Raw genomic sequence first — 57671 nt, 5'->3', positions numbered from 1 at the left:
GTCGTAGTTGGTCACTTCACGGCTGAACATCCAGCCCATATGCGCGTGCCAGAAGCCGCGCAGCAGCGCCGACGGCGACGTCCCGAACAGCCAGGGGGAGTGCGGGTCGCCTTCGCGGTCGGCGAAGGCGTGGTGGCGACGGTGGCTGGCCACCCAGAAGATGACCGACCCCTGCACCGCGAAACTCCCGGCGATGGCGAGCGCGATCCGGAGCGGCCGTCCGGCCTTGAAGGCGCCGTGGGTGAAGTAGCGGTGGTATCCGACGGTCACCCCGAGCGTCCCGACGGTGTAGAACACGGCCGCCAGCGCGAGATCGACCCAGGTCATCCCCCAGCCCCACACGATCGGCACCGCGGCGAGCAACGCGATGAACGGGACCAGCAGGAAGGTCTTGAGGATCAGCATCTCCCCGGAGCCTCGCCGGTGGGAGATCAGCGGTTTGGACGGACTGGCCGGTGCGTCCGGCTCGGTGCTGGCGGTCATACGACACCTCGTGCCTCGACTCGGTGGTGAACCCCCGTGCGGGGCACCGAAACGCAGCGTAAGGGCAGCGTCTGGCGAGCACGCCGCCCGGGGGTTACGTCCGGTTTGCCAGGGGGTCAGTTCGAAGTGGCGAGTTCCCGGTCAGCGGCGTGGGAAACCGGCGCCGGACCGCGATCACGTGAGCCGCACCACAGTGCCGCCGTCGAGATGATCACCAGTGCGGAGCCGAGGACGTGGAATGACACCAGCGCCTCCGGCACGCCGAGGCCGTACTGCACCGAGCCCACGACGCCCTGGAGGACCGCGACGACCCACACGATGGTGTACCGCTTCCACAACTGCTTCGGCGTCTCGCCCCGCATCAGCTGGAGCCCGAAGACGGCCAGCACGATCAGGTAGACCACCAGCAGCCCGCCGTGGATCTGGGTGAGCGTCTCGATCGGGGCCTGGAGCCGGTGGGTGCCGGGGTCGCCGCCGTGCGGGCCGGCCCCGGTCACGGTGGTTCCCGCCACCAGGACGGCCCACATCGACGCGGCGAGCGCGATCAGTGTCTTGCGGCCCGCGTCCGGGATCAGCCAGCGGGCGGGCTCGTCACCCTCCTTGAACGCGCGCAGCAGCAGCACCGCGAGCCAGACCAGGGGAGTGGAGGCCAGGAAGTGGAGCGCGACGGTCCACCATTCGAGTTTGGCGAGCACGGTGATCCCGCCGACGACGGCCTGCAGCATCACGCCGGCGGGCATCGTCCAGGCCAGCTTCACCAGACGGCGGCGGCTCGGGTGTTCGATCTGCACGCGCCACGCGGTGATCACGCACAGCGCGGCGACCAGGATGACGACGCCGGTCAGCATCCGGTTGCTGAATTCGATCCACTGGGTGAGCGCGTCGAACTCGGGGTGCGCGACCGGCACGATGCTGCCTTCGACGCACTGCGGCCAGGTGGGGCAGCCGAGGCCCGAACCCGTCACGCGGACGACCGAGCCGGTGACGCCGATTCCGGCCTGGGCGATCACCGCCGCTATCGCGACCCCTCGCTGGACCGCGAACGAGGGATACGGCAGACGCGCTACAAGGCTCTGGAACGGCACCGTCCGATGCTAGAACGCCCTTCCTGAGAGCGTTCCACCGGCCACACGCGGTGTGTCGGCCGCCTCAGGTCAGCTTCGTGGTCTTGCTCGCCAGCGCACCCGCGACGACGCCCCAGCCGACGAGCACCGCGAACGGGCCGCAGCCGAACGAGCCGTCCAGCAGCACCGACCGCAGTCCTTCGGCGAGCGCGCCCGAGGGCAGCAGTTCGACGATCCACGCGACGCCGGACGGCATCGTCGACGGCGCCAGCAGGATGCCGCCCGCGAGCAGCAGCACGAACCAGACGATGTTCGCCAGCGCCAGCACGGCCTCCGCACGCAGCGCCCCGCCGAGCAGCAGGCCCAGCGCGCCGAACGCGAGCGTGCCGACGAGCAGGAACGGGATCGCGCCGAGGAGCCCGCCCAGTGACGGAGACCAGCCCAGCAGCGCGGCCACGGCACCGAGGATCACCGCCTGCAGCGCGACCACGACCAGCGCGGCGGCCACCCGACCGGCGATGAGCAGCCAGCGGGGCAACGCCGTGGCGGAAAGCCGTTTGAGGACGCCGTAGCGCCGGTCGAAGCCGAGTGCGATGGCCTGTCCGGTGAACGCGGACGACATCACCGCGAGCGCCAGGATCCTCGGCGTGATCCAGTCCACTTTGGACGCCGAACCGAGCTGCGACGACGGCAGGATGTCCAGCAGCGACAAGCCGATCAGCAGCGCGAGCGGAATGAGCAGGGTCAGCAGGATCTGCTCGCCGTGGCGCAGGGTCAGGCTCGCCTCGACCTTCGCGTGCGTGCGCAGCATCTTGCCGAGCGAACCGCGGCCGGGGGCCGGGGTGAACGTGCCCGCGGCGAACCGCGGCGTTGGCGTGGTGGTCATGCGCGCAGTTCCCGTCCGGTCAGCTCCAGGAAGACCTCTTCCAGCGTGCGCCTGCCGACCTGCAGTTCCTCCGGCATGACGCCCTGCTGGGCGCACCACGCCGTCACCGTCGACACCACCTGCGGGTCGATCGCGCCTTCGACGAGATACGCCCCCGGCGCCGACTCGTGCACGAGATGCCCCTCGGGCAGCGCCGCGGTCAGCAGCGCGGTGTCGAGCCGCGTTCGTGCCTTGAAACGCAACTGCGCCGTCTCACCGGCCTCGACGGTCAGCGACTGCGGAGTGCCTTCGACGACGACCTTGCCGTGGTCCACGATCACCACGGTGTCGGCCAGCGTTTCGGCCTCCTCCATCAGATGCGTGGTGAGCAGCACGCTGACGCCGTCGGCGCGCAGTGCGCCGAGCAGATCCCAGACCAGGCGGCGGGCCTGCGGGTCCATGCCCGCCGTCGGCTCGTCGAGGAAGAGCAGTTCCGGGCGGCCGACGAGCGCGCAGGCGAGCGAGAGCCGTTGCTGCTGCCCGCCGGAGAGCCGTTTGAACGGCGTCTTCCTCGCTCCCGAAAGGCCGAGGACATCCAGCAGCCAGGCGGGTTCGAGCGGGTTCGCCGCACACGCGGCGACCAGTCCGAGCATCTCGTCGGCGCGGACGCCGGGATACGCGCCGCCGCCTTGGGGCATCACGCCGATCCGCGGCCGCAGCGCGGATCCGTCGTGCGAAGGATTGAATCCCAGCACGCGGACTTCGCCTTCGTCAGGCCGCAGGAAGCCTTCGCAGATCTCGACGGTGGTGGTCTTGCCGGCCCCGTTCGGGCCGAGCAGCGCGAGCAGCGTGCCACGTTCCATCCGCAGGTCGAGTCCATCGACCGCGGTGGTGGATCCGTAGCGTTTCACCAGCCCGGTGATCTCGACGGCGGGGGTGTTCACGACAGGTCACGATACGGCCTCACGCCGGGACCGAATGCTCCGGGACCGGTCTGGACAGCAGCAGTGGTGAGAGGCGGTGGACGATGAACAGCCCCAGCAACGTGACGACCCCGGCGGCGGCCCACGCGAACGGCAGGACGAAGCCGCGGCCTTCGAAGGTGCTTCCCGTCGTCGGCAGCAGGAACGGCAGGACGGCGGTGACGATCGTCGCCGCGATGCGGAACCGCGAGGTCCCGGCCGCCGCGGCGAGCGGGATGATGGCCCACAGCAGGTACCAGGGCTGGAGCGCGACGTGCAGCACCATCACCGCGCCCAGCGAGACACCGAGGCCGATGATCGGCCGGTAGCGCCATTTGAAGCTGTCCCAAAGGAACTTGACCGTCACAGCGCCCGCGACGAGATAGCCGAGCGCGCCGAGGATCGGCACCATCGCGTTGGTGTGGTTGCCGAGGCCGAGCGCGATGCCGAGGACGCCGCCGAGCGCGGCGAGTTCCGACGTCGGCGAGATCCAGGAGCGGACCAGGCCCGGCGTCCCGAGCGCGCCGACCCAGCCGAAACCGAGGCCGGTGCCGTAGCAGACCGCCACCAGCACCACCCCGAACAGCAGCGCCATCGGCACCGCGGCGGTGACCAGGTCCTTGATCCGGCCGTGCCAGCGTCTGGCCACCATCACGGTGAAGAACGGCAGCGCCAGGATCGCGTTGATCTTCACCGCGACGCCGAGGGTGATGATCGCCACCCCGAGCGCGATGTAGAGCAGTTCGCCCTTGGCCAGTGGGGGAGGCGCGTCGTGCTTGAACCGCACCGGCATCCGCTGGAGCCCGACCTCCAGCCCGGCCACCATGAGCCCGATCGCCAGCGCGTCGTTGTGGGCGCCCGCGACGAAGTGGAAGATCAGCAGCGGGTTCGCCGCGCCGAGCCACAGCGCGGTCGCGGGCTGCACGCCGAACCGCCGGGCCAGCCGGGGCAGCGCCCAGATGATCAGGATGACGCCGATGAGCGCGAGCCCGCGCTGCAACAGCACCCCGGTGACGATGTTGCCGCTGCTCAGCGGGGCGAGCCAGCCGCCGAGGCGCAGCAACAGCGGGCCATAGGGCGCCGGGGTCTCGCGCCACATGTTGGAGACGCCGGAGGTCAGCGGGTCCGAGACGCCGAGCGCCTCGGCCGGGCCGAGGGAGTACGGGTCCATCCCGCGGGCGACGATCTCGCTCTGCGCGAGATAGCTGTAGACGTCTCGGGAGAACAGTGGCGGGATGAACAGCAGCGGCGCGCACCAGAGCGCGATGGTGCGGGCGAGCTGGCCCTGGGTGGCGAGGCGGCGGCGCGCGGGCTGCGCGAACCGGCCGAGCAGCAGCCAGCTGAGCACGATGATCGCCATCCCCGCCAGGCCCATCGCGAGCGAGACCATCGGGATGCGGGTGAACAGCCGCAGGACCGGGATCTCCTGCACCGGGTTGATCACCGGCGCGGCGCCCGCGCCGAGCGAGCCGAGCGCGAGGAACAGGGAACCGACCGCGCCGAACCGGCGGACCACGTTCAGGCCGCGCAGTTCCTTGTCGTCCAGGGGTTCCGGGTCGTGCGGGCGCCCGGGGACGAGCGTCGCCACCGACCCTGCCGACCCCACGGCCTGGTCTTCCGGCTCCGTCCGGTCCGTGTCCCGCTGTGCCGGGTGATCGCCCACTGCCACTCGGGAAGGGTAGCGATGCCGGGAACAGACCGAGCGGGTACGTGGTTACCCCTGGAAGATCATCGGGCAACGTGACCCACGCCACTCCGTGAGGCACCCCTCTTTGCCGTCTCCCCGGAAATACGTCACACTTGTGTTGTGAAAAAGACGGGGACGCGGAACGAGGCCGGTGGCGACATGCCCCGCGCCGAGGTCCAGCCTGTCCCCGTGCAGATCGGCCCCGAGGGCCGGACCAGGCACGAAGTGGCCCGCTTGCTGCTGGAACAGGGTCCGATGACCGCCGTCGTCGTGGCCGAGCAGCTGGGGATCAGCGCCGCCGCCGTCCGCCGTCATCTCGACGCCCTGCTCGCCGACGGCGAGGCCGAAACCCGGGACGCGCCCCGCCGCGGCCCCCGCGGACGTGGCCGTCCCGCCAAGAACTTCCTGCTGACCGAAGCCGGCCGAGCCCGGTTCGGGCACGCCTACGACGACCTCGCGTCCTCGGCTATCCGCTTCCTCGCCGAGCACGCCGGGGAAGACGCGGTGAAGGCCTTCGCGGAGGCTCGGGTCGCCTCGCTCGTCGGCCCGCATCAGGACGCGATCACCCAGCACGCGGACCCCGCCGCTCGCGCCGAGGCCCTCGCTGCGGCGTTGACCAGGGAGGGTTACGCTGCGTCGACCCGTCAGGTCGGTGTCGGTGAACAGCTCTGCCAGCACCATTGCCCGGTCGCCCACGTCGCCGCCGAGTTCCCTCAGTTGTGCGAAGCCGAGACAGAGGCTTTCGCGGAACTTCTGGGTACCCACGTCCAGCGACTGGCGACCATCGCACGCGGTGACAACGCGTGCACCACACACGTACCCGTCGTTTCGGCGGGTCACCCGGCCACACCCGGGCCGGGAAGCACGGCGCCCTCTCCTGGGCGCACAGCACGGATCCCGAATGGAGGGAAACCCGCATGACTGCCGCTGCCGAGCAGCGCACTCCCACCACCGCGCCCATGAGCCAGGAAGAGACCATCGAGTCCCTTGGCAAGTACGCGTTCGGCTGGGCGGACTCCGACGAGGCGGGCTCAACGGCCCGTCGAGGACTGAACGAGGACGTCGTCACCGACATCTCCTCGAAGAAGTCCGAGCCGGAGTGGATGCGCGAAGCACGACTGAAGGCGCTCAAGCTCTTCGACTTGAAGCCGATGCCCAACTGGGGTGCGGACCTCTCCGGGATCGACTTCGACAACATCAAGTACTTCGTGCGGTCCAGTGAGAAGCAGGCCACTTCCTGGGAAGACCTGCCCGAGGACATCAAGAACACGTACGACCGGCTCGGCATCCCCGAGGCGGAGAAGCAGCGCCTCGTCGCCGGTGTCGCCGCGCAGTACGAGTCCGAGGTCGTCTACCACTCGATCCGTGAGGATCTGGAGGCGCAGGGCGTCCTGTTCCTGGACACCGACACCGCGCTCAAGGAGCACCCGGAGATCTTCAAGGAGTACTTCGGCTCCGTGATCCCGGCCGGGGACAACAAGTTCTCCGCGCTGAACACCGCGGTGTGGTCGGGCGGTTCGTTCATCTACGTGCCCAAGGGCGTCAAGGTGGACATCCCGCTGCAGGCCTACTTCCGGATCAACACCGAGAACATGGGTCAGTTCGAGCGGACCCTGATCATCGTCGACGAAGACGCCTACGTGCACTACGTCGAGGGTTGCACCGCGCCGATCTACCAGTCCGACTCGCTGCACTCGGCGGTCGTGGAGATCATCGTGAAGAAGGGCGCCCGCTGCCGTTACACGACCATCCAGAACTGGTCGAACAACGTCTACAACCTGGTCACCAAGCGCGCCAAGTGCGAAGAGGGCGCGACCATGGAGTGGATCGACGGCAACATCGGTTCCAAGGTCACGATGAAGTACCCGTCCGTGTTCCTCATGGGCGAGCACGCCAAGGGCGAGGTCCTCTCGGTCGCGTTCGCGGGCGAAGGCCAGCACCAGGACGCCGGCGCGAAGATGGAGCACCTGGCGCCGCACACCTCCTCGACCATCGTGTCGAAGTCGGTGGCGCGCGGCGGTGGCCGCACCTCGTACCGCGGCCTGGTCAAGGTCGCGAAGCGGGCGCACCACTCGCGCTCCAGCGTGGTCTGTGACGCGCTGCTCGTCGACACGATCTCGCGGTCGGACACGTATCCGTACGTCGACATCCGCAACGACGAGGTCTCCATGGGCCACGAGGCGACCGTCTCGAAGGTCAGCGAAGACCAGATGTTCTACCTCATGTCGCGCGGTCTCGACGAGGCCGAGGCCATGGCGATGATCGTGCGCGGGTTCGTCGAGCCCATCGCGCGTGAGCTGCCGATGGAGTACGCGCTCGAGCTGAACCGCCTGATCGAGCTTCAGATGGAAGGGTCCGTCGGCTAGTCATGTCGGTTACCGAGAACAACGTTTCCGAAGCGATGCGCGAAGGGGTCGTCATCCCGGCGACCTCTCGCGCGGAGCGCTTCACCTCCTACGACGTCGAGGCCTTCGAGGTCCCCGGCGGCCGTGAGGAGAACTGGCGTTTCACTCCGATGAAGCGGCTGCGCGGCCTGCACGACGGGTCCGCCGCCGCTTCGGGTTCGGCCACTGTGGACGCCGACGCCGCGCCCGAACTGAAGATCGAGCAGGTCGGCCGGGACGACGAGCGCCTCGGCGCCGCGGGTGTCCCGAGCGACCGGATCGCCGCGCAGGCGTACTCCTCGTTCACCGAGGCCACCGTCATCACGGTGCCCAAGGAGACGAAGACGTCGAAGCCGTCGACGGTGAAGATCACCGGCCCCGGCGAGGGCAAGGTCGCCTACGGGCACGTGCAGGTGCGCGCCGAGCAGTTCTCCGAGGCCGTCATCGTCCTCGACCACGTCGGCTCCGGCACCTACGCCGACAATGTCGAGTTCGTCATCGGCGATTCGGCGAACGTCACCGTGGTCAGCGTCCAGGACTGGGCCGACGACGCGGTGCACGTCTCCGAGCAGCACCTCAAGCTCGGCCGCGACGCCACGCTCAAGCACATCGTCATCACCCTTGGTGGTGACCTCGTCCGCGTCTCGCCGACGGCGACGTTCGCCGACAAGGGCGGCGACGTCGAGATGCTCGGCCTGTACTTCGCGGACGAAGGACAGCACCAGGAGCACCGTCTCTTCGTCGACCACGCGGTGCCGAACTGCAAGTCGCGCGTGATGTACAAGGGCGCGCTGCAGGGCGACGGCGCGCACACCGTGTGGGTCGGCGACGTGCTGATCCGGGCGGCCGCCGAGGCCACCGACACCTACGAGCTCAACCGCAACCTGGTGCTGACGCCGGGCGCGCGGGCGGACTCGATCCCGAACCTGGAGATCGAGACCGGCGAGATCGAAGGCGCCGGCCACGCGAGCGCCACGGGAAGGTTCGACGACGAGCAGTTGTTCTACCTCCAGTCGCGCGGAATCGGCGAAGACGCCGCGCGCCGCCTGGTCGTACGCGGGTTCTTCCACGAGATCCTGGTCAAGATCGGTGTTCCCGAGGTGCGCGAGCGTCTCGAGGCCGCGATCGAAGCCGAGCTCGAAGCCGTGGGCGTCTAAGCCCTCGTCCGTCCACATCAGACTTTTAGGAAAGAAATGCCTACGCTGGAAATCAAGGATCTGCACGCCTCGGTCACGACCGAGGAGGGCCCCAAGGAGATCCTCAAGGGCGTCAACCTGACCATCAAGTCGGGCGAGACCCACGCGATCATGGGCCCCAACGGTTCGGGCAAGTCCACGCTGTCCTACGCCATCGCCGGTCACCCCAAGTACGAAGTCACCTCCGGGCAGGTCCTGCTCGACGGTGAGGACGTGCTGGAGATGAGCGTCGACGAGCGCGCCCGCGCGGGCCTGTTCCTCGCCATGCAGTACCCGGTCGAGGTTCCGGGCGTGTCCATGTCCAACTTCCTCCGCACCGCGGCCACCGCGGTCCGTGGCGAGGCCCCCAAGCTTCGTCACTGGGTCAAGGAGGTCAAGGAGGAGATGGGCAAGCTGGAGATCTCGTCCGAGTTCGCCGAGCGTTCGGTGAACGAGGGCTTCTCCGGCGGCGAGAAGAAGCGCCACGAGATCCTGCAGCTGGCGCTGCTCAAGCCGAAGATCGCCATCCTCGACGAGACCGACTCCGGCCTCGACGTCGACGCGCTGCGCGTCGTGTCCGAGGGCGTCAACGAGTTCAAGGCCAGCAACGACGCCGGCGTCATGCTGATCACGCACTACACGCGGATCCTGCGGCACATCACGCCCGACTTCGTGCACGTCTTCGCCGGCGGGAAGATCGTCGAGTCCGGCGGCCGTGAACTCGCGGACGAGCTGGAGGAGAACGGGTACGTCAAGTACACCGGCTCCGCCGAGACCGCCGCCGTCTGATCACTGAACTTCACGACTACACCGAGAGGAGTTGGCCCGATGACCACCACCACGGCTAACTCTCCTGATGGACCCTCCGCTGAGGCAAGTACGTCGGGTCGTGCCGCACCGCTGGACGTAGCGGCCATCAGGGCCGACTTCCCGATCCTGACCCGCACGGTGCGGGACGGGAAACCCTTGGTGTATCTGGATTCCGGTGCGACGTCCCAGAAACCGATGCAGGTGCTCGAAGCCGAGCGCCGGTTCCTGGAGACCTCGAACGCCGCGGTGCACCGCGGCGCGCACCAGCTCGCCGAGGAGGCGACCGACGCCTACGAGTCCGCCCGCGTGCGGATCGCGGAGTTCGTCGGCGCCTCCCCGCACGAGCTGGTGTTCACCAAGAACGCCACCGAGGGCATCAACCTCGTCGCCTACGCGATGAGCAATGCCGCCACGGCCGGTCCCGGGGCCGAGCGGTTCAAGATCGGTCCCGGCGACGAGATCGTCATCACCGAGATGGAGCACCACGCGAACCTGGTGCCGTGGCAGCAGCTCTGCCAGCGCACCGGCGCGACGCTGAAGTGGTTTTCCGTCACCGAGGACGGCCGCCTCGATCTGTCCAATGTGGACGAGCTGATCACCGAGCGGACCAAGGTGCTGGCGTTCACGCACCAGTCCAACGTGCTCGGCACGATCAACCCCGTCGAGTTCCTGGTGAAGAAGGCCCGCAAGGTCGGCGCGCTGGTCGTACTGGACGCCTGCCAGTCGGTGCCCCACTTCCCGGTGGACTTCCACGCCCTGGACGTCGACTTCGCCGCTTTCGCCGGGCACAAGATGGTCGGCCCGTACGGCATCGGTGTCCTTTATGGACGCCGTGAACTGCTCGAAGCGATGCCGCCGTTCCTGACCGGCGGCTCGATGATCGAGCTGGTCCGCATGGAGCAGACCACCTTCGCCGCGCCGCCGCAGCGGTTCGAGGCGGGCACCCCGATGACGTCGCAGGCCGTCGGCCTCGGCGCGGCCGCGGACTACCTGTCGGCGATCGGCATGGAGCGGGTCGCCGCGCACGAACACCTCCTCACCGAGGCGGCACTGGCCGGGCTCGGCGAGATCCCGGGCGTGCGGATCATCGGCCCCACCGACATGACCGACCGCGGCGGACTGGTGTCGTTCGTCATCGACGGCGTCCACCCGCACGACTCGGGCCAGGTGCTGGACAGCCTCGGCATCGCCGTCCGCGTCGGGCACCACTGCGCGTGGCCGCTGCACCGGGCCTGCTCGGTGCCCGCGACCGTGCGCGCGTCGTTCTACGTCTACAACACACTGTCCGAAGTGGACGCGCTGGTGAACGGTGTGCGTGAGGCGCAGAAGTTCTTCGGGGTGGCGTGAGATGAACCTCGAGAGCATGTACCAGGAGATCATCCTGGACCACTACAAGAACCCGCACGGCCGCGGTCTGCGCGAGCCGTTCGACGCCGAATCGTTCCAGGTCAACCCGACCTGCGGCGACGAGGTGACGCTGCGGGTGAAGGTCGACGACGGGAAGGTCGCCGACGTCTCCTACGAGGGACAGGGCTGTTCGATCAGCCAGGCTTCCACTTCGGTCTTGACGGATCTCGTCGTCGGGCACACCGTGGAGGAGGCGTTCACCACCATGGACGCCTTCGTCGAGCTGATGCAGGGCAAAGGGCAGATCGAACCGGACGAGGAAGTGCTGGAGGACGGCATCGCCTTCGCCGGCGTCGCCAAGTACCCGGCCCGCGTGAAATGCGCCCTGCTCGGGTGGATGGCGTTCAAGGACGCCGTCACCCGCACGACCAACGGAGTTGAGACGGCATGACCGAACAGCAGACCGAAACCCGCGAGGGGCGCACGGCCGCCGACCTCGACGCCGAGACCACCGCCGCCCCGGACAGCGCCGACGTGGCGAAGGTCGAGGACGTCGAAGAGGCGATGCGTGACGTCGTCGACCCCGAACTCGGCATCAACGTCGTCGACCTCGGGCTGGTCTACGGCATCCATGTCGAGGCGGACAACACCGCCACCATCGACATGACCCTGACCTCGGCGGCCTGCCCGCTGACCGACGTCATCGAGGACCAGACCGGGGCCGCCCTCGTCGGCGGCGGAACCGGACTGGTCAAGGACTTCCGGATCAACTGGGTCTGGATGCCGCCGTGGGGCCCGGAGAAGATCACCGACGACGGCCGCGAACAGCTGCGTGCCCTAGGCTTCACCGTCTGACCGCTCTTTCGCGCGCTATGAAAGGTCCTTTCCTTGCAAATTTTGCAAGGAAAGGACCTTTCATAGCATGAGGGGCGCGACCGGAGCGTATAACGGCCTATACCGCGTCCCTCGCGCGAGTAGCAATTCGTGCGTTCGGTGCGCCCAATGTGGCATTGGGGACGCTGACCGTCCCCAATGCCACATTGGACGCATCCCCCAGCCCAGGGGAGCCGCGTGCCGCAATAGGCTGCCGGGATGATCGTCCGGTCCATCGCGCTTTTCGCGCTCGCCGCCCTGCTGGAGATCGGCGGCGCCTGGCTGATCTGGCAAGGGGTGCGGGAGCACCGCGGCTACCTTTGGATCGGTGCGGGCGTCGTCGCGCTCGGCCTCTACGGTTTCGTCGCGACCTTGCAGCCCGACGCGAACTTCGGCCGCATCCTCGCCGCATACGGCGGAGTTTTCGTCGCGGGTTCGCTGGCGTGGGGGATGGTCGCCGACGGCTACCGGCCGGATCGCTACGACGTCATCGGCGCCTTGATCTGTCTGGCCGGGGTCGGCGTAATCATGTACGCGCCCCGGGGTTGAGCGGAAATCCCTGGCGCTAGTCTGCGCTGTGACCGAAACGGACTTCCCCGCTCCGCCCGCGGACAGACCCGAGCCGAAGCGAAGATTCTCCCCGCTCCTGCTCGTGATGATCCTGGTGACGATCGCCGGCGTGGGCACCGGCGGATGAACCTCGCCGGGGTGGCGATGAGTCCCACGATCCCACTCGGCTCCGTCTTGCTGTACCGGTGGGCCGACGTGCCGGAGATCCCGCGCGGCGCGGTGGTTCTCATGGATCTGAGCGCGTATCCCGGCGTCTCTGCCAAGGAAGGTATGGCCGTTCAGCGGGTGATCGGCGTCGGCGGTGATCGGGTCGTCTGCTGCACGAACGACAACCTGATCACGGTCAACGGGAAAACGGTCAAAGAGACGTACACCGATGACGACAACGGTTACGGGCGCAAGGAATGTCGGCCCTTCGACGTTCAGGTGCCACCTGGCACGGTCTATCTCGCCGGCGATAAGCGGAACTATTCCGCGGATTCACGGTTCTACCTGGACAGGCCCGGTAACGGTGCCGTCCCCCTGTCCAAGGTGCGCGGCGTCGTCGTCGGAATGGGGAGCCTCCTCGGTGCGGAGCCGTTTCCGCAGACCACTGCGTTCGTCGAAGCGGGCCTTCCCGGAGATCCCTTGTCCGACACCGGGTTCCGTACCTCGCGGAACCTCGTGATCGCCGGTGCCGGACTCGTCGTCCTCGGTGTCATCGGGGCGATCGTGAGCGTTGTCCGGTCCGCCGGAAAACGACGAAGAGCAGCCGCAATCCCACCAGCGCGCTGACCACGAGCAGGTTGTAACCGAACATCTGGTGCAGCGTGACCCCTGGCAACATCTCGGGGCCGGTCGCGCTGCCCAGCAGCAGTACGGCCATCAGCCCGGTGGCCGCGCCGACGAACGCCAGCAGGACTTCGTGCACCAGACCGGTGACCACGTCGCGGTCGCGTTCGTCGGAGAACAGCCGGACATTGACCGAAAGCCTGCCCTGTTCCAGCGCGTTGCCGATCCGGTCGACGCGGCGGGGCAGTCGTCGCAGCACCGGCAGGAGCGCCATCAGTTCGTTGGCGGCCGTGGAGCGCAACGACTCGGGCCGCAGTCCGGCGCCGACCTGCTCGGCGGCGTAGGCGCGGGATTCGACGACGATGTTGAATCCCGGCGCCAGCGCGGCCAGTGTTCCCTCCAGAGTGGCCAGTGCGCGGAACACCGCGGCGATCGGCGGGGGCACGCTGAGCCGGAAGTCGGCGATCACCCGGAACAGGTCGGTGAACATGTCGAGATCCGGCGCCTGTCCGTGGTTGAAATGCTTGGCCACCAACGCTCCCAGTGCCCGCTCGAGCCGTCGCTCCTCGATCTCGTCCGGCCGGTCGACGATCTCCAGCAGACCGTCGCGCAACGCGGCGGGGTCGCCTCGGTCGAGGGCGAGGATGAGGTTCTGCAATCCGGCGCGCAGTCCCGAGTCGAGCCGTCCGACGGAGCCGAAGTCGAGCAGGCCCAGCCTGCCGTCGGTGAGCAGCAGGACGTTGCCGGGATGCGGGTCGGCGTGGAAGACGCCGCTGCCCATCACCTGGCCGAGCACGCAGCGCAGCATCGACCGCGCGAGCTTTGCCCGCTCCGCGACCGGGACCTGCTCCCTGGCGGCGGCGAGCGGTTTGCCGTCGAGGCGTCGCATCACCAGGACACGTTCGGTGGACAGTTCTTTGTGGACGGTCGGGAGGGCGACTTCGGTGCCGGGGTAGGCGGCGGCGACCGCTTCGATGTTCCTTGCTTCTGTGCGGAAATCGAGTTCTTCGAGCAGCGCGTCGGCGAATCCTTCGGCGAGGTCGACGACGCCGAGCGAACGTGCCCAGTCCGCGCGCAGGTCCAGCGCGGCCGCCACCCGGCGGACGATGTCGAGGTCCCGGTCGACCAGTGCCTGCACGCCGGGCCGCTGCACCTTGACCACCACGTCCTGCCCGCCGCGCAGTTTCGCGCGGTAGACCTGCGCGATCGACGCGGCCGCGATCGGTTCCGGGTCGAATTCGGCGAAGATCTCGTCCGGATCGCCGCCCAGTTCCTCCCGCAGCACCGTCGCGACCTCGTCGGCGTCGGCGAAGGCGACCTGGTCCTGGAGCTTGCTGAGTTCGTCGATGAACACCGGCGGAAGCAGATCGGAGCGCGTCGAGAGCAGTTGGCCGAGTTTCACGAACGTCACGCCGCCCTCTTCCAGCGCCCGCCGCAGCGATCGCGCCAGTTTGGCGTGCCGGACCTGGGCGAGGCCGGCTTCGCGGCGGCCGGTGAGGTAGCGGCCGAGGCCGTGTTTGATCGCGATCCGGGTGATCTGCGAGTAGCGCCGCGTCCGGGCCGCGCGGCGGCGCATCGACCGGATCCGGCCGATCAGCCCGAGCCCCGAACCCGACGGCAGGACGAACTCCGCGACGAACAGGAAGATCAGCGTCGCGAGGAACGCGCCGCCCGCCACCGGGATGACCAGTCCGGCGAAGGCCCCGCCCGCGTACATCGGCGTGGGGAACGCGCTGAGGATGCCGCCCGCGACGAGCCAGCCGAAGCCGGCGGCGCAGAACGCGCGGACCACGCCGATCCGCACACCCAGCACGCGGCGGGCGGCGACCACGAGTGGCCACAGCATCAGCGCGTAGACGGGCAGGGTGAGCAGGCCGAGCAGCAGGTTCATGCCGAAGAGCACATCACGCGCGGTACGCGCTGGGTTCCCGCTGCGGCGGGACGGTACTCACCCTTGAGAGGGAGCGGAGCCTGAGATCGCAGATCAAGAGCGACCGAATGCGGAACCCGCCTCGGCCGGAGGCCCCGCTATCGCGGTGGCAGGGCGCCTCGGCCGGCGTCGTGGGTCGGATGATCAGGTTGCGTCCTGCCGACGTCGATCGCGGATGCGGGTTCGCGGATGAGCACTGAGAGGGAGCGGAGCCCGAAGTTGTACGTCGTGGTCGCCTCCCGCGGCGCGAACAGGACGCCGAGGACGGCGATCGCCGCGGCCGCGAGGAAGCCGGCACGGAGGTCGATGAGATCGCCGAGGAGGCCGATGAGCGGTGCCCCGGCCGCCTGGCCGAGTGCCAGCATCAGGAAGGCAACGCCGACACCGAACGCGGGCGCCGTCGGATAGGCCCTCGTGCCCCACAGGATCAGGACACCGGTCAGTCCGATGTAGACGGCCCCGAACAGTGCCGCGGCGATGATGAGCGCCGGGAGCGACCGGGTGGCGAGTGCGAAGACCGCGGTGGCGACGGCGAACAGGACCATTCCCGCCGACCAGGCGCGGCGCAGTCCCGCCCGCGACGTCAACTCGGCGGTGAACGCGCCTGCCAGGCCGACCGCGCCGAGGACGATCCACACCACCGTCGAGGCGGTCTCGTCGTGCCCGCCGACGCTGACGGCGATGTCGCGGCCGAAGGTCCAGATCGCCGCGCTGGCCAGGCCGAGCGTCGCGGCGGCGGGCAGCAGCCGTCCGGTGGCGGGCGGGAACAGCGGCGACGGCAGCCCGCGGGCGCGGTCTTCCTTGACCGGCGGCACCACCCGCGCGATCCACAAGGTCACCAGCGCCGAGGCCGCGGCGAAGGCCCACCAGGCCATTCGCCAGTCGCCGATGGCCAGCAAGGAGACCGGACCGGAGATCAGCACGCCGAGTCCGGTCCCGGCGTTCACCACGGACTGGGCGCGGTCGCGGCGGGTCACCCGGACGACGCGTGAGACCGCGTCGGCGAGCGAGGGGGAGGCCAGGCCGGTGCTGGCCCCGGCGAGGACGACGCCGAGCGCGAGGACGGCGGCGTTCGGCGCGGACGCGATCAGGGCGGTCCCGGCGGTGGCGGTCGTCCCGGCGGCGAGCGCGCCCGCTCGCGCACCCCAACGGGTGGTGACCGCGGTCGAGGCGACGACGGCGAGGCAGTACGCGACATAGCTCCCCGCCGCGATGGCACCGAGTGTGCCGCCGTCGAGGCCGAACTCCGTCCGGAGGGTCGGCGCGAAGAGGCCGTACGCGTACCTCGCGAGTCCGTAGGAGACCGCGATCAGCGACAACCCGGCCGCGGTCAGGGTCAGCTCGCGTTTGTACGAAGACACCATCAACTCTCCTCCTGAGGTATACCGATCGGTATACCTCAGGAGTGTTCCCGCATTTCGCGCTCAGGTCAACCGATCGGTATAGTCGAGGCATGCTGACACCGGCAGGCGAACGCGTCCTGAGCGCCGCGACCGAGCTCTTCTACCGGGAGGGCCTGAACGCGGTGGGTGTCGCGGCAATCGCCGAGGCCGCGGGCGTCACGAAGAAGACGCTGTACGCGTGCTTCGGGTCGAAGACGGAACTCACGGTCGCGTACTTGCGGCGTCGTCACGACGTCTGGTGGGCGTACCTCGAAGAGCGGCTGGCCGCCGCCGACCGGCCTCGGGCGCTGACGGTTTTCGACGCCTACGTCGATCACCCGAAGCTCGGCAGCGACAGGGGTTGCGCGTTCCTCAACGCGGCGGCCGAACTGCCGGCCGGTCATCCCGGGCTCGACGTGATCCGGCGGCACAAGGCGGCCGTGCGGGCGAAGTTCGCCGAGCTCATCCGTGAGGACGCCCCGGAAGCGGAGGATCCGGAGAGGCTCGCGGAACAGCTCTTCCTCCTGGTCGAGGGCGCCGTCGCGCACACCGGTATCGACGGGGACGCGCATCGGGTCACCCTCGCGAGGGAGATCGCGGAGATACTGATGCGGGATCCGCGTACGGCGGGCACACGCTAGAAAGAGCGCATGCGACTTTTCGGCCCGCTCGTGGACCGGGCGACCTACCGCAGGTGGGTCTACTTCATCCTCGGTGGTGCCCTGAGCGTGCCGTATGTGCTCTTCGCCGCCATCGTGGTGCCGTCGCTGCTGCCTCTCGTCGCGACGGTGGAGCGCGGGCTCCTCATCGCGGCGATCACCCTCGTCCTGGTGATCATCGCGTCGTCGTTCATCCCCGCCGTCCGGGTGCTGGAGGGTGCGGCCGTCCGGGAACTGCTGGACGATCCCGTGCCGGGAGTGACGTTCGGGCCCGCGGGCGGCTGGCCCGTCCGGCTGCGGTCGACGGCGATGTACCTACTGCACGTGGGCACCGGTTGCGTCCTCAGCCTGGCGAGCCTGTTCGTCCCGGTCGGCTTCGGGTTCACCGTCGCGGCCCCGTTCACCGGCCGGATCGCACTGTCCACAGAGGATCCGATCGTGGTGCCGCATGGCTGGGCGAGCGCGTGGATCCCGGTGGCGTTCCTGCTCGGCGTCGTGGCGCTCGCCTACGTCGTGTGGGGCGCGGGCGCGGTACTGACCCGCTGCGCCAAGAGCCTGCTGGGGATCTCGGCCGCGGAACGGATCGCCCAGCTGGAGAAGCGCACCGAACAGCTCGCCGAACGCAACCGGCTCGCGCGGGAACTGCACGACTCGGTCGGACACGCGCTGAGTGTCGTGACCATCCAGGCCGGGGCGGCGCGCCGGACACTGAGAACCGACCCCGGCTTCACCGAACAGGCGCTCAGCGCGATCGAGGAGTCGGCGCGGGCCGCGCTGGACGATCTCGACCACGTGCTCGGACTGCTGCGCGACGAGGCGTCCTCACGGGCACCGCAATCAGGGCTGGCGGAGCTGCCCGCGCTGGTGGAGGCCACGCGGCTGGCGGGCGCCGAGGTGACGGCGGAGGTGCGGGGCGAACCGTCCTCGGTGCCGCCGGTCGTTTCCCGCGAGGCGTACCGGATCTTGCAGGAATGCCTGACGAACGCGCTGCGGCACGCCGGTAAGGTTCCGGTGACGGTCCTCGTCGACGCCGGAACGGAGCTGTTGCGGTTGCGGGTGTCCAACCCGCTCGGCACCGCGGCACTGTCGCGGGGCGGGGGTGGCCGGGGGCTGCGGGGAATGACGGAACGGGTGGAAGTGCTCGGCGGCACGATCACCGCGGGCCGCGCGGACGGATGCTGGAAGGTCGAGGTGGCGGTGCCATGGGGGAAGCGGCGATGAGCATCGGGGTGCTGCTGGTCGACGACGAACAGTTGATCCGGGCGGGGCTGCGGGCGATCGTCTCCTCGGAGCCGGACCTGGAGGTCGTGGGCGAAGCCGCCGACGGGGCCGAGGTACCGGGGCTGGTGTCGCGGTTCCGGCCGGACGTCGTGCTGATGGACGTCCGGATGCCGTCGGTCGACGGAATCCGCGCGACCACGCATCTGATGTCCACAATGGACAATCCGCCGAAGGTGATCGTGGTGACCACCTTCGAGAACGACGACTACGTCTACGACGCCCTGCTCGCCGGTGCGAGCGGGTTCCTGCTCAAGCGGGCCCGGCCCGAGGAGATCGTCGGGGCGATCCGGACGGTGGCGGCGGGGGAGTCGCTGCTGTTCCCTGCCGCGATCCGGCGGCTGGCCGCGCAGCAGGCGAACCGGGCGCCGCAGGGCGGCCTCGACGGCGCCGGACTCACCGAACGCGAACGCGAGGTGTTGCGGCTGATGGCCGGTGGACTGTCCAATGTGGAGATCGCGGGCGAGCTGTACCTCGGCGTGCAGACGGTGAAGACACACGTCGGGAACGTGCTCGCGAAACTCGGCGCGAGGGACCGGACGCAGGCCGTGATCAAGGCCTACGACACCGGATTCGTCACACCGGCGGGCTGAACGCGGTAGGGTTCGCGAGTGGATACCAACGTCAATCGTCGTCGCCTGCTGGGGCTGGGCACGGTCGCCGCCGCGGGTGCGGTGCTCGGGACGGCGCAGGTCGCTCACGCCGCCGAAGAGTCCGAAACGGACACCGCCGCCGCCGACGCTTCGGCCGCCGCGCGCCGGATTTCCCAGGTCTATGACAGGGAAACCGCGAAGGCGGGCGGCACCTGGTCGTCCTACGTCAGCGTCGCGGATTCCGCCGGGAACCTGGTTCCCGCCGTCTCCGAGCGGGCGGACGAGGTGGTCGAGGCGTACAGCGTCAACAAGATAGCCGTCGCCACCGCGGTGCTCGACAAGATCGACCGCGGGCTGCTCACCTTGGACCAGCGCGTCGACGTCACGGCCGACATCGTCATCAAGGACACCGACGGCATCTTCGCCCTCGACGGGGCGTACCCGAGTTCGGTCACCCTCGGGCACGCGATGGCCGCGCTGCTCACGCTGTCCGACAACACCGCCGTCCGCCTGTGCGGGCTGGTCTGCCCCGCCGCGGAACTCAACGAGATCCTGCGCGGCAAGGGATTCGCGCACACCCAGGTCGTTCCGGTGGCGAACCCGAACCGGTTCTTCCTCGGCAAGACCACCCCGGCCGAGACGCATACGCTGCTGCGGAAACTGGTCGGTGGAACCCTGCTTTCGGCGAAGTCCACCGACTACCTGCTGAACATCCTGCGTTCGCTGAGCGCGTTCACCGACGGCGTGCGGCTCGGCCTGACCTCGGCCGAGCGGCTGCGGGTCGCCACGAAGGCGGGCTGGTTCAACGACGGCCGCAACGAGGCAGGCGTGATGTTCAGCGCCGACGGCAAGCCGATCCTGACCTATTCGCTGTTCGCCTCCGGCGAGTTCGCGGGCGACCCGGCGGTGAACAAGGACGACTACGCCGCGACGCATCCGGCGTTGAAGGCGCGGGCGAAGCTCGGGAAGACGATGTTCCGGTCGGTCGAGAAGCTGACGGCCACCACCGCGCGCACCTACGCGGCCGCTCCGTATCGGGCGACGAACGGCGGCTGAAGGACGCTTTCCCCGCATAGGACGCGGCGAAGGGCGCTGGAGTCGGTGCTCATGTCGCGAAAGCCACTTTCGGGACATCAGACGTCGCGAAAGTGGCTTTCGCAACACGCCTGATCCCTCAACAGGTCGCCATGAGTTCAGCTACTCCAGGGCAGCGAGGATCAGCGCGGCCATCGCGGCGGGATCCCCGTTTTCCGGGCGCAGCACCAGATCCGCGTTCTCCGGCCGCTCGTAGGGAGCGTCCACCCCGGTGAACCCGCTGATCTCGCCGGCCCTCGCCTTCGCGTACATCCCCTTGGGATCGCGGTCTTCGCAGACCTCGAGCGGGGTGTCGACGAAGACTTCCAGGAACGGCAGCCCGGCAGCCTCGTGCGCGGCGCGGGCGAGCTCGCGGTCGGTCCGGTACGGGCTGATCAGGGAGACCACCGACACCACACCGGCGTCGGCGAACAGCTTCGCGACCTCGGCGACGCGGCGGACGTTCTCGGCGCGATCGGCGGGGCTGAAGCCGAGGTTCCCGTTCAGCCCGTGCCGGAGATTGTCGCCGTCCAGCAGGTACGCGGGCCTCCCGGACGCGACCAACCGCCGCTCCAGTTCCACGGCCACACTCGACTTCCCGGACGCGGACAACCCGGTGAGCCAGACGGTGAGCCCGCGCGTCGCGCGTTCCGCCCTCGTGACCGCGGCGGTGTGCCAGACGACGTTCGACGCCGTCACGCTCGGCCCGGTGATCATGCCCGCCGCGACCGTCGCCCCGGAATGCTCGTCGACGAGGAGGAAACCGCCGGTGGAGCGATTGCGGCGGTAGGAATCGAACAGCAACGGTTGCCGCGCACGGAGCCGGATCCGGCCGATTTCGTTGAGGGACAATGACTTCGCGGTCTCGTCGCGGTGCAGGGTGGTGACGTCGAGCCGGTAGTCGAGTTCCCGGATCTCGGCCTTCGTCTCGCGTGTGGTGTGCCGCACGAGATAGTTCGAGCCGGGCGTCAGCGAGCCTTGTCCGGAGAACCAGCACACCATCGCGTCGACGTCCTGGCCGGTGTGCGGACGGTTGCCGGGGCGGCAGATCAGGTCGCCGCGGCCGAGGTCGAGGTCGTCGGCGAGTTCGATCGTGACGGCCTGCGAGGCGAAGGCTTCGGTGACCGTCGTACCGCCCGGTCCCCAGATCGCGCGCACCGTCGTGGTGAAACCGGACGGCAGCACGGCGACCTCGTCACCGGGTTTGAACACCCCGCCCGCGACGGTGCCCGCGTACCCGCGGAAGTCGCGGCTGTGCTCCCGGATCACGTACTGCACCGGGAATCGCGCGTCGATGAGATTGCGGTCCGAGGCCACATGCACCTGTTCGAGGTGATGCAGCAGGGAAGTCCCTTCGTACCAAGGCATCCCGGCGCCGCGGTGCACGACGTTGTCGCCGTGCAGCGCCGACATCGGCACGAAGGTCAGATCGGGCACCTGGAGTTTCATGGCGAAGCGGCGGAAGTCCTCGCGGATCTCCTCGAAACGCTCCTGTGACCAGCCGACCAGGTCCATCTTGTTGACGCAGACCACCAGATGCGGGATGCCCAGCAGGGTCGCCAGGAACGCGTGCCGCCGCGACTGCTCGAGCACGCCTTTGCGGGCGTCGATCAGGATCAGCGCGAGATCCGCCGTGGACGCCCCGGTGACCATGTTCCGGGTGTACTGCACGTGCCCCGGTGTGTCGGCGATGATGAACTTCCGTCGGGGGGTGGCGAAATACCGGTGGGCGACGTCGATGGTGATGCCTTGTTCGCGTTCGGCGCGCAGGCCGTCGGTCAGCAGGGCGAGATTCGGATACGCCTCGCCGCGGTCGCGGCTGGTGCGTTCGATGGCTTCGAGCTGGTCGGTGAACACCGTCTTCGAATCGAACAGCAGGCGGCCGATGAGAGTCGACTTCCCGTCGTCGACGCTGCCCGCGGTCGCGAGACGGACCAAAGAAGCACCCATCAGAAGTAGCCTTCCTTCTTCCGGTCTTCCATGCCCGCCTCGGAGATCCGGTCGTCGGCGCGGGTGGCGCCGCGTTCGGTGAGCCTGCTGACGGCGACCTCGGCGACCACTTCGCCCGGTGACGTCGCCGTCGACTCGACGCAGCCGGTGCAGGTCGCGTCGCCGACGGTCCGGAAGCGAACTGTTGCCTCGTAAGGGGTTTCGCCCTCGGCCAAGGTGAGGAAGCGGGTGTGCGCGAGCAGCATGCCGTCCCGCTGGACGACCGGGCGCCGGTGTGCATAGTAGATCGACGGCAGGTCGACGCCCTCGGCCTCGATGTACTGCCAGATGTCGAGTTCGGTCCAGTTCGACAGCGGGAAGACGCGGATGTGCTCGCCCTTGCGGTGCCTGCCGTTGTAGAGATTCCAGAGTTCCGGCCGCTGATCGCGCGGATCCCATTGGCCGAACTCGTCGCGGAAGCTGAACACCCGTTCCTTCGCACGGGCTTTCTCTTCGTCGCGCCGCGCTCCGCCGAACACGGCGTCGAAGGAATGCTCACGGATTCCCCGCAGCAAGGCCGCTGTCTGGAGGCGGTTGCGGCCCGCCTTCGGATCTTCGACGACCCTGCCCGCGTCGATGTCGTCCTGGACACTGGTGACGACGATCCGGAGCCCGTAGGTGTCGACCGTGTGGTCCCGGAACTCGATGACCTCGTCGAAGTTGTGCCCGGTGTCGACGTGCATCACCGGGAACGGCGGTGGTGACGGCCAGAACGCCTTGGCCGCCACGTGGAGCATCACCATCGAGTCCTTGCCGCCGGAGAACAGCAGCACCGGCCGTTCGAAGGTCGCCGCGACCTCGCGGAAGATGTGCACGGCTTCGGCTTCCAGTGCTTCGAGATGGGTGAGCTCGTATGCCGGGGACGCCATCGTGACCTCCGTGGTTCGTGACCAGGAAAGTAGAACAAGTTCTTGTGCTTGGTCAAGGGGAGGAGGACGCTGTCGGCATGGACCTGGTCGCACTCGAAGAGATCCGACGCCTCAAAGCCCGTTACCTCCGGTGCCTCGACCTCAAGCTGTGGGACGAGATGGCCGGGACCCTGACCGTCGACGCGCATGCGCGGTACGGCACGCCGTCCTACGGCAAACCGCTGACCTTCGAAGGCCGCGACGCGGTGATCGAGTTCTTCCGGAACGCCGTCGGGCCCGGTATCACCACGGTGCACTTCGCCGGGCAGCCGGAGATCGACGTCGACGGCGACACCGCGACAGGCATCTGGCTGATGCGGGACAAGGTGATCGTGCCCGAGCATCGGGTGGTGATCGAGGGCGCGGCGTACTACGAGGACACCTACCGGCGGGTGGACGGCGCGTGGCTGACCGCTTCGACCCAATACGACCGGCTGTACGAGACGATGATGTCGATGGACGACGTGCCAAGTCTCAAACTGACCGCGAACCGGTGGTCCGACCCCCGCAATTAGTCACCTACTTGCGGGTGTCGACCCTCGCAAGTAGGTGACTAATTGCGGGGCAGGCCGCCCGATTCCGTGGTGACGGCGTCGGCGGCGGCGACCAGCGCCGCGCCACGGCGCGCGATCTCGGCGCCGGTGATCGGCTCGCCGACCGACAGCGTGAGTACCAGCTCCTGCCGCCCCGAAGCGTCGAACGTCGGCGCGGCGAGCAGGCTCACCGCGTGTTTGCGGCGCGGCTCCAGGTCGGCGCCGAGGTAGACGCGCTCGCCGAGGCTCGACACGAGTTCTCCCACCAGCCCCCGCACTTCCGGTGGCAGCTCCTCCGCGCCGACGCCGGCCATCAGCGCGTAAAGCCGACGGCCCGCGGTGGTCAGGCTCTCCACCAGGTAACCGTGCTCGCGGCATTCGGCGACGACGCGGCGAAGGTGCGCTTCGTCCAGCCGCACCGGCACCGCAGGGGGTTTGGCGAGCCACGCGTCGAACGCCGCGTCGGAGTCCCACAGCACGTACATCAGGCCGACCGGCGGTGCGAACGGGTAGGTCTCGCCCAGTTTCACCCGGCCGGGACCGGCGCTCTGCAGCATGAGGATCCGGTCGCCGACCACGGCCGAGGCCGTGCACGTGGCGCCGTATCGCCTGCTCAGCTCCTCGAGATGACGGCGCGCGACCTCGCTCGCGCCGAAGCCTTCGCTCGCGACGCGGCCCGCGGCGACCATGGCCGGCCCCAGCCGGTAAGTGACCGGCTGAGGATCCCGGACCAGGTAGCCGCCCGCAGTCAGCTCGGTCACGATGCCGAGGCAGGTCGGTTTGGCGAGGTCCAGCTCGCGCGCGAGTTCCGAAAGGCCGAAGCGGCGGCCGGAATGCGCGGCGAAGAAGTCGAGCAGCCGCACGACCCGCTCGGTGGGCGGTGAGCGTCGGGTCATTGACCCATCCTTAGAACGCGTTCTAGTCTGATGTCGCGAAGAACGTACCAAGTCGGTACGTATTTGTACCAGTATGAGGAGTCGCCGGTGCTCACTCAACCGTTCGCGGACGCGATCGTCGAAGCCGAGAAGGTCATCGCGGAGGCGCCGCACATCCGGACCGAGCAGGATCTGGTCGAGGGGTACGACTACCTCGCCGGCAGCATCCGCGCGTCCTTGCAGATGGCGTGGGCCTACGAACGGGATTATCCGTTCTTCACCCAGTCCACCGGGCCGTACACGAAGATGGGCCTCGACAACCCGGACACGCTGTACTTCAACGCGAACATCCGCGAGGACCGCGAATACGTCATCACCGGGACGCGGGGGAGCACGGCCGACGTCAGTTTCCAGGTCCTCAACGGCGACTACTCGCCCGTCGAGGTGCCCGACAGCCTCGCCGCCTTCGACGACCGTGAGATCGAGATCGCCGAGGACGGCTCGTTCGAACTCCGCTTCGGGCCGGCGAAAACCGACCCGGGACCCAACTACTTCGTCCTCGGCCCTGGTTCGTCGATGCTCGTGGTGCGCGAGGTCTACAGCGACTGGGCCACCGAACGCCGCGGCACGATCCAGATCCAGTGCGCCGACACCGCGGGCGGCGCACCCGCGCCGCTCACCCGCGACGGGCTGGCCAAACGCTACGGCGTCACCGGCAAGATCCTGCTGAGCAGGCTGCGCACCTTCCTCGCCTTCCCGAAGTGGTTCTACCTGAACCTGCCGGTGAACACGATGACCGAGCCGCGGCCCACGCCGGGTGGCCTGACCACGCAGTACTCCTCCGCCGGGCACTACGAACTCGGCGACGAAGAGGTCATGATCGTCACGGTGCCGCGGTCCGACGCGCCCTACCAAGGCATCCAGCTCGGCAGCGTCTGGTATCTCTCGCTGGACTACATCAACCATCAGACGAGCCTCACCGCGGACCAGGCGCGGGTCGATCCGGACGGCAAGATCCGCTTCGTGATCAGCGAACGCGACCCCGGCCTGGCGAACTGGCTCGAACGCACCGGGCACGACCGCGGATACGTCCAGATCCGGTGGCAGCGCCTGTCCCGTGCGCTGGACAAAGCCGACGGTCCCGAAATCGAGGTCGTGAAGTTCGGGGAACTCGCCGATCGGCTGCCGTTCCACGACGAGGCGCGCGTGACCCCGGAGGAATGGGCGGACCGGATCTCGGCCCGTCAGCAGGCTGTCGCGGCGAGGATGCTGGGATGACCGACCTCTTGCGGGACAAGGTGATCGTGGTCTCCGGGGTCGGCCCGGGGCTCGGCAGGTCGATCGCCGTGCGCTGTGCCGCGGCGGGCGCCGACGTCGTCCTCGCCGCCCGCACCGAATCCCGGCTCGCCGAGGTCGCCAAGGAGGTCGACGCGCGCGGGCGGCGCGCGGTCACCGTGCCCACCGACATCACCGACGACGCTTCGGCCACGAACCTCGCCGAGGCCGCGTTGAAGGCGTTCGGCCGGGTGGACGCCTTGGTGAACAACGCTTTCGCCATCCCGCCGATCATGGATCTGGCCGACGTCGACCTCGCCGACGTGCGGGCGGGCTTCGAGACCAACGTGCTCGCCGCACTTCGGCTCACGCGCCTGTTCACGCCGTCGCTCGCGGAAAGCGGCGGTTCGGTGGTGATGATCAATTCGGCCGTGCTGCGGCATTCCCGGCGGACGTTCGGCGCGTACAAGATGGCGAAAGCGAGCCTCCTCGCGCTCGCGCAGAGCCTCGCCTCCGAGCTCGGGCCGCGCGGGATCCGGGTCAATTCCGTGGCACCCGGCTACATCTGGGCGGATTCACTGAAGTGGTATTTCGCCTACCTGGCCAAGGAACGTGGGGTTCCGCCAGAACAGGTGTACGCCGAAACGGCGGAGACGATCGACTTGCGCCGCCTCCCGGAGCCGGACGAGATCGCCGACACCGTCGTGTTCCTCGCCTCGTCGCTCGCGCGGTGCGTCACCGGTCAGTGCCTCGACGTCAACGCCGGCGAATACCACCACTGAAGGGGAGAACATGCTGCCAGGGCGGGAAAACGTCGGCACCGTGGACGATCTGCACGCGTCGGCGGCGAAACTCACCGGGCTCTACGACTTCGGTGGTGAAGACCACCTTGAAGGTCTCCGCGTGCTGCTGGATTCGTACGCGGGCGAGGCGGGTCTGACCCCGTACGGCAACAAGATCCATCGCGCGTTCCTGCGCGGGGCCCTGGTGGCGAGGTCGTTGAGCGAGGCTTCCTGGAAGCAGCATCCGGAGTACGCCGACGTTTCCGTCGAGCGGCCCATCTTCGTCACCGGCCTGCCGCGGACCGGGACCACGGCGCTGCACCGGCTGCTCACCGAGGATCCCGCGCATCAAGGGCTGGAGGTCTGGCTGACCGAGGTGCCGCAACCGCGGCCGCCGCGCCAGACGTGGGCGGAGAACCCGGTCTTCAAAGGAATCCAGGCGGGATACGAGAAACACCACGTCGAACATCCCGAGTTCATGGGCCTGCACCACATGTCCGCAGATCAGGTCGAGGAGTGCTGGCAGCTCTTGCGGCAGTCCCTGAAATCGGTGTCCTACGAATGCCTCGCGCACGTGCCGTCGTACTCGCGGTGGCTGGACGGGCAGAGCTGGACTGACGCCTATCGAAGGCATCGGCGCAATCTGCAGCTGATCGGTCTGCCGGACGCCGGGCGCCGCTGGGTGCTCAAGAACCCGAGCCACCTCTTCGCGCTCGACGCGCTGCTGGAGGTGTACCCGGACGCGCTGATCGTGCAGACCCATCGCGCGCCGAGCACGATCGTCGCGTCGGTGTGCAGTTTGAACGAGCAGGCTTCGGCGGGCTGGTCCGATGTCTTCCGCGGTGACGTGATCGGCCGCGGCCAGCTGGATCTGTGGGCGCGCGGTGCGGAAAAGTCGCTGGAGGCAAGGAAACGGCACGATCCGGCGCAGTTCTGCGATGTCCGGTACGAGGAATTCGTCGCCGACCCGATCGGCACGGTCGAAGGCGTCTACCGGCATTTCGGGCTCCCGCTGAGCGAGGCCGCCCGGGGCGCGATGACCGCGGTGCACGCCGAAAGCCGTTCCGGGGAAAGGAAACCCGTGCACCGGTACGACCTCGCGGACTTCGGGCTCACCGCCGGCGAGGTCGACGAACGCTTCTCGGCCTACCGTGCCGCCTACGCCCTCTGAAACCCCCGCAATTCGCCATCTACTTGCGATGATCCTCGCGCGAGAAGCATCGCAAGTAGATGACGAATTGCAGAGGGGTCAGAAGCCGGCGGCGCGCTGGGCGGGGAGGCCTCGGGTCGTGATCCCGCGCAGCACCTCGACGCGGTCCGAACCCGGCCGCCCGAGCACCCAGCTCGACCCGGGAACCTCCTTGGCCTGCTTCTTCAGCGGCGCCAGGAGCCGGGAAGCGTCCTTGTAGGACCCGATCGCGCCGTGCCCGCACACCAGGGTCGCCAGGGAAACCGTCACCGGCAGCCCGTCGGCCGACCACGGCGTGTCCAGCAGCGCCGCGGCGACCGTGCCGATCTCGTCGACGTCGCAGGCGATCAGGAAGTCGTCCCCGCCGACGTGGCTGACGCGCATCCGGCGCAGCCGGGCCTCGAGGTCGGTGAGTGTCCTGCCGAGCGTGCGGATCAGGTCGTCGCCCGCGGCGAACCCGGCCGTGTCGTTGACCGTCTTGAACGAGTCGACGTCAAGCCAGGCCGCGACGAACGGCTCGCGCGCATTGATCCGGCGGTCGACGTCCCTGGCGACGGCGTCGCTGCCGGGCAGTCGGGTCAGCGGGCTCAGTGAGACCGCCTCTTCGACCTTCGCCTCGGCGACCCCGCGGACGACCTCGTTGACCAGCACCACGCCGACACACCGGCCGCGGTCGTCGACCACCACGACGTCGTCGCCGGTCCGGCCCCAGTCCGCGTCGGTGACCAGTTCGAGGAATTCGAGCGCGCTCGCGTCGGCGTGGATCGTGTGCGGCCGGTCGGCGAGCCGCGACGCCGGCCGTTTGGCGTGCAGGGCATGGCCGTACAACCCGGTGACCGCGACCAGGAACCGCGTCCGGTCGATCGACCACTGTGGACGGTGCCGGTCGTCGATGCCGACGATCCCGCTCGGCCCGTCGGCGGCGGCCAGTACCTCGCGCACGTCGTCGCACGTCGCGTCCTCCGGCAGCGTGGTCGCGGGCCGGAGGAAGTCGCCGACGCGGCGGGCGCGGGCGGTGCCGGGGACGAACGGGCCGGGCGCGTCCGGCGCGGGCAGCGGCGCGTGGTCGCCGTCCGGCGGGGCGAGCAGGTTGCCCTGCGCGATGCGCACGCCGAGCCGCCGGGCGGACTCCAGCTGCTCGGTGGTCTCGAGCCCGGTCGCGACCAGGCGGTTGTCGGTGCGCGACGCGAAAAGCAGCACCGCTTCGACCACCGCGACGGCGGCCGGGTCGTGCGGCAGGCCGCGCAGCACACTGCGGTCCAGTTTCACCAGGTCGACGGGCGCCGAAGCGAGCAGGGTGAGCGGGAGGTCGCCGCGGCCGAGGCCGTCGAGCGCGAGCCGGAACCCGAGGTCGGTGAGCCGTCGCATACCGGTGAGCAGCAGGTCGGCGGGGATCTGCGTGAACGGCGGCCCGATCTCCAGCACGACGTCCCTGGTCCGGCGCCCCGCCAGGCCGAGCGCCTCGGTCAGCGGGTCGAAGTGGGCGGGCGGTGCCGCCACCGTGCGCGCGGACAGGTTCAGGTGCAGGGGGAGGGCGGCCTGCGGCTCGCGCAGTTGCCGGACGGCCTCGGCGGCCAGCCCGACGTCGACCTCGGCCAGCCTGCCGCTGCGCCGGGCGTCGGCGAGCAGTTCGTGGGCGGTGCCGCGGCCCGGCCGTGCCAAGGCCTCGAACGCGACGACGCCACCGGTGTGCAGGCTGTACAACGGCTGGTAAGCGAAGCGGACAGCGATCTGCAACGTCACAAACGCATATTCGCGGGTGGCGGTACGAAACGAAATACGTGTCAACTGATGTTCATCGTGAAGGCACCTGGGTTACCTAGAACGGCGTAACGCACGCCACCCGATCAGGTGTTTTCTTACTTGCCATGGTGACAATCGGAAAAGCGCCGACATCGCTTCGACGGTACCCGGAACGTCTTCGCGGCCGCTGGTGAAAGCACGCTGGAGCGGGGTGGGCAGCGTGAAGAACAGATCGAAGAACACCGGGACCGAGCCGGGCGGCATCCCGCACAGCGCGCGCAGCCCGTGTCGCCGAAGCCCGTGCACGGTGCGCGCCGAGGACGGCCACAGCGCCCGGTGAGCGGCCGACGCGGCCGCGGCCGGCCCTCGGTCCCAGGCCAGGGCGACGGCGTCGGCCACCGGTTCCGCGAGCCGGATCGACGTCGCGACGCTGTACCCGGTCGCCGGATGCACCAGCCCGGCGGCGGCGCCGAACGGCACCGTCCGGCCACGCCGGGGCACCGGCACGTCGAGCACGATCCGCACGCGTTCCTCGCGCCCGCGTGACGTCAGCCCGGCGGCCTTGAGCCGGGCCCGCAACCGCGCCGCCAGTACTTCCAGCGGCAGACCTGGTTTGCGGGCCAGCGAGGTCTCCTCGACCAGGACGGTGCCGTCGCCGAGCGGCAGGACATACAGGAATCCGGACTCGGTTTCCCGCCAGTCCATGAACACGGCGGTATCCGGGCCGTCGACCAGCCGCAGCGCGTCCTCGGCGGGGAGGACGGCGCCGAACGCCGTCTGTTCGTACCGGTTGCCCCGCGGCCGGGCACCGGAAGCGTCGACATAGAGACCCGTCGCGAGCGCGCGTCCGTCCTCAAGGCGCACCGACGAACCCTGCCCGCCGTGGTCCACACCGGACACCTTCCCGACGACGACGTCGTAACCACCGTCGAGCCACGTGCGCAGGCCGGCGTTGTCCAGCACCAGGTACTGCCGATCGAGCACATGCGGCCCGGTCCCGAAGGCCAGTGTGGTCGAAGGCGCGCACGCGACGGCGCTCTGCGGCAGCGCGGGCAGCTCGTCGGCCCACAGCCCGTAGGTCGCCCGCCAGCGCCTGCCCGGCGCCGGGTCGATCAGGGTCGTCTCCAGGCCGCGCCGGGCACAGGCACGCGCGAGCGCCCGCCCGGCCGGACCGCCGCCCGCGATCACCACGTCCGCCACCTGGGCAGTGTCTCAGAGCCGCGACGGATACGGTGTGACGCATGGAACAGACGGACCCGAGGGCATGGCGGCGCGATCCGGAGAGCGCGAACGCCGGGTTCAGCGATCTCGCCACGAGCCCGTTCCGGATCGACCGGGACCGGATCGCCGCTTCGCCGTTCTTCGCCAGGCTCGGTGGCGTGACCCAGGTCGTCAGCGCCGGGGGCGCCGGGTTGCTGCACAACCGGCTCACGCACAGTCTCAAGGTCGCGCAGGTCGCGCGCGCCATCGCCGAGCGGATCAACGCGAGCACCGATTCCGCCGAGCTCGCCGCGAAACTGGGCGGCTGCGATCCGGACGTCGCCGAGGCCGCCTCGCTCGCGCACGATCTGGGGCATCCGCCGTTCGGGCACCTCGGCGAACAGACCCTGGACCGGATCGCGCGGCACCGATTCGGCCTCGCCGACGGTTTCGAGGGCAACGCGCAGTCGTTCCGGATCATCACCACCACCGACGTGCGCGGCCCGTCGGCCTCCGGGCTCGACCTCACCACGGCGGTGCGTGCCGCGGTGCTGAAGTACCCGTGGGCGCGGTTGCACGTGCCCGATCCGCATCCGACCTCGATGGCCGTCCAGCCCCGTGGCGCGGCCGAACCGGCCGACGCCCCCGGCACCGGCGCGAGCAAGTTCTCCGCCTACAGCACCGAACTCGACGACTTCACCCAGGCGCGGGCCCCGTTCGACGGCCGGATCGAACCCTGGCAGCAGACCGTCGAAGCGTCCGTGATGGACACCGCCGACGACATCGCCTACGCCATCCACGACCTCCAGGACTTCCACCGGATCGGTGTCCTGCAGCACGCGCCGGTCGCGGCCGAGTTCACCGGCTGGGTCGACCACGCGCTGGAACTGGCCGGGCTGGACGACGCGACCTTGACCGCCGAACGGCGGCTGCCCGGCCGTTCGCTGGAACGGCTGCGCCGCCGGATGCACGCCAAGGACGGCTGGATCGTCGACGACGACGCCTTCACCAGCGCCGTCGCCCGTGTCCGCGCCGAACTCGTCGACGGCCTGCTCGCCACCGGGTTCGACGGTTCCATCGAGGCCGAGCAGGCCACCGCCGCCTTCTCCTCGAAGTGGACCGCGCGGCTCGTCGACGGTGTGCAGGTGGTGGCGTCGCCTTCGGCCCGGACAGGGCATCTCACCCTGCGGCCCGCGCAGTGGCACGAGGTGCAGGTGCTGAAGTTCGTGCACCGGCGATTTGTGCTGCTGCGCCCGGAACTGGCGCTGCACCAGCGCGGGCAGGCGAGCCTGGTGACCACATTGGTCGACGCCCTCGACGCGTGGCTGCTCGACCGTGACGAGTTCTACCGGCTTCCGCGACGGTTGCACGACTTGGTGGAGCTGGCGCGGTCCGAGTTCTCCGCGCTGGCGCGGACGTCGCCGGAACTGCTCGTCGGAGCGACCGGGGAACCGGTCACCGGTGCCGACGCCGTGCGTGGTCTGGCGCGAGGGCGGGCTGTGGTCGACTTCGTGGCGTCGCTGACGGACAAACAGGCGGTGACCCTTTTGGACGGCTTGTCGGGCCGTGCTTCCCAGCCTTGGTCGGACTCGTTCGTCCTGTGACGACGCGATTACCCTGAACGGCCCACGGCCTGCGGCCGAATCCGGAAAATCTCCATCCGACGTCACCCGAACGGCTCCTGCCGCCGGTGCACGCCCGGTACTTAGCTTGATCGAGCCGGTGATCGCCGGCATCGGTCAGCGTGAGTCGGGGCACGCGCCTAGGAATCGGAGGCGCACGTGCGTCCAACCCGTTCTAGTAGGAGAAGAAGAACGATCCTGACCGCGGGCACCGCAGCGCTGGTCACCGCGCTGGGCCTGGTGAGCCCGCCCGTCGCGGCGGGGATGAGCGGATCGTCCCCGGACGCGTTCTCGGAGAACACCGTCCGGCAGATCGAAGCCCTTCAGTCGATCAAGAAGAGCCAGCACGCCGGCGAGTCCAAAGTGGACAGCCGCCTGCTCGTCGAACAGAAACTCCGCGCGCAGCGGATGCCGGCTTCCGCGGTTCCCGCACTGGGGTCTGGGGCGAATGTCTCCGCGGCCGGCACCGTACTCGTGGACATCCGTGGCCAGGTCTCGGAAGAACTCCTCAAAGGACTGCGGGAATCCGGTGCGGGGATTCGCGCGGTGTCGCAGCGCTACGGCAGTGTGCGCGCCGAGGTTCCGCTGAACGCGGTCCCGGCGATCGCGGGCCGTGCCGACGTCAAGAAGGTCGAGACCGCCAACGAGGCGTTCACCGCCCGGCAGCTCGCCGAGCCCGCCACCGCGGGCAAGCGGGAGAGCAAGGAAGAGAAGGCCGCCCGGATCGCCGGCGAGCTCAAGAAAGCCGTCGATGCCAAGGGGCAGCCCGGAATCGCGGCCGGACCGGTCAACAGCGAAGGCGACCGCGCGCACAACGCCGACACCGCGCGTCAGCAGTTCGGCGTCACCGGCGTGGGCACCAAGATCTGCGCGTTGTCGGACGGCATCGATTCGCTCGCGACCTCGCAGGCACGCGGCGAACTCCCGGTGGGCGTCGACGTGATCCCCGGTCAGGAAGGCGACGGTGACGAGGGCACCGCGATGCTCGAGATCATCCACGATCTCGCGCCGAACGCGTCGCTCGGTTTCGCCAGCGCGTTCAACTCCGACGCCAGTTTCGCCGACAACATCCGCAAGCTGCGGTTCGACGCGGGCTGCGACGTCATCGTCGACGATGTCCTGTACTTCAAGGAATCGCCGTTCCAGGACTGGATCATCGCCCAGGCCGTGAACGACGTGACCGCCGACGGCGCGCTGTACTTCTCCTCGGCCGGCAACGAAGGCAACGTCACCGACGGCACCTCGGGCCACTGGGAAGGCGACTTCGTCGACTCCGGCAAGAGCGTCGGCAAATACGCCGGTACCGCGCACAACTTCGCCGGTGCCGCGGGCAACCAGATCTTCGAGCCGCTCTCGAACGCGTCGGGCCGGGTGCCGGTCACGTTGTTCTGGTCCGACCCGCTGGGTGCCTCGAACAACGACTACGACCTGTACCTGCTGAACGCGGCGGGCAACGTCGTCGACTTCAGCCAGGACGTCCAGAGCGGCACTCAGGACGCCTACGAACGGGTGGACACCACGGGCGTCGCCGGACTGCGCCTGGCCATCGTCAAGTTCTCCGGTGAAGGCCGCTACCTGTCGCTTTCCGCGCTGCGCGGCCGTTTCTCCGACTCGGCCGACGGTCTCAAGGCCTACACCAGCCCCGGCGTGACCGTGGGCCACTCGGCCGCGCGGGACGCGTTCAGCGTCGCGGCGGCCCCGGCGGCCAAGGCCTTCCCGCGTGCCCTCGAACCGGGCGACCCGGCCAACCCGGCCGGCCCGTTCCCCGGTGCCTTCGGCGCGACCACGAAGGTCGAACGGTTCACTTCGGACGGTCCGCGGCGGGTCTTCTTCCAGGCCGACGGCACGCCGATCACTCCGGGCAACGTGTCCGCGACCGGCGGTGAGGTCCGCGCCAAGCCGGACATCACCGCGGCCGACGGCGTCTCCACCAGCGTCACCGGCTTCACCACGTTCTACGGCACGTCGGCCGCCGCGCCGCACGCCGCCGCGATCGCGGGCCTGGTGCTCTCGGGTAACCCGGGGCTGCCCCCGGCCGACGTGCGCGAGGCGCTGATCAACACCGCCGTCGACATCCTGGCCCCGGGCCGCGACAACTCCAGCGGCGCGGGCGTCATCCTCGCCGACAAGGTGCTCGCCTACACCGGCGCCAGCCCGCAGCCGCTCGCGTCCGCGGGACAGCCGACGGTCACCCCGGCCGACGGTGGTTCCGCGCTCGACCCTGGCGACACCGCCAAGGTGACCGTGCCGGTGACCAACCGGGGCGACGGCACCGCGACGTCCACCAGCGTCGTGCTGTCCAGCCCGACCCCCGGTGTCACGGTGGCGCCGCGGTCGAAGTCGTACGGCACGATCAGCCCCGGGCAGACCGGCGTGAACGACTTCACCATCACCGTTCCCGCCACGCAGGAACTCGGTGTGCCGGTGGTGCTGAACGCGCGCGTGACCTTCGCGGGTTCGTTCTCGCCGACCACGTCCACGTTCTCGCTGCCGGTCGGCACCCCGTCGCCGGTGACGCGGGACTTCGCCTACGCCGGGGCCGCGGTGGCGATCCCGGACAGCGACCCCACCGGCGTGACCGTGCCGATCACGGTGAGCGGGGTCGGGCGCGCGTCGAAGCTGACGTTCTCGGTGGACGGCGCGACCTGCAACGCCGACCAGACCTCGACGACGGTGGGCATCAACCACTCGTACGTCGGTGACCTGGTCGGCACGCTGACCTCGCCCTCGGGTGCGAAGGCGACCGTGTTCCAGCGCGGCGGCAGCTCGGGCAACAACCTGTGCCAGGTCGTCTTCGCCGACAACGCGGCCGCCGCGTTCAGTTCGGTGAGCGCGGCGAACGCGCCGTTCACCGGCACCTACAAGCCGGTGCAGGCGCTCGGCGGCCTGGCCGCCGGTACCGCCGACGGCACCTGGACGTTCACCGCGGCGGACGTCGTCGGTGGCGACACCGGGTCGATCCGCTCGGTCTCCTTGCACGTCAACGGTTTCGTGCAGCCCGCCGTGGCTGAGCGGCCCGCGGGCGTCGGGAAGTCGGTCGGGCGCGGGCCGGTGAAGCCGGTCTAGTCCTTTCGGAAAGCGCGCGAAGACGTGACTCGCGTGATCAGAGACCGCACTCGCGAGTTACGTCTCTGATCACGCGAGTGCGGTGTTGGACATCGTCTCGGCCACGCGAATCGCCACTCGCCGGGAGAGCGTCGCGAAAGCCACTTTCGCGACGTCTGAGGTCCCGAAAGTGGCTTTCGCGACATCGAGCCGAGCCTGGCGTCGCCGCGGAACGGCAACGGCCGATCGCCTGCCGAACGGAGCCGGGCCCCGTACGTTGGACCCATGGCGAAGGAGCGGCAGGTGGCGGGCGGGGGACGGGCGGTCGAGGTTGCCCCGGATCGCCTCGAAGGCTGGTACGCCCGCTTCGCCGTCCGCAACGAAGGCGTCCGCTCGACGGAACTCGCGGCGGACACCGTCACGGTCACCGCGGGCAACGGCGTCGTCGCCGTCGCGACCGTCCCTTTCGGACCGCTGAACGCCGAAGGAACCGTGCCGGGTCTCGCCGTCGGCCCGCTCATCGAACACGCGTTGATCTCGCGAAGGATCGCGCTCCTGCTGGTGCGCCGCGGCGGGCACAGCGTCGGGATCGCGCGCGGGGGAGTGGTCGTCCAGTCCAGGACGGACCGGCATCTGGTCCAAGGCCGGTCCGCGGCGGGCGGCTGGTCGCAGCAGCGGTTCGCGCGGCGCAGGGAAGGGCAAGCACGCACAGCGCTCAAGTCCGCCGCGGATGACGCGTTCGAGGTACTCGTCCCGCAACTGTCCGAAGTGGACGCCGTCGTGCTCGGCGGCGACCGCCGGGCGTTGGAAACGCTCCGTGAGGACAGGCGGCTGGCGCTGTTGTTCAAGCGTGCCGAACGTCGTGTGCTCGACATCGCCGAACCGCGCCGTACGGTGCTCGACGACGCCGCCGAACGCGCGGTCGCGGTCGAGATCACCCTCTCCGGGCCGTGACGTCGGGCACGGTCGGATAAAATCGCTCGACAGCGGCCCGTACACTGATCGTGTGGACATCCTCTTGGAGTGAGCTCCTCGCCTGCCCGACGGCAGGCGAGTCGAAGCTGTCCGCTCATCCACCCCCTTTTACCGGGAGTTCCCGTGATCACGGCCTCTGGCCTGCAGCTGCGCGCCGGTTCGCGCATTCTGCTCGACGAAACCAACGTCCGCATCCAGCAGGGCGACCGCATCGGCCTGGTCGGCCGCAACGGCGCCGGCAAGACCACCTCGCTCAAGGTGCTGGCCGGAGAGGGCGAGCCGCATGCCGGCGAGGTCCGCCGCAGCAGCGAGCTCGGCTACCTGCCGCAGGATCCGCGTGAGGGCGACCTGTCCGTCACCGCGAAAGACCGCGTGCTCTCCGCCCGCGGCCTCGACTCGTTGATGCGCAACATGGAAAAGGCGCAGACCGCGATGTCGGAGCTGGTGGACGACAAGGAGCGCGACAAGGCGATCAGCCGCTACAGCCGTCTCGAAGAGCGCTTCGCCTCCCTCGGCGGGTATGCCGCCGAGAGCGAAGCGGCGCGGATCTGTTCCAACCTCGGCCTCGCCGACCGCGTGCTCGAACAGACGCTGCAAACGCTCTCGGGTGGTCAGCGCCGTCGCGTGGAGCTGGCCCGGATCCTGTTCGCCGCCGCCGAAGCGGGCGCGGGCGGCAAATCCGAGACGATCCTGCTGCTAGACGAGCCCACCAACCATCTCGACGCCGACTCCATCAACTGGCTTCGCGGCTTCCTGAAGCAGCACGACGGCGGTCTCGTGGTGATCAGCCACGACGTCGAACTGCTGGCGGACGTGGTCAACAAGGTGTGGTTCCTCGACGCGACCCGAAGCGAGCTGGACCTGTACAACATGGGCTGGCAGCGCTACCTCGACGCGCGCGCCACCGACGAGAAGCGCCGCCGCCGCGAGCGGGCGAATGCCGAGAAGAAGGCGGCCACGCTGCAGCAGCAGGCCGCGAAACTCGGTGCCAAGGCGACGAAGGCGGTGGCCGCCAAGAACATGGCCCGCCGCGCCGAGCAGATGCTGTCCGCGCTCGACGAGACCCGGCAGGCCGACAAGGTCGCCCGGATCAAGTTCCCCGAGCCCGCGCCGTGCGGCCGCACGCCGCTCACCGCGGAGGGGCTTTCGAAGTCCTACGGTTCGCTCGAGATCTTCACCGGAGTCGACCTCGCCATCGACCGCGGGTCGAAGGTCGTCGTACTCGGATTGAACGGTGCGGGAAAGACGACTTTGCTCCGGCTGCTCGGCGGAATGGAAACTCCGGATACCGGTGAGACCATTCCAGGTCACGGATTGCGTTTGGGCTATTACGCACAGGAACATGAAACGCTCGACCACGATGCGTCCGTGTGGGAAAATATCCGTCACCTCGCCCCGGACACGGGAGCGCAAGAGTTGCGGAACCTTCTCGGGTCGTTCCTCTTCACCGGCGAGCAACTCGATCAGCCCGCCGGCACGCTCTCCGGTGGCGAGAAGACGAGGCTCGCGCTCGCCGGTCTGGTGTCCAGCGCTGCCAACGTTTTGCTGCTCGACGAGCCGACTAACAACTTGGACCCGGCCAGCCGTGCCCAGGTCCTGGACGCTTTGCGCAGCTTCGCCGGAGCCGTCGTCCTGGTGACGCACGACCCGGGCGCCGTCGAGGCACTGGAGCCGGAACGCGTGATCCTGCTGCCGGACGGAACCGAGGACCATTGGTCGGCGGATTATCTGGAACTTGTCCAGCTTGCGTGACGCCTGCGTCCGTTCGGGTGCTTGATCGATGCCCTCCGGCCACTGAAATGGCCCAATGTGATCGCGGTTTCGGCAGTTTTGCGCTCGTCGTCTGGCATTCCGGCGCTCAGTGTTCGATCATTGCGGCGACAGGGGCCGTTATGTGGCCCAGAACACTCTCGGCGGGAAGGCGATCGACGTGGCTGATCTCAAGAAAGGCGCGCGGATCACCGGCAACACGCGTGACAAGCTGGCCGCTGACCTGAAGAAGAAATACGAGAAGGGCTCGAGCATCCGCGCCCTCGCGGAGTCCACGGGTCGCTCGTACGGGTTCGTGCACCGGGTCCTCTCGGAGTCCGGCGTCCAGCTGCGCGGCCGTGGCGGTGCCACCAGGGTCAAGAAGAAGTAGTCACGAGGAAGTAGCGGACTGCTGCGCGGGGGGCGCAGTTCCCTTTCCAGGGACCGCTGTTTCACGGGTTTCCGCGGCCAGGAAGGCCAGCCTGGCACCGAGCAGGACCAGCGGATACACCAGGTACCCGTACCTGGTCGCCGGAGTGAGCATGATCAGCGCGACGAGCCCCACGGCCATCCGCAGCAGCGCGTCCGAGCCGGTCGCGGGAGGACGGCGCAGTAGCCAGACCAGGATCGCGACGGCCGCGATCCCGAGCAGGGTGAAGGAAATCGCCGTGCCCACCGGGCCGAGCGAGGCGATGAGGTGGCCGGGCAACGGGCTCGCCGCAGGTGACTTGATCACGCCGATTCCCAGCGGGAACCGGAAGACGTGTTCGACGAAAGCCTTGGGGTCGACCAAGTAGACGGGTACGTGCAGGACGACGGTCGTCACCACGAGTGCCGCGGCGAACCCGCCCAGTGCGCGAGGACCACGCCGCGTGATCAACAGGACACCCAGCACCACGATCGCGGGTGCGACGATGAGTTTCGCGCTGACCACCAGCGCCAGCACCAGACCCGACAGCATCGCGCGGCCGGTCGTGGCCAGCGCGAAGGACAGCACCAGCAGGCCGGCGATGGCCAGATCCGGGCCGGCGACCGCCCAGGTCAGCGCGGTCAGCGGGCAGGCGAGCGCGAGTTGTGCCGCACTCACCGGGATCTTCGGCCACTTCAGCAGCCGCAGCGTCAGCAGCACACACGCGACGGCCGCCAGCGCGAACATCCAGCGCGCGTCGGTGAGGGCGTTCGCGACCGGTCCGCCACCCGCCAAGGCGCGCGGCAGACCGAACACGGTCATCACCGGACCGTATGGTGTGTAATCGTTTACTTCCACCGCGCGACCGAGCGCGGTGACGTCGACGTACGGGGTTCCGTTCTCCAGAAGGAGTTTCGCCGACCGCTCGATCACCCAGACCTCGGGCTGGGCGGCCCACGAGTTCGGCGTGACGAGCCAGTCCACTCCGGTCAGACGGCGAATGACGAGCATTCCCAACGGAAGGATCATCGCGAACAGGCCGATCGCCCCGATACCGATCCACCGCGAACCGAGCTTGCCGGACGGGCGTTCGCCGCGCCGGGCGGCGATCAGCAGCCAGCCGGAGTGGGCCACGGCGAGGCCGTAACCCGCTACAGCGAAGTTCGCCCACACACGATAACCGTAGAACTCCGCGACGGCCGTGTTCACGACGGCGAAGACGAGACAGCCCGTGTAGAAGACCAGGTCTGTGGTCAGTCGTCGCCGGTCGGGGTCCATGGTCACCGGCTCAGGCTACCGACGTGGCCGCGTCCGCCGGAAAGAGGACGCGGAAACCGGGAAGCATCCGGTGTGCTCCGGTGTTGGTCATGCTTATATCCGGGAAAACCCTCGACTAATATCGAGGTTCTGGGGGTAAGAGAGGGTTCTCATGGACAACACTTGGTCGCTGATGAACTCGGCGATGAAGTCGGCCGACGTTCCGAAGGGTCTGCACAAGGGCACGCTCCGCCGCGTCGCGCGGTTCGCCAGGCCGCATTGGCGGAGGCTGCTGATCTTCCTGGTGCTCACCGTCGTGTCGGCGGTGCTGGCGGTGAGCACGCCGGTGCTGGCCGGGAAGGTGGTCGACGCGATCATCGGCGGGCACGACGTCGCGCTGGTGGTGTGGCTGGCCGTGGTGATCGCGGTGCTGGCGCTGATCGACGCCGGACTCGGGCTGGCGGAACGGGCGCAGTCGTCGAGGATCGGCGAGGGGATCATCCTCGACCTGCGGCTCGCGGTGTACCGGCACGTGCAGCGGATGCCGGTCGCCTTCTTCACGCGCACCCGCACCGGCGCGCTGGTGAGCAGGCTCAACAACGACGTCATCGGCGCGCAGCGCACGTTCACCGCGACACTGTCCGGATTGGTCACCAACGTGATCCAGCTCGTGCTGTCGCTGGTGGTCATGATGACGCTGTCCTGGCAGGTCACGCTGCTGGCGCTGGTGCTGCTGCCGGTGTTCATCCTGCCGACGCGGCGGCTCGGGCGGCGGATGGCCGCGCTGCAGCGGGAGGCGGGGCAGCTCAACGCGTCGATGACCACGCAGATGACCGAACGGTTCTCCGCGCCGGGCGCGACACTGGTGAAGCTGTTCGGCGACCCGGCGCGCGAGGTGGGCGACTTCGGCTCGCGGGCCGGGCGGGTGCGCGACATCGGGGTGCGGACGGCGATGCTGACGCGCTGGTTCCTGACCAGCCTGACCACGGTCTCCGCGCTCGCGCAGGCCCTGGTCTACGGGCTGGGCGGTTACCTCGCGCTGACCGGGGCACTCGCGCCGGGCACCGTCGTGGCGCTGGCGCTGCTGCTGACCAGGCTGTACTCGCCGCTCACCGCGCTGGCGAACGTCCGGGTGGACGTGATGACCGCGCTGGTGTCGTTCGAGCGGGTCTTCGAAGTACTCGACCTCAAGCCGATGATCGAAGAGAAGCCGGAACCGCGCCGCGTTCCCGAAGGCCCGGTTTCGGTGGAGTTCTCGGACGTCCGGTTCGGCTACCCCGCCGCGAACCGGTACTCGCTGGCGTCGCTGGAGGACGTGTCCACTTTGGATCACCGAGGCGGCGAAGAGGTGTTGCACGGCATCAGCTTCCGCGCCGAACCCGGGCAGATGGTGGCGTTGGTCGGTTCGTCCGGGGCGGGCAAGTCGACGATCGCCTCGCTGCTGCCGCGCCTCTACGACGTCGACGCCGGATCGGTCCGCTTGTCCGATGTGGACGTTCGCGACCTGGGTTTCGCCGCGCTGCGGGAAACCGTCGGCGTGGTGACCCAGGACGGGCATCTCTTCCACGACACGATCCGGGCGAACCTCGAATACGCGCGGCCCGGCGTCACCGATGCCGAGATCTGGTCGGCGCTGGAGAAGGCGCGGCTGGCCGAGCTGATCCGGGACCTGCCGGACGGGCTGGAGACACTGGTGGGGGAGCGGGGCTACCGGCTCTCCGGCGGGGAACGGCAGCGGCTGACCATCGCCCGGCTCCTGCTGGCTCAGCCGAGGGTCGTCGTCCTCGACGAGGCGACCGCGCATCTGGACTCGCAGTCCGAGGCCGCCGTCGGCGAGGCGCTGACCGACGCGCTCGACGGGCGGACCGCGCTGGTCATCGCGCACCGGTTGTCGACGGTGCGGGCGGCGGACCAGATCCTGGTGATCGAGCACGGGGAGATCGTCGAGCGGGGAACGCACGAAGAGCTCCTCGCGCGGGAAGGGCGCTACGCGGCGCTGTACCTGACGCAGTTCTCGGAGGAGCCTGCGGCCGCGTGACCTTCAAGGGTCGCTTCCCCCGTGATGTGTCATGAAAGGGTCGTTCAGGACGTTTTTCGTCCTGAACGACCCTTTCATGACATCCGGGGACGGTCAGGCGAGGGCGGGGGACGCGAAGGTCGCGTTCACCAGCGCCATCTTCCGCGGATCGTCCCGCATCAGCGGCCCCATCCGGTTCATCGTGTAGCCGAAGGCGATCCCGCTCTCGGGATCCGCGCCGCCTGACGAGCCGCCGAGCCCGTCGTGCCCGAACGCGCGAGGGTTCGGGCCGAAGCCGCGTTCCTCGCTGCCGAGGTAGAACCCCAGCGCCCATTCGTTGCCCAGTCCGCCGACGACGTCGGCCTCGCGGCCCTGTCCTTCGCGGGCGGTCGCGAGCGCTCCGGCCGAGAGCAGGCGGCCGGAGGCGAGCGCGCCGTAGATGGTCGCGATGGCCTTTGCGGTGCCGTGTCCGTTCAGGGCGGGCAGGATCGCGCGCCGCCAGGCCGGATCGTTGGCGTCGCGGCCTTGGACGCGCGGGTTCGCCAGCGCCGCGAGCGCGGGCGGGCCGGCGTTGGCGAACGCCTGCGCCAGCGCGCTCTTCATCTCGTCGCCCAGCACGGGCTCGACGAGGGTGGAGCAGCGCGCCAGATCGTCGTCGGAGTCCAGGCCGATCCGGAAGTCCGCCTCCAGCGGGCCGGCGATGTGCGCGGCGAAGTACGCGCGGACGTCCTGCTCGCTCACCCGGCGGATCACCTCGCCGACGAGGAAACCGAACGACAGCGCGTGGTAACCGCTGACGGTGCCCGGTTCGAAGAGCGGCGCCTGCGCGGCGAGCAGTCCGGTGATGTGCTCCCAGTCGTACAGTTCCCCGACCGTCACCGGCCGGTCGAGGCCGATGCCGGTCACGCCGGAGCGGTGCGAGAGCAGCCAGCGCACCGGGATGTCCTGTTTGCCCGCCGCCGCGAACTCCGGCCAGTATTTCGCGACCGGCGCGTCGAGGTCGAGCAGACCGGCGTCGGCGAGGTGGTGCGCGCAGAGCGCGGTCATGCCCTTGGTGGTCGACCAGACGTTGGTGAGCGTGTCCGCCCGCCACGGGATCGTCCGGTCCGGATCGGCCCAGCCCGCCCAGAGGTCGACCACGGTCTCGCCGTGCCGGGTCACCGAGAAGGCGGCGCCGATCTCACCGCGTCCGGCGAAGTTCTCCTCGAAGGCGGAAAGGACGGGTTCGAACCCCGCCGCGCAATCACCGTGGATCTCGGGCATGGGTACGAACCTCCTGCGGACACCGACCGGTCGGTATGTGACCGTAGAAGTGTCGCGCGGACGAGTCAAGGAACTCGTCCGCGCGGGCGAGGAGCTAGCGGAGCGCGGGGACCCGCTCGCCGTACTTGGCCAGCAGCGCGGCGTTGGCCTCGTCGCCACCGTCCACGTTGGAACTGCGCCACAGCGGGATGTCGACGCCCTGCGCCGCACCGAGGTCCACGACCTCGGCGAGGACGAGGTTCCACAGGAACGCGTTGATCACAGTGGACAGTGGCGCGGTCCGCGGCGCGTCCGGCGGATAGCTCGAGTCGCCGGGGCGGACGTGGGAGTCGAGCACGATGCTCGCTTCTTCGATCAGTGTCGTCGCCGCGCGTTTGGGCGCCGCGGCCACGGACGCGGCCGAACTCACCGCGATGACCGACGCCCCGCGCTTCCGCGCCCCGGCGGCCAGTTCGACCGGGTACGGGTTGACGCCCGAGGTCGAGAACACCACCAGCAGGTCGTCCGGCCCCGGCGCGCGCTCGGCCAGCACCTCTTCGGCGAGCCCGGAGCGGCGCTCGGTCTTGGTGCTGTGCTGCGCGCCGTGCAGTGGCAGCAGTTCGGGGTGGTAGACCGGGTACACACAGGCGAGCCCGCCCGCGCGGTAGAAGGTCTCGGCGACCGCGGCCAGCGAATGCCCGGCCCCGGCGGTGAACACCAGGGCGTCCGCCCGGATGACGTCCAGGATCAGCTCGGCCGATTTCCGGATCTGCGCCGCGTTACCCCGTTCGGCTTCCGCGAGCCGTTCGGCGACGTCTGCATAACGTTCGGTGGTGCTCACCACATCCGCCCTTCCGTCTGGAGGTCAGCGACGAATGTATCGCGTGGACCAATGGCCGAAGTGGAATACATCGGGTCATGATCGAGGTTGACCCGATCACTGCGGCCGGGGTTTCGGAGACTGGAGGGCCCAGGGTGAACGAGGCTGATCCCGCGGTGCGGACTTGGCGAGCACGCGGCCAGGTGAAGGCCGTGGTGCTGGTACTGCACGGCGGCGCGGAGCACAGTCATGCCCGCGTGGCGCCGTGGCGGCTGGCGTACCAGCGGATGGTGCCGCTGGCGAAGGACGTCCACCGGGCGTGCCGGGAGCACGGGGTCGAGGTGCGGCTGCTGCGCAACCGGATCTACGGCTGGAACGATCACGGTACCGATGCGCTCGCCGACGCGCGCTGGGCGTTGAAACAGATCCACGACGATCACCCGGATGTGCCGGTGATCCTCGTCGGCCATTCGATGGGCGGGCGGGTCGCCCTGCGCGTCGCCGACGATCCGGCCGTGACCGGGGTCTGCGCGCTGGCCCCGTGGACACCACCGGGTGAATCCATCGACGCCGTCGGCGGTCGCGCCGTGCTCATCGCGCACGGGACCAAGGACCGGATGACCGATCCGGTGGCCTCACACGCTTTCGCCGAACGCGCCGAAAAGGTGACGTCGCGGTCCGCGCGGTTCGAGATCGGTGGCGAAGGGCATGCGATGTTACGCAGATCTCGCGTCTGGAACCGCCTCATACGGGCCTTCACCCTTGAGCTGATCGAAGCCGGGGGAACCGACGAAACCCTGAGCGGGGCCTGGGGACGGCCGAGCTCGGAACGGCTGCGGATCCCGGTCTGAACCGGGTGGGAGGGAGTACTGATGTCCACGTTCAGCGTCGATCGGGCGGCCGGTTCGTCCGGCCTGCCCGTCCCTGACGAAACCCGGTGGCCGGGGCTGGCCACCCCGCCGCATTCCCCGTTCCGGGCGCGGATCGCCGAGCAGTTGTTCCGGCACGCGGTGCGCCCGTTGAACGTCCGCGTGCGCATGCCCGACGGCTCGCTGCTGGGCGCGGGCGGCCCGGACGCGCCCGAGATGCGGCTCAATCGCCCTGCCGCCTTCTTCCACCGCCTCGGCGTGGACGCGAAGATCGGCTTCGGCGAGGCGTACATGGTCGGCGACTGGACGAGCGACGCGCTCGCCGAGGTGCTGACCCCGTTCGCGGAGCGGATGGCGACGCTCATCCCGCCGCTGCTGCAACGGTTCCGCCGGTTCGTCGACCGCGGCCACCCCGCCGCCGAGGAGAACACCATCGAGGGTTCGCGGGCGAACATCCATCGCCACTACGACCTGTCCAACGAGCTGTTCGGCACGTTCCTGGACCCGTCGATGATGTACTCGTCGGCGTTGTTCGGCCCGGACGACGACCTCACCACCGCGCAGCACCGCAAGATCGACAGCGTCCTGGACTACGCGGGCGTCCGGGACGGCAGCACGGTGCTCGAGATCGGCACCGGCTGGGGCGAACTCTCGATCCGGGCCGCCGCACGCGGGGCCAAGGTCACGTCACTGACCATTTCCGAGGAACAGGCGAAGCTGGCGACCGAGCGTATCGCGGCGGCGGGCTTCGCCGACCGCGTCGACGTCCGGCTGTGCGACTACCGCGACTCGACCGGCGAGTACGACGCCGTGGTCAGTGTCGAGATGATCGAGGCCGTCGGCGAGCCGTACTGGCCCACGTTCTTCGAGACCATCGGGAAGCGGCTGAAGCCGGGCGGCAGGTTCGGCCTCCAGGCCATCACCATGGACCACGAACGCATGCTCGCCGCGGCCCGCTCGTACACCTGGATGCACAAGTACATCTTCCCCGGCGGGCTGATCCCGTCGACCACCTCGATCGAACAGGGCATGCTGGCCGACACCCGGCTGACTCTGCAAGGGGTGCGCGAGTTCGGCCAGGACTACGCGCACACGTTGCGACTGTGGCGGGAGAGATTCACCCAGCGGTGGGACGACATCACCGAACTGGGCTTCGACGACGTCTTCAAGCGGATGTGGGAGTTCTACCTGGCGTACTCCGAAGCGGGATTCCGCTCGGGGTATCTCAAGGTCCACCAGTTCGGATTCGCCGAAAACGGACGGTGAACGCCACCCAACCGATGCGGGGTGCCGGACGTCCTTCACCTAGGGTCTGCGGTTGACTGGGCCTTACACGCGAAATCGGGACGGGTGATTCGGCATGACGTATGGAGGCGACGACCGAGGGCGACGGATGCCGCCACAGCGGCCGCCGTCCGGCCGCCCCCGGCGGCACCAGCCGGCGCAGATGATGCCGCTGCCTGGCCGGGGAAGCAGCCCGTACGACGAGCGGACCGCGCCCATGGGGCACGGCGGTCAGGAACGTCCCGCCGGTCCGCCGCCGCGTCGTCCCGGCCCGCCGCAGCCCCCTTCCGGCCGCCCTTCCGACGGCGCGCGGCCGCCGGCGCGACGCAAGCGCTGGGGCTTCGGCAAGGTGCTGGTCACCCTGCTGACCGTGTTCGTGGTGTTCCTCGCCGGAGTGTGGGTGTACCTGGAGTTCTCCATCAACCGCGTCGACGCGCTGGCCGAATACACCGGCCGCCCCGTCGCGGCCGAGGGCACCAACTGGCTGATCGTGGGCTCCGACAGCCGGGACGGGCTGACGGCCGAGGAACAGGAGAAGCTGGTCACCGGCGACTCCAAGGCCGCCGGCGGCGGCAAGCGGACCGACACCATCATGATCGCGCACGTCCCGTCCAACAGCACCAAGCCGACGCTGCTGAGCCTCCCGCGCGACTCGCAGGTGACCATCCCGGGACACGGCAAGAACAAGATCAACGCCGCGTTCTCGATCGGCGGCCCGGCACTGCTCGCGCAGACCGTCGAAGGCGCCACCGGCCTGCGCATGGACCACTACGCCGAGATCGGCTTCGGCGGGTTCGCCAAGATCGTCGACGCGATCGGCGGGGTCCACATGTGCGTCGAGAAGCCGATGGAGGACACCCTCACCGGGATCAAGATCCCCGCGGGCTGCCAGGACCTCCAGGGTCCGCAGGCGCTCGGGTTCGTCCGCATGCGGCACAGCGACGCGACGCCGCGCTCGGACCTCGACCGCGTCGCCAACCAGCGCAAGTTCATCGGCGCGCTGGTCAGCGAGATCGGCAGCCCCGGCACCCTGCTGAACCCGTTCTCGCTGTTCCCGCTGCTGTCGACCGGACCCGACGCGCTGACGATGGACACCGGCGACCACGTGCACAACCTGGTGGGGCTGGCGCTGGCGATGCGCGGGATCTCCTCGGGCGGCGTCGTCACCACGACGGTGCCGGTGACCAACGGCTCGGCGGAGAACTGGGACAAGACGAAGTCGAAGCTGCTTTTCGACGCGTTGAAGAACGACACGGAGATCCCGGACAGCGCGATCCTGACCTGATCATCGGTCCTTTCGGTGCCATGAACGGTCCTTTCCTTGCAAAATTCGCAAGGAAAGGACCGTTCCTAGCGTTTTTGGTGCCTCGCGTGCTTCGGACGCTGCTCGCTGCCGGGCCGATGTCATGAAAGGGTCGTTCAGGACGTTTTTCGTCCTGAACGACCCTTTCATGACATCCGCGAGGCGGTCCGGGCCCGAAAACCGGAGGCGCCCGGAGCGAAGGCGAGTCACCATGGGCGGATGGAAGCGCCCGCCGAGACCCTCGCCGACGAAGTCGTCACGTTGCGCCGCTGGCAGCCGCGGCAACTCGAAACCCTCGCCGCCGTCGCGGGGGATTCGGCCGCGCATCTCGGCGCGTGGATGATCTGGGCCACCAACGGTTACGGCCTTCGCGAAGCCGCAGACTTCCTGGAGCACAGCACAAGGAACTGGGCCGAAGGCAAGACCTACGATTTCGCGATCCTCGCCGAGGACCACATCGTCGGCGGCACCGGCATGATCATCCATCCGGACCGGATCGAGATCGGCTACTGGCTCAGCCGGCACCACACCGGTCGCGGCTTCGTGACCAGGGCCGCGAAGCTCCTGACAGACGAGGCCTTCCGGCTCGGCGCGCCGGAGGTCGAGATCCGGCACGACGAGAACAACGTCGCGAGCGGCGCCGTGCCCGCGCGGCTGGGGTTCACGATGATCGGCGACGAGGCCACCGAACCGCCGCTCGCCCCCGCCTGCGCGGGTGTCACCAGGATCTGGCGGCTCAAGCGCCCTTAGTCTTGCGCTCGCGCAAGGCGGCTAGTGCCTTGTCGGCGTGCACGGTGAACTTCAGTTCGCTCTTGATCACTTCGAGCACCTCGCGGTCGGTGTCGATGACGAAGGTGTGCCGTTTGGCGTGCAGCGGGCTGAACTTGCGCCACACGCCGAACTGTTTCGCCACCGAACCGTCCACATCGGACAGTAGCGGATAGTCGAAGCCGTGTTTGGCCGAGAACTCCTGCTGTTTGGCGACGGCGTCCGGGCTGATCCCGACCCGATGCGCGCCCACCTCGGCGAATTCGGCGGCCAGATCGCGGAAGTGGCAGCTTTCCGCGGTGCAGCCGCTGGTCATCGCGGCGGGGTAGAAGAACAGCACGACCGGGCCGGACGAGAGGAAGTCCGACAGCGTGCGCTGCTCGCCCTTGTCGTCGGGAAGGGTGAAGTCCGGGGCGATGTCACCTTGGTCCATGGACGCGATCCTGTCACGTCAATGGGCGGAGCTGCGGTGTGCCCGGGAAAGTGACCGAACGCGTGAACCCGCCCGGCCGAAGGCCAGGCGGCGTCCTGCCGACGTCGATCGCGGTCGCGGGTTCACCTGAGAACACACGTCAATGGGCGTGGCGTTCGATGAGCTCGTCGACCTCGTCCCCGGTCGCGGAGTCCGCGACGAACGAACCACGCGCCGCGAGCACGCCGTATCGCCGGAGCCGTTCGGCCTGTTCGTGGTTGTGGACGCCTTCCGCGCCGATGCGGAGTTTCAGCTCCTTGGCCCTGGTGACCAGCTGGCACAGGTGGCGGACGTCGGCCTCGTCCTCGCCGTCGGCCAGCGCGTCGACCACGGCGCCGGACAGGATCACGTGGCGGACCGGCAGCCGGTGCCGCGGGATCAGTTCGAGATCGTCGGAGCCGGAGATCGTCAGCACGAGCTGGGCGCCCAGATCGGCCAGTACGGCGAAGGAGTCGAGCACCTCGCCGTTCGGGTCGAGTACGGATTCGCGGTCCGTGCACAGCCGCAGCGCCTGGGCGGGCAGGCTGTGCCGGTCGAGTTGTTCTTTGACCAGTAGCACCAGATCGGGCTCGATGGCCAGCCGGTTCGGCAGCCGCACGCAGACATCGGGCGCGGCTTCGCCGAACCTGTTGCGCCACCTCGCGGTGGCGGCGAGCGATTCGGCCAGCAGCCACCGGCCGAGCGGGATGGTCATCCCGGTGATCTGCGCGAGCGGGTAGAACTCGTCCGAGTCCAGTTCGCCCTTCTCCGGGTGGCTCCAGCGCAATCCGGCGTTGACCGCGGCCAGCTGGTCGGGGTTCGCGAGCTTCACCGTCGGCTGGTAGATCAGCGAGAACTCGCCGTTCTCCAGTGCTCCGGCGATGACCGCGCCCAGCTGGTAGCGGCCCCGGTCACGCGCGTCGAGTTCCGGGTCGAACAGCATCCATTGCGCCTTGCCCGCCTCCTTGGCGCGGTGCAGGGCGATTTCCGCGGCGCGAAGCAGGTCTTCGGGTCCGCCGTCGGCAACCGGGCGGACGACGATGCCCGCGCTCGCGCTGACCCCGATACCGTGCCCGCCGAGGTAGATCGGCTCGACCAGTTCCTCCAGAGCCTGCTCGACCAGTGCGATCACCTCGGGCGGGGTGAAGTCGCCGCGCAGCAGGACGGCGAAGCCGTCGCCGGACAGCCGGGCGACCGAACCGTTGTGCCTGCCGGTGAAGACGGACGTGAGCTTCTTCGCGACCCCACGCAGCACCTGATCGCCGACGCCGGCGCCCAGACCGTCGTTGATCACCTTGAAGCCGTCGACGTCGAGGTAGACGAGCGCGATCTGCTCGCTGCCGGACCCGGCCAGCGCGGCTTCGAGCGCGTTGCCGAAGGCGGTGGCGTTCGGCAGGCCGGTCAGCGGGTCGTGCACGTTCTGGTGCAGCAGTTGTTCCTGCAGCAGGTGGATCTCGTTGGCGTCGGCGACCATCAGCACCGGATAGGTCGAACCGGGCCGGTCGCCGGGCAGATCGGTCAGGGTCACGTCGACCCAGAGCGGGCCTTCCTCGCTGTGGTCCAGCAACAGGCGTTCCTGCTGGGTCGGCCTGCCCGCCGTCATGAGCTGCGAGAGCGCGTTCCGCAGCCGGGCGACGTCATGGTCGGCGGAGCCGAGATCGGGGATCTCCCGGCCGCGCAGTGCGCCGGGACGGCAGCCGAGGAGTTTGCCGAGGGCGATGTTCGCCTCGACGATCGTGCCGTGGGGATCGGCGAGCGCGATCCCGATGGGCGAGGCGGAATAGAGCTTGGAGAAGCGCTGCAGAGCGGGCTGGTGATCGGGCTCGGTCCGGACGGCGTCCTTGACGACGCCGAGCAGCAGCTGTTCGAGTTGCTCCTTGGGAAGCGATACTCCTTTAGTGTCAGCGAGCGTCTCGGCCCATCTCCGAGCTACGTCCACCAACCCTGGCGCGGAACCAGGCTCGGGCACACTTCACCTCTTCATGCGCGGTTTATGGCCAGCTCAGACCGGGTGTCCGGGCTCATGGGCCCACACTAGGTATGAGCCGACCGGGTGTAGTGCCACGGCATCATGCGCGATCCGGGGTGTCTACCGGCTGAAAGGGTGATCGCTACTACACGAGTGGTGACCGGATGTCACCAAGAGTACTCGATCGTGGATGTCCGTTTGGTCGGAGTTCAGCGCGCTGTCAGCCGGATCGGCAGGCCGTCCGCGGGAACGGGCAGCGAGACGTAGTCCCAGCGTGCGGTGTAGTCCTCCGGGACCGACCACCGATACGCCCGCAGCATCTCGTGCAGCAGGGCTTTCACTTCGAACGTCCCGAAATGCAGGCCGATGCACTTGTGTGCGCCGCCGCCGAACGGCATCCACGCGTAGCGGTGCGACTTGTCCTCGCGGCGTTGCTCGCCGAAGCGATCCGGGTCGAACCGCATCGGGTCGGTCCAGTACTCCGGCGCGAAATGATTGACGGTGGGGGAAACCCCGACGAGTGTCCCTTCGGGAATGAAGTGGCCGAGAACCTCGGTGTCCTTCACGGTCTTCCTTGCCAGCGAAGGAACCGGCGCCACCAGCCGCAGGGCTTCCTTGATCACCAGGTCCAGCGTCGTCAAGGTCTCCAGTGCCTCGATGTCCGGCACGTCGTCGCCGAGCGCGAGGGACTCCTGACGCGCGCGTTCCTGCCATTCGGGGTTCTTCGCGAGGTGGTAGACGGCCGCGGCGCTGGTGATGGTCGACGTGTCGTGCGCGGCCATCATGAGGAAGATCATGTGGTTGACCACGTCGGAGTCGGTGAAGCGATCACCGTCTTCGGTGGTGGCGTGGCACAAGGCGGTGAAGAGGTCGTCGCCGTCACTCGCCCGTTTCGCGGGCAGATTCGCCGAGAAGTAGCGTTCGAGGACCTTGCGGCCGTGCAGGCCCGCCGCCCAGCGGCCGCCGGGGACGGGAAAGCGCACGATGGCCGTGCCCGCGCGCACGGAATTCACGAACGCGCGGTTGATCGCGGCCGCGTCGTCGCCGGATCGCATACCCATGAACACCCGCGTCGCGACGTCGAGCGTGAGTTGCTTGAGGGACCAGTAGATCCGCGGGTTCGGCCGATCCGCCCACGCGGCGATGCCCTCGCGCAGGGCCGGGCCCATCTGGTCGACGTAGCCGGTGAGCCGTTGCCGGGTGAACGCCGCCTGCATGATCCGGCGGTGCAGGTGGTGCTCGCCGAAGTCGAGCAGCATCAGGCCGCGGTCGAAGAACTGCTCGATGAAGAACTTCCAGCCCTCCTGGGAGAAGGCCTTGTCCTTGTTCACCAACGCGATCTGCGTGGCCTCCGGGCCGGAGAGCGCGACGATGCGGCGGCCGAACGCGCCCATCCACGACACCGGGCCGTAGGTCTCGTAGCGTTTGAGGCCGAACTCGATGCCGAAGCGCATGAAGTCCAGCGCGTGCCCGATGACCGGCGGGCCCTCGTCGCCGAGGACGGGTTTGAGGCCCGGCGGGGCGGGTGCGAGTTCGCGGACCGGCCAGGTCGCGCCGAGCCAGCGCTGGTCGACCGAACGCGGCAAGGGGATCGACGTGAGCGGCGGGACCCGCTCGCGCAGTGCCCCGGTGACCTTTTCGACGGCGTTCGCCATGGTGACCATCTCCCCGCTGAGATCGGCTACCGCTCCACCATCGCACCCTTATTGACGTTCTGACAATACCCCGGTGGAAGTTCCGTGAAGGCCTCCTTGAGGGACCCAGGGTCCCTCAAGGAGGCCTTCACGGAACGTCAGGAGAGCTCGGCGCGGACCGCTCGGGCGGCCGCGACCAGATTCCGCAGGGCGGGCTCGACCTCGGCGTACCCGCGTGTCTTCAAGCCGCAGTCCGGATTGACCCAGATCCGCTCGGCGGGCACGGCGCCGACGGCGGTCCGCAGCAGTCCGCTCACCTCGTCGACATCGGGGACGCGCGGCGAGTGGATGTCGTACACGCCCGGCCCGACGCCGCGGCCGAAGCCCGCCGCGCCGAGGTCGGTGACGACCTCCATCTTCGACCGCGCGGCCTCGATGCTGGTGACGTCGGCGTCGAGCGCGTCGATCGCCTTGACCACCTCGCCGAACTCCGAGTAGCACATATGCGTGTGGATCTGCGTCGCGTCGTCGATCCCGGATGTCGCGAGCCGGAACGACGAAACCGCCCACGCGAAGTACGCCTCATGCGCCACCGCGCGCAGTGGGAGCAGTTCGCGCAGCGCCGGCTCATCCACCTGGATGACGCGGATGCCCGCCTCCTGCAGATCGTGCACCTCGTCGCGGATGGCCAGCGCCACCTGACGGGCGGTCTCGCCCAGCGGTTGATCGTCGCGGACGAACGACCACGCCAGGATCGTCACCGGGCCGGTCAGCATCCCCTTGACGGGCTTGCCGGTCAGGCTTTGCGCGTAGCGCGCCCACTCGACGGTCATCGGCGCCGGACGTGAGACGTCGCCGTACAGGATCGGCGGCCGGACACATCGCGAACCGTAGGACTGCACCCAGCCGAAGTCGGTGGCCGCGAACCCGGCCAGCCGCTCGGCGAAGTACTGCACCATGTCGTTGCGCTCGGGTTCGCCGTGCACCAGCACGTCCAGTCCGAGCTCCTCCTGCAGCCGGATGACGCGCTCGATCTCGGCCTTCATCGCGGCCTCGTAGCCCGCGTCGTCCAGTGAGCCCGCCTTGTGCGCGGCCCGCGCCTTGCGGACGCCGGTGGTCTGCGGGAACGAGCCGATCGTGGTGCTCGGCAACGGCGGCAGTCCCAGCGCGGCCTGCTGCGCCGCCGCCCGCTCGGCGTAGGGGGAGCGGACGGTGTCCTCCGGTCGCAGCGCCTCCAACCGGGCCCGCACCCCGGCGTCGGCCAGGTCGGCCGCCGTCGCGCGATCCGCGGCCGCGGCACGAGCGGCCGAGAGGTCGACGCCGTCTTCCTTCAACGCGCGTCCGAGCAGGACGACCTCGTCGACCTTCTGCTTCGCGAACGCCAGCCAGCCCTTCAGTCGCGGATGGAGCCCGTCCTCACGCTCGACGTCGTAGGGCACGTGCAGCAACGAGCAGGACGTCGACACACTGACCGACTTCGCGATGCCGAGCAGGGTCGCCGCCCGGCCGAGCGCGCGGGCGGGGTCGGTGCGCCAGACGTTGCGCCCGTCGACGACACCGGCCAGAACCTCCTTGTCCCGCAAGGCGGGTTCGGCGGCGACCGCGTCCACAAAGGACTCATCGGTGACGAGGTCGACAGCGATCGCGTCGATCGGGGAGCGCGCGAGCACGCCGAGGCCGCGCCCGAGACCACCGAAGTAGCCGGCGACCAGGATCTTCGGCCGCGCGGTCTCCTTCGCGAGGCGGTGGTAGGCGCGGATGAGCGCGTTGAGCTCCCGCTCGTCGCGGTCCGCGGCGAAGGCGGGCTCGTCGAACTGGACCCACTCGACGCCTTCGTCATGCAGGCGCCTTAGCAGCTCGACGTAGCCGTCGAGGAGGTTGTCGAGCAGATCCAGTGGACGGAAGCCCTCCAGAGCGGTCTCGCTCGCCTTCGCGAGCAGCAGGAATGTCACCGGTCCCACCAGCACCGGCCGCGTCTCGACGCCGATCGCGCGGGCCTCGCGGTACTCGTCGAGCGGTTTGGTGCCGGAGAGCGAGAACGACGTCTCCGGGCCGAGTTCGGGGACGATGTAGTGATAGTTCGTGTCGAACCACTTCGTCATTTCCATCGCCGGCGCGTCCTGCACGCCGCGCGCGGCGGCGAAGTAGGTGTCGAGCGGCGAAAGACCGAGCGTCGTGAAGCGCTCCGGCAGCACTCCGAACAGCTCGGCGGTGTCGAGCACCTGGTCGTAGTGGGAGAACGTGTTGGAGGGGACGGAATCCAGCCCCGCGTCCTTGAGGTCCCGCCAGGCCCGGGTGCGCAGCGCGCGGCCGGTGCCCAGCAGTTCGGCCTCGTCGATCTTGCCTGCCCAGTAGCGTTCGAGTGAACGCTTGAGCTCCCGGTCCGGTCCGATCCGGGGGTAGCCCAGCACAGTCGTGCCGATTTCGGTCACAGCTCTCTCCTCGCGAGCTTGTCGTGAGAGCCCGGAGCACGCAGGAGTGACCGCCGTTCGGTCGTGCCCATCCCACGAGGCCCGGACTCACGCACGCCGTCGGCGCGCGTACCACGGGCAGGTCTTCGGACTCGTGGGCGACTCGCTCGCTCCTACCGGCCGTCGCTTCCCGGGGCGCCATGTCCCAGTGCTTTACCGTGTCTCGCACGGTGACGGCTTTCGTTCCCACATACCGCTGCGGGGCAGTCCCGGATTCACACCGGGTTCCCTGTTACCTCGACCGGCCTGGGAGGCCGGGCGAACCAGTAGCACCTTGGAGAGTACCCAGGCGCGCTAGGGCCGTGGGCGGCGCAGCCCGTCCAGTACGAGGGTGATGACATCGTCGGCCTCGGCCCGCCACTCGGGGCGGTCATGGGCCGCGCCGATGCCGTGCAGTGCCATCATCACGGCGCCGGCGCCCACGTCGTCGCGAACGGCGCCGTCCCGCACGGCGGCGGCCACCAGCGCGGTGACGGCCTGCTCCAGCGCTTGGCCGCCTTCGGCGAGGGCACCCGAACGATCGGCCATGAGAGTGGCCAGCGTCCGTGCCAGGCCCGCATGGGCACCGATGTGGCCGACCATGTCGCGGAGGAAGGTCGCCAACGCCTCGGCCGCGGGCAGCGTGTCCTGTAGCCGTCGGGCGCGGTCGCACAGCGCGGCGACTTCCCCGCGGTAGACCGCCTCGGCCAGTGCCTCCCTGGTGGGGAAGTGGCGGTAAAGCGTGCCGGTGCCGACGCCGGCCAGGCTGGCGAAGTCATCGAAGCGCAGGTCGAAGAACTCTCCGGCGTCGAAGACCTCCCGGGCCTTGGCGAGCAGGGCCTCGCGCTTGCGCCGGGCGTCGGCCCGCAGCGGTTTGTCGGCGGTCATGCGCTCCCTCGCGTTGACAAGTGGAGATCATCTCCATATTTTCGAAAGTGGAGATAATCTCCACATCGATCTTACCTCGCGAGGTGCAGCTTGAAGATCCTGATGTTCGGCCGAGGCGTGATCGCCACCGTCTACGGCCGGGTCCTGCAGAAGGCGGGACATGAAGTCGAGTTCTACGTCCGGCCGGGCCGCGCGGCGACGTACGGGGACACGGTGGACCTCGACCTGCTCGACACGCGGCGTCGGGTGTGGGGCCAGCGCGTCGTCGAGAAGTGGCCGGTGCGCCTCCGCGAGACGCTGGAGCCGGACCACGACTTCGACCTGATCGTGCTCAGCGTGGCGCACCACCGCCTCCCGGAGGCGACGGCCTTCCTGGCCCCGCGCGTCGGCCAGGCCACGGTGCTGGTCTTCGGCAACATCTGGACCGAGCCGGCGGCCGCGATCGGCCCACTTCCCCTCGACCGGATCGCCTGGGGCTTTCCCCAGGCCGGTGGCGGCTTCGACGCGAACGGCGTGCTCCGCGGGATGCTGCTGCCGTCGGTCGTCTTCGGCACTCTCGGCAGGCCGCCGACCGATCGGGAACGGGCCGTGCGCCAGGCGTTTCGCGAGGCCGGGCTACGGATCAAGGAGCGGCCCGACTTCCGCGGCTGGCTGTGGGTCCATTTCGTGTCCGACGCCGGGCTGCTCTCGCAGGGCCTGCGGCTGGGGTCGCTGTCCGAGTTGGCCGGGTCGACGGGCGCTCTGCGCGAGGGGCTGCTGACCGGCCGCGAACTGCTGCCGCTTCTCGAGGCGCGCGGCCTCGACCTGCGTCGTCACCGGGTCGGTGTGCTGCTGTTCCGGGCGCCCACCTGGCTGACGGCTCCCGTTCTCGCCTGGCTGACCGCTCATTTCGCACCGGCGCGCGTGAGCGTCACGGCGCACTCCGACCTCGACGCCGAGGAGCCGCGTGAGGTCTGCCGGGACACCCTGGCCGAAGCGCGGCGGCTGGGCGTCCCGGTACCGCGCTTGGAAGCGGCGGAATCGTACTTCGCCCACGCCTGAACAGGACGACCCTGAAGTATTGAGAGGTATGGCAAAGTGTCCTGTCGGTGCCAAGTCCGTGAAGGCCTCCTTGAGGGACTCTGGGTCCCTCAAGGAGGCCTTCACGGACTTGGCGCTAGGTGGCGATCAGCGGGGTGCTTGCGGTTCTTGCGGCGGCAGAGGCTCGGAAACGGCGGTAGGTAGGCGAGCTGGTTGCCTTACCTCTCGATACATGAAGGCCCCCTTCCTGTACCTAAGCGCAAGGAAGGGGGCCTTCATGTACTACGGACTCAGGTGATCAGTCCCAGTCGAGGGCGCCACCGGACTGGTACTCGATGACGCGGGTCTCGAAGAAGTTCTTCTCCTTCTTGAGATCCATCGCCTCCGACATCCACGGGAACGGGTTCTCCGTCTCGCCGAAGATGGGCGCGAGGCCGATCTGCTGCGCGCGACGGTCGGTGATGAAGTGCATGTACTGCTCGATCAGCTCGGCCGAGAGCCCGAGCATGCCGCGCGGCATGGTGTCGCGGGCGTAGGCGACCTCGAGCTCGCACGCCTCGGTCAGCATGCCGCGGATCTCGGCCTGGAACTCCTCGGTCCACAGGTGCGGGTTCTCGATCTTGATCTGGTTGATGCAGTCGATGCCGAAGTTCAGGTGGATCGACTCGTCGCGCAGGATGTACTGGTACTGCTCGGCGATGCCGATCATCTTGTTCCGGCGGCCGAGCGAAAGGATCTGCGCGAAGCCGGTGTAGAACCACATGCCCTCGAAGATCACGTAGAACGCGACCAGGTCACGAAGGAAGTTCTGGTCGGCCTCGGGGGTGCCGGTCTCGAAGTCCGGGTTCTCGAGGTTCTGCGTGTACTTCAGCGCCCACGCGTCCTTCTCCGAGATGGACGGGACCTCGCGGTACATGTTGAACAGCTCGCCCTCGACCAGGCCGAGGCTCTCGCAGATGTACTGGAAGGTGTGCGTGTGCACGGCCTCCTCGAACGCCTGGCGCAGCAGGTACTGGCGGCATTCGGGGTTGGTGATCTGCCGGTACACCGCGAGCACGATGTTGTTGGCCACCAGCGATTCCGCGGTGGCGAAGAAGCCGAGGTTGCGCTTGAGCATGGTGCGCTCGTCCTCGGTGAGGCCGTCGGCCGACTTCCACAGCGCGATGTCGGCCTGCATGGCGACCTCGGTCGGCATCCAGTGGTTGTTGCAGCCGGCGAGGTACTTCTCCCACGCCCAGGTGTACTTCATCGGCAGCAGCTGGTTGACGTCGGCGCGGGCGTTGATCATCCGCTTGTCGTCGACGTTGATCCGGGCGGCGCCGACTTCGATCTCACCGAGGCCGGTGGCGTCGGTGGCGGGGTCAAAGGTGGTCATGAAAGCTCACTTCACGTGTGGGTCGTGAGTGGCGATTCGGGTCAGCACACCAAAAGCCACACACCACCCGGCGGGGACCGGCCCGCGTCGCAGGAGGGGGGGTGGAAACCGCAGGCGGCCCCC

The 57671-nt window shown here is 69.0% G+C and carries 49 protein-coding genes and 1 riboswitch (1 of these 50 running past the window's edge); of the genes, 28 read left to right on the top strand and 21 right to left on the bottom strand.

All coding sequences use genetic code 11. From position 1 onward, the window contains the following. From ACIHAO_RS23960 to mptB, 5 genes are all read right to left on the bottom strand, one after another. On the bottom strand, positions 1-483 hold the 5' portion of the coding sequence (locus ACIHAO_RS23960) for an acyl-CoA desaturase (RefSeq protein ID WP_396561236.1). The gene continues 465 nt to the left of window position 1, outside the view; only the first 483 of its 948 coding nucleotides appear in the window; it begins with the start codon at positions 481-483; its stop codon lies beyond the left edge, outside the window. Between the two features lie 116 nt (positions 484-599). Beyond that, entirely contained in the window at positions 600-1568 is a 969-nt protein-coding gene (locus tag ACIHAO_RS23955) for a heme A synthase (RefSeq protein WP_396561234.1), read from the bottom strand. Between the two features lie 64 nt (positions 1569-1632). Further along, entirely contained in the window at positions 1633-2433 is an 801-nt protein-coding gene (locus ACIHAO_RS23950; protein WP_396561232.1) for an ABC transporter permease, read from the bottom strand. Next, the gene (locus ACIHAO_RS23945; protein WP_396561230.1) at positions 2430-3356 is read right to left on the bottom strand and encodes an ABC transporter ATP-binding protein; all 927 of its coding nucleotides are present in this window, start codon (positions 3354-3356) and stop codon (positions 2430-2432) included. Before ACIHAO_RS23945 ends, ACIHAO_RS23950 begins: the two co-directional genes overlap by 4 nt. Before the next feature lie 19 nt (positions 3357-3375). Then, positions 3376-4962, bottom strand: a complete 1587-nt coding sequence (mptB, locus tag ACIHAO_RS23940; protein WP_396561277.1) for a polyprenol phosphomannose-dependent alpha 1,6 mannosyltransferase MptB — start codon at positions 4960-4962, stop codon at positions 3376-3378. A gap of 258 nt (positions 4963-5220) precedes the next feature. Between mptB and ACIHAO_RS23935 the strand changes: the two genes are divergently transcribed. The 9 genes from ACIHAO_RS23935 to lepB all read left to right on the top strand — a co-directional run bounded on the left by ACIHAO_RS23935 (position 5221) and on the right by lepB (position 12994). Then, positions 5221-5982 (top strand): helix-turn-helix transcriptional regulator, encoded by a 762-nt coding sequence (locus ACIHAO_RS23935; protein WP_396561275.1) that lies wholly within the window; start codon positions 5221-5223, stop codon positions 5980-5982. Continuing rightward, positions 5979-7427 (top strand): Fe-S cluster assembly protein SufB, encoded by a 1449-nt coding sequence (gene sufB, locus ACIHAO_RS23930; RefSeq protein WP_125783736.1) that lies wholly within the window; start codon positions 5979-5981, stop codon positions 7425-7427. The genes ACIHAO_RS23935 and sufB overlap by 4 nt, the downstream gene beginning before the upstream one ends. Positions 7428-7429: 2 nt before the next feature. Next, positions 7430-8602, top strand: coding sequence for a Fe-S cluster assembly protein SufD (gene sufD / locus ACIHAO_RS23925; protein WP_125783739.1), 1173 nt, complete (start codon positions 7430-7432; stop codon positions 8600-8602). A 36-nt stretch (positions 8603-8638) separates the two neighbouring features. Continuing rightward, a complete protein-coding gene (gene sufC, locus ACIHAO_RS23920) occupies positions 8639-9409 on the top strand; it encodes a Fe-S cluster assembly ATPase SufC (RefSeq protein WP_396561227.1) in 771 nt (256 codons plus the stop codon). Between the two features lie 39 nt (positions 9410-9448). Then, positions 9449-10777, top strand: coding sequence for a cysteine desulfurase (locus ACIHAO_RS23915; RefSeq protein WP_396561225.1), 1329 nt, complete (start codon positions 9449-9451; stop codon positions 10775-10777). Position 10778: 1 nt separating this feature from the next. Next, positions 10779-11228 (top strand): Fe-S cluster assembly sulfur transfer protein SufU, encoded by a 450-nt coding sequence (gene sufU / locus ACIHAO_RS23910; protein ID WP_125783745.1) that lies wholly within the window; start codon positions 10779-10781, stop codon positions 11226-11228. Further along, the gene (locus ACIHAO_RS23905) at positions 11225-11632 is read left to right on the top strand and encodes a metal-sulfur cluster assembly factor (RefSeq protein WP_125783747.1); all 408 of its coding nucleotides are present in this window, start codon (positions 11225-11227) and stop codon (positions 11630-11632) included. Before sufU ends, ACIHAO_RS23905 begins: the two co-directional genes overlap by 4 nt. Before the next feature lie 237 nt (positions 11633-11869). Continuing rightward, entirely contained in the window at positions 11870-12199 is a 330-nt protein-coding gene (locus ACIHAO_RS23900) for a YnfA family protein (protein ID WP_125687586.1), read from the top strand. 144 nt (positions 12200-12343) lie between these two features. Then, positions 12344-12994 (top strand): signal peptidase I, encoded by a 651-nt coding sequence (gene lepB, locus ACIHAO_RS23895; RefSeq protein ID WP_396561222.1) that lies wholly within the window; start codon positions 12344-12346, stop codon positions 12992-12994. Here lepB and ACIHAO_RS23890 read toward each other — a convergent pair. Then, positions 12918-14882: an ABC1 kinase family protein gene (locus tag ACIHAO_RS23890; RefSeq protein ID WP_396561220.1), complete on the bottom strand. Its 1965-nt coding sequence runs from the start codon at positions 14880-14882 to the stop codon at positions 12918-12920. The two genes, lepB and ACIHAO_RS23890, sit on opposite strands and share 77 nt — an antisense overlap. Before the next feature lie 137 nt (positions 14883-15019). After that, positions 15020-16285 (bottom strand): MFS transporter, encoded by a 1266-nt coding sequence (locus ACIHAO_RS23885; protein WP_396561218.1) that lies wholly within the window; start codon positions 16283-16285, stop codon positions 15020-15022. Positions 16286-16374: 89 nt separating this feature from the next. On the opposite strand from ACIHAO_RS23885, the gene ACIHAO_RS23880 reads away from it, so the two are divergent. From ACIHAO_RS23880 to ACIHAO_RS23865, 4 genes are read left to right on the top strand one after another with little or no spacing between them, the layout of a single operon-like run. Beyond that, a complete protein-coding gene (locus ACIHAO_RS23880) occupies positions 16375-16944 on the top strand; it encodes a TetR/AcrR family transcriptional regulator (RefSeq protein ID WP_396561216.1) in 570 nt (189 codons plus the stop codon). 9 nt (positions 16945-16953) lie between these two features. After that, positions 16954-18183, top strand: a complete 1230-nt coding sequence (locus tag ACIHAO_RS23875; protein ID WP_396561214.1) for a sensor histidine kinase — start codon at positions 16954-16956, stop codon at positions 18181-18183. After that, the gene (locus ACIHAO_RS23870; protein ID WP_396561273.1) at positions 18180-18833 is read left to right on the top strand and encodes a response regulator; all 654 of its coding nucleotides are present in this window, start codon (positions 18180-18182) and stop codon (positions 18831-18833) included. The genes ACIHAO_RS23875 and ACIHAO_RS23870 overlap by 4 nt, the downstream gene beginning before the upstream one ends. An 18-nt stretch (positions 18834-18851) precedes the next feature. After that, complete coding sequence (locus ACIHAO_RS23865; RefSeq protein ID WP_396561212.1) at positions 18852-19889, top strand: serine hydrolase; 1038 nt, start codon at positions 18852-18854, stop codon at positions 19887-19889. 141 nt (positions 19890-20030) lie between these two features. Here the strand turns inward: ACIHAO_RS23865 and cysC are convergent, their stop codons facing one another. Together cysC and cysD are read right to left on the bottom strand one after the other, a co-directional pair. Continuing rightward, entirely contained in the window at positions 20031-21857 is a 1827-nt protein-coding gene (cysC, locus tag ACIHAO_RS23860; protein WP_396561210.1) for an adenylyl-sulfate kinase, read from the bottom strand. Then, positions 21857-22765: a sulfate adenylyltransferase subunit CysD gene (cysD, locus tag ACIHAO_RS23855; RefSeq protein ID WP_396561207.1), complete on the bottom strand. Its 909-nt coding sequence runs from the start codon at positions 22763-22765 to the stop codon at positions 21857-21859. Before cysD ends, cysC begins: the two co-directional genes overlap by 1 nt. 77 nt (positions 22766-22842) lie before the next feature. On the opposite strand from cysD, the gene ACIHAO_RS23850 reads away from it, so the two are divergent. Next, on the top strand, positions 22843-23319 hold the full coding sequence (locus ACIHAO_RS23850; RefSeq protein WP_396561205.1) for a nuclear transport factor 2 family protein: 477 nt from the start codon (positions 22843-22845) through the stop codon (positions 23317-23319). Between the two features lie 38 nt (positions 23320-23357). On the opposite strand, the gene ACIHAO_RS23845 is transcribed toward ACIHAO_RS23850, so the two are convergent. Beyond that, entirely contained in the window at positions 23358-24233 is an 876-nt protein-coding gene (locus ACIHAO_RS23845) for a helix-turn-helix domain-containing protein (protein WP_396561203.1), read from the bottom strand. An 87-nt stretch (positions 24234-24320) separates the two neighbouring features. On the opposite strand from ACIHAO_RS23845, the gene ACIHAO_RS23840 reads away from it, so the two are divergent. The 3 genes from ACIHAO_RS23840 to ACIHAO_RS23830 are packed head-to-tail and all read left to right on the top strand — an operon-like array spanning position 24321 to position 27440. Then, positions 24321-25490 (top strand): hypothetical protein, encoded by a 1170-nt coding sequence (locus tag ACIHAO_RS23840; protein WP_396561201.1) that lies wholly within the window; start codon positions 24321-24323, stop codon positions 25488-25490. After that, complete coding sequence (locus ACIHAO_RS23835) at positions 25487-26269, top strand: SDR family oxidoreductase (protein ID WP_396561199.1); 783 nt, start codon at positions 25487-25489, stop codon at positions 26267-26269. The genes ACIHAO_RS23840 and ACIHAO_RS23835 overlap by 4 nt, the downstream gene beginning before the upstream one ends. A 10-nt stretch (positions 26270-26279) precedes the next feature. Next, positions 26280-27440, top strand: coding sequence for a sulfotransferase family protein (locus ACIHAO_RS23830; RefSeq protein WP_396561197.1), 1161 nt, complete (start codon positions 26280-26282; stop codon positions 27438-27440). 78 nt (positions 27441-27518) lie between these two features. On the opposite strand, the gene ACIHAO_RS23825 is transcribed toward ACIHAO_RS23830, so the two are convergent. Continuing rightward, a complete protein-coding gene (locus ACIHAO_RS23825; RefSeq protein WP_396561195.1) occupies positions 27519-29201 on the bottom strand; it encodes an EAL domain-containing protein in 1683 nt (560 codons plus the stop codon). Between the two features lie 72 nt (positions 29202-29273). Next, positions 29274-30401: a lycopene cyclase family protein gene (locus tag ACIHAO_RS23820; protein ID WP_396561193.1), complete on the bottom strand. Its 1128-nt coding sequence runs from the start codon at positions 30399-30401 to the stop codon at positions 29274-29276. Positions 30402-30442: 41 nt separating this feature from the next. Here ACIHAO_RS23820 and ACIHAO_RS23815 point away from each other — a divergent pair, with 41 nt between their 5' ends. The 5 genes from ACIHAO_RS23815 to ACIHAO_RS23795 all read left to right on the top strand — a co-directional run bounded on the left by ACIHAO_RS23815 (position 30443) and on the right by ACIHAO_RS23795 (position 38183). After that, positions 30443-32005 (top strand): deoxyguanosinetriphosphate triphosphohydrolase family protein, encoded by a 1563-nt coding sequence (locus ACIHAO_RS23815; RefSeq protein WP_396561191.1) that lies wholly within the window; start codon positions 30443-30445, stop codon positions 32003-32005. Positions 32006-32218: 213 nt separating this feature from the next. After that, positions 32219-35089, top strand: coding sequence for a S8 family serine peptidase (locus ACIHAO_RS23810; RefSeq protein ID WP_396561271.1), 2871 nt, complete (start codon positions 32219-32221; stop codon positions 35087-35089). A gap of 264 nt (positions 35090-35353) precedes the next feature. Then, positions 35354-36022, top strand: a complete 669-nt coding sequence (locus tag ACIHAO_RS23805) for an acVLRF1 family peptidyl-tRNA hydrolase (protein ID WP_396561189.1) — start codon at positions 35354-35356, stop codon at positions 36020-36022. A 144-nt stretch (positions 36023-36166) separates the two neighbouring features. Beyond that, complete coding sequence (locus ACIHAO_RS23800) at positions 36167-37795, top strand: ABC-F family ATP-binding cassette domain-containing protein (protein WP_396561187.1); 1629 nt, start codon at positions 36167-36169, stop codon at positions 37793-37795. 178 nt (positions 37796-37973) lie between these two features. Further along, on the top strand, positions 37974-38183 hold the full coding sequence (locus tag ACIHAO_RS23795) for a helix-turn-helix domain-containing protein (protein WP_003071237.1): 210 nt from the start codon (positions 37974-37976) through the stop codon (positions 38181-38183). Here the strand turns inward: ACIHAO_RS23795 and ACIHAO_RS23790 are convergent, their stop codons facing one another. Next, the gene (locus tag ACIHAO_RS23790) at positions 38184-39485 is read right to left on the bottom strand and encodes a glycosyltransferase 87 family protein (RefSeq protein ID WP_396561185.1); all 1302 of its coding nucleotides are present in this window, start codon (positions 39483-39485) and stop codon (positions 38184-38186) included. It abuts the gene before it with no gap. A gap of 145 nt (positions 39486-39630) precedes the next feature. Here ACIHAO_RS23790 and ACIHAO_RS23785 point away from each other — a divergent pair, with 145 nt between their 5' ends. Further along, positions 39631-41496, top strand: coding sequence for an ABC transporter ATP-binding protein (locus tag ACIHAO_RS23785; RefSeq protein WP_396561183.1), 1866 nt, complete (start codon positions 39631-39633; stop codon positions 41494-41496). 93 nt (positions 41497-41589) lie between these two features. On the opposite strand, the gene ACIHAO_RS23780 is transcribed toward ACIHAO_RS23785, so the two are convergent. Beyond that, positions 41590-42738 (bottom strand): serine hydrolase domain-containing protein, encoded by a 1149-nt coding sequence (locus ACIHAO_RS23780; RefSeq protein ID WP_396561181.1) that lies wholly within the window; start codon positions 42736-42738, stop codon positions 41590-41592. A 94-nt stretch (positions 42739-42832) separates the two neighbouring features. Next, positions 42833-43561: an SIS domain-containing protein gene (locus ACIHAO_RS23775; RefSeq protein ID WP_125783797.1), complete on the bottom strand. Its 729-nt coding sequence runs from the start codon at positions 43559-43561 to the stop codon at positions 42833-42835. 131 nt (positions 43562-43692) lie between these two features. On the opposite strand from ACIHAO_RS23775, the gene ACIHAO_RS23770 reads away from it, so the two are divergent. The 4 genes from ACIHAO_RS23770 (at position 43693) to ACIHAO_RS23755 (ending at position 47743) form a co-directional block, all read left to right on the top strand. Beyond that, on the top strand, positions 43693-44388 hold the full coding sequence (locus ACIHAO_RS23770) for an alpha/beta hydrolase (RefSeq protein WP_396561178.1): 696 nt from the start codon (positions 43693-43695) through the stop codon (positions 44386-44388). Between the two features lie 21 nt (positions 44389-44409). Beyond that, positions 44410-45672: a class I SAM-dependent methyltransferase gene (locus ACIHAO_RS23765; RefSeq protein ID WP_396561176.1), complete on the top strand. Its 1263-nt coding sequence runs from the start codon at positions 44410-44412 to the stop codon at positions 45670-45672. A 94-nt stretch (positions 45673-45766) separates the two neighbouring features. Further along, positions 45767-46975: an LCP family protein gene (locus tag ACIHAO_RS23760; protein ID WP_396561174.1), complete on the top strand. Its 1209-nt coding sequence runs from the start codon at positions 45767-45769 to the stop codon at positions 46973-46975. Positions 46976-47212: 237 nt separating this feature from the next. Continuing rightward, positions 47213-47743 (top strand): GNAT family N-acetyltransferase, encoded by a 531-nt coding sequence (locus ACIHAO_RS23755; protein WP_396561172.1) that lies wholly within the window; start codon positions 47213-47215, stop codon positions 47741-47743. On the opposite strand, the gene ACIHAO_RS23750 is transcribed toward ACIHAO_RS23755, so the two are convergent. The 5 genes from ACIHAO_RS23750 to ACIHAO_RS23730 all read right to left on the bottom strand — a co-directional run bounded on the left by ACIHAO_RS23750 (position 47730) and on the right by ACIHAO_RS23730 (position 55153). After that, positions 47730-48194, bottom strand: coding sequence for a peroxiredoxin (locus ACIHAO_RS23750; protein WP_396561170.1), 465 nt, complete (start codon positions 48192-48194; stop codon positions 47730-47732). The genes ACIHAO_RS23755 and ACIHAO_RS23750 overlap by 14 nt on opposite strands. Positions 48195-48333: 139 nt before the next feature. Then, a complete protein-coding gene (locus ACIHAO_RS23745; protein WP_396561168.1) occupies positions 48334-50181 on the bottom strand; it encodes a putative bifunctional diguanylate cyclase/phosphodiesterase in 1848 nt (615 codons plus the stop codon). A 209-nt stretch (positions 50182-50390) separates the two neighbouring features. Further along, complete coding sequence (locus ACIHAO_RS23740; protein WP_396561166.1) at positions 50391-51836, bottom strand: cytochrome P450; 1446 nt, start codon at positions 51834-51836, stop codon at positions 50391-50393. A gap of 137 nt (positions 51837-51973) precedes the next feature. Further along, positions 51974-54247: a 5-methyltetrahydropteroyltriglutamate--homocysteine S-methyltransferase gene (metE, locus tag ACIHAO_RS23735; RefSeq protein WP_396561164.1), complete on the bottom strand. Its 2274-nt coding sequence runs from the start codon at positions 54245-54247 to the stop codon at positions 51974-51976. A gap of 98 nt (positions 54248-54345) precedes the next feature. Next, positions 54346-54569: riboswitch (cobalamin riboswitch) on the bottom strand. An 11-nt stretch (positions 54570-54580) separates the two neighbouring features. Next, complete coding sequence (locus ACIHAO_RS23730; RefSeq protein ID WP_396561162.1) at positions 54581-55153, bottom strand: TetR/AcrR family transcriptional regulator; 573 nt, start codon at positions 55151-55153, stop codon at positions 54581-54583. 90 nt (positions 55154-55243) lie between these two features. Here ACIHAO_RS23730 and ACIHAO_RS23725 point away from each other — a divergent pair, with 90 nt between their 5' ends. After that, entirely contained in the window at positions 55244-56194 is a 951-nt protein-coding gene (locus tag ACIHAO_RS23725) for a ketopantoate reductase family protein (RefSeq protein WP_396561160.1), read from the top strand. A gap of 277 nt (positions 56195-56471) precedes the next feature. Here ACIHAO_RS23725 and ACIHAO_RS23720 read toward each other — a convergent pair whose 3' ends face one another. Continuing rightward, on the bottom strand, positions 56472-57548 hold the full coding sequence (locus ACIHAO_RS23720) for a ribonucleotide-diphosphate reductase subunit beta (protein ID WP_396561158.1): 1077 nt from the start codon (positions 57546-57548) through the stop codon (positions 56472-56474). Between the last annotated feature and the right edge of the window lie 123 nt (positions 57549-57671).

It is taken from the genome of Amycolatopsis sp. NPDC052450 (assembly GCF_044547565.1).
Taxonomy (GTDB): domain Bacteria; phylum Actinomycetota; class Actinomycetes; order Mycobacteriales; family Pseudonocardiaceae; genus Amycolatopsis.
Note: the sequence above shows the minus strand (reverse complement) of the source record. Positions and strands in the feature narration are given on the sequence as shown.

Excerpts from the sequence above, each read along its gene's own strand:
- ACIHAO_RS23950 (WP_396561232.1), bottom strand. The coding sequence starts at position 2,433 with ATGACCACCACGCCAACGCCGCGGTTCGCCGCGGGCACGTTCACCCCG.
- ACIHAO_RS23935 (WP_396561275.1), top strand. The coding sequence starts at position 5,221 with ATGCCCCGCGCCGAGGTCCAGCCTGTCCCCGTGCAGATCGGCCCCGAG.
- sufB (WP_125783736.1), top strand. The coding sequence starts at position 5,979 with ATGACTGCCGCTGCCGAGCAGCGCACTCCCACCACCGCGCCCATGAGC.
- sufD (WP_125783739.1), top strand. The coding sequence starts at position 7,430 with ATGTCGGTTACCGAGAACAACGTTTCCGAAGCGATGCGCGAAGGGGTC.
- sufC (WP_396561227.1), top strand. The coding sequence starts at position 8,639 with ATGCCTACGCTGGAAATCAAGGATCTGCACGCCTCGGTCACGACCGAG.
- ACIHAO_RS23915 (WP_396561225.1), top strand. The coding sequence starts at position 9,449 with ATGACCACCACCACGGCTAACTCTCCTGATGGACCCTCCGCTGAGGCA.
- sufU (WP_125783745.1), top strand. The coding sequence starts at position 10,779 with ATGAACCTCGAGAGCATGTACCAGGAGATCATCCTGGACCACTACAAG.
- ACIHAO_RS23905 (WP_125783747.1), top strand. The coding sequence starts at position 11,225 with ATGACCGAACAGCAGACCGAAACCCGCGAGGGGCGCACGGCCGCCGAC.
- ACIHAO_RS23900 (WP_125687586.1), top strand. The coding sequence starts at position 11,870 with ATGATCGTCCGGTCCATCGCGCTTTTCGCGCTCGCCGCCCTGCTGGAG.
- lepB (WP_396561222.1), top strand. The coding sequence starts at position 12,344 with ATGAACCTCGCCGGGGTGGCGATGAGTCCCACGATCCCACTCGGCTCC.
- ACIHAO_RS23890 (WP_396561220.1), bottom strand. The coding sequence starts at position 14,882 with ATGAACCTGCTGCTCGGCCTGCTCACCCTGCCCGTCTACGCGCTGATG.
- ACIHAO_RS23885 (WP_396561218.1), bottom strand. The coding sequence starts at position 16,285 with ATGGTGTCTTCGTACAAACGCGAGCTGACCCTGACCGCGGCCGGGTTG.
- ACIHAO_RS23880 (WP_396561216.1), top strand. The coding sequence starts at position 16,375 with ATGCTGACACCGGCAGGCGAACGCGTCCTGAGCGCCGCGACCGAGCTC.
- ACIHAO_RS23875 (WP_396561214.1), top strand. The coding sequence starts at position 16,954 with ATGCGACTTTTCGGCCCGCTCGTGGACCGGGCGACCTACCGCAGGTGG.
- ACIHAO_RS23870 (WP_396561273.1), top strand. The coding sequence starts at position 18,180 with ATGAGCATCGGGGTGCTGCTGGTCGACGACGAACAGTTGATCCGGGCG.
- cysC (WP_396561210.1), bottom strand. The coding sequence starts at position 21,857 with ATGGGTGCTTCTTTGGTCCGTCTCGCGACCGCGGGCAGCGTCGACGAC.
- cysD (WP_396561207.1), bottom strand. The coding sequence starts at position 22,765 with ATGGCGTCCCCGGCATACGAGCTCACCCATCTCGAAGCACTGGAAGCC.
- ACIHAO_RS23850 (WP_396561205.1), top strand. The coding sequence starts at position 22,843 with ATGGACCTGGTCGCACTCGAAGAGATCCGACGCCTCAAAGCCCGTTAC.
- ACIHAO_RS23845 (WP_396561203.1), bottom strand. The coding sequence starts at position 24,233 with ATGACCCGACGCTCACCGCCCACCGAGCGGGTCGTGCGGCTGCTCGAC.
- ACIHAO_RS23835 (WP_396561199.1), top strand. The coding sequence starts at position 25,487 with ATGACCGACCTCTTGCGGGACAAGGTGATCGTGGTCTCCGGGGTCGGC.
- ACIHAO_RS23830 (WP_396561197.1), top strand. The coding sequence starts at position 26,280 with ATGCTGCCAGGGCGGGAAAACGTCGGCACCGTGGACGATCTGCACGCG.
- ACIHAO_RS23815 (WP_396561191.1), top strand. The coding sequence starts at position 30,443 with ATGGAACAGACGGACCCGAGGGCATGGCGGCGCGATCCGGAGAGCGCG.
- ACIHAO_RS23805 (WP_396561189.1), top strand. The coding sequence starts at position 35,354 with ATGGCGAAGGAGCGGCAGGTGGCGGGCGGGGGACGGGCGGTCGAGGTT.
- ACIHAO_RS23785 (WP_396561183.1), top strand. The coding sequence starts at position 39,631 with ATGGACAACACTTGGTCGCTGATGAACTCGGCGATGAAGTCGGCCGAC.
- ACIHAO_RS23780 (WP_396561181.1), bottom strand. The coding sequence starts at position 42,738 with ATGCCCGAGATCCACGGTGATTGCGCGGCGGGGTTCGAACCCGTCCTT.
- ACIHAO_RS23765 (WP_396561176.1), top strand. The coding sequence starts at position 44,410 with ATGTCCACGTTCAGCGTCGATCGGGCGGCCGGTTCGTCCGGCCTGCCC.
- ACIHAO_RS23760 (WP_396561174.1), top strand. The coding sequence starts at position 45,767 with ATGACGTATGGAGGCGACGACCGAGGGCGACGGATGCCGCCACAGCGG.
- ACIHAO_RS23755 (WP_396561172.1), top strand. The coding sequence starts at position 47,213 with ATGGAAGCGCCCGCCGAGACCCTCGCCGACGAAGTCGTCACGTTGCGC.
- ACIHAO_RS23750 (WP_396561170.1), bottom strand. The coding sequence starts at position 48,194 with ATGGACCAAGGTGACATCGCCCCGGACTTCACCCTTCCCGACGACAAG.
- ACIHAO_RS23740 (WP_396561166.1), bottom strand. The coding sequence starts at position 51,836 with ATGGCGAACGCCGTCGAAAAGGTCACCGGGGCACTGCGCGAGCGGGTC.
- ACIHAO_RS23730 (WP_396561162.1), bottom strand. The coding sequence starts at position 55,153 with ATGACCGCCGACAAACCGCTGCGGGCCGACGCCCGGCGCAAGCGCGAG.
- ACIHAO_RS23720 (WP_396561158.1), bottom strand. The coding sequence starts at position 57,548 with ATGACCACCTTTGACCCCGCCACCGACGCCACCGGCCTCGGTGAGATC.